At 40.3% G+C, this 57,671-nt stretch carries 48 protein-coding genes and 1 riboswitch (2 of these 49 only partly in view); of the genes, 21 read left to right on the plus strand and 27 right to left on the minus strand.

Annotated elements, in window-relative coordinates; translation table 11 throughout:
• The 3 genes from AWN68_RS16405 to AWN68_RS19195 form a co-directional block, all read right to left on the minus strand.
• A protein-coding gene (locus tag AWN68_RS16405; protein WP_068418087.1) for a four helix bundle protein crosses the window boundary here: on the minus strand, positions 1–271 show its 5' portion. Its footprint begins 104 nt before the window's first position; 271 of the gene's 375 nt are visible here — the first part of the coding sequence; it begins with the start codon at positions 269–271; the stop codon falls past the left edge of the window.
• 68 nt (positions 272–339) lie between these two features.
• Entirely contained in the window at positions 340–3,054 is a 2,715-nt protein-coding gene (metH, locus tag AWN68_RS16410; protein ID WP_068418090.1) for a methionine synthase, read from the minus strand.
• 36 nt (positions 3,055–3,090) lie between these two features.
• Entirely contained in the window at positions 3,091–4,104 is a 1,014-nt protein-coding gene (locus tag AWN68_RS19195; protein WP_084362899.1) for a homocysteine S-methyltransferase family protein, read from the minus strand.
• Positions 4,105–4,151: 47 nt separating this feature from the next.
• Positions 4,152–4,256, minus strand: a riboswitch (SAM riboswitch).
• A gap of 138 nt (positions 4,257–4,394) precedes the next feature.
• Here AWN68_RS19195 and AWN68_RS16420 point away from each other — a divergent pair.
• A complete protein-coding gene (locus tag AWN68_RS16420; protein ID WP_068418094.1) occupies positions 4,395–5,303 on the plus strand; it encodes a Ppx/GppA phosphatase family protein in 909 nt (302 codons plus the stop codon).
• Positions 5,304–5,403: 100 nt separating this feature from the next.
• Positions 5,404–5,814: a hypothetical protein gene (locus tag AWN68_RS16425; protein WP_157716293.1), complete on the plus strand. Its 411-nt coding sequence runs from the start codon at positions 5,404–5,406 to the stop codon at positions 5,812–5,814.
• A gap of 68 nt (positions 5,815–5,882) precedes the next feature.
• Here the strand turns inward: AWN68_RS16425 and AWN68_RS16430 are convergent, their stop codons facing one another.
• The 5 genes from AWN68_RS16430 to AWN68_RS16450 all read right to left on the minus strand — a co-directional run bounded on the left by AWN68_RS16430 (position 5,883) and on the right by AWN68_RS16450 (position 16,264).
• Positions 5,883–6,161, minus strand: coding sequence for a SemiSWEET family sugar transporter (locus tag AWN68_RS16430; RefSeq protein ID WP_068418100.1), 279 nt, complete (start codon positions 6,159–6,161; stop codon positions 5,883–5,885).
• 162 nt (positions 6,162–6,323) lie between these two features.
• On the minus strand, positions 6,324–8,765 hold the full coding sequence (locus tag AWN68_RS16435) for an ABC transporter permease (RefSeq protein ID WP_068418107.1): 2,442 nt from the start codon (positions 8,763–8,765) through the stop codon (positions 6,324–6,326).
• 198 nt (positions 8,766–8,963) lie between these two features.
• On the minus strand, positions 8,964–11,414 hold the full coding sequence (locus AWN68_RS16440; protein ID WP_068418110.1) for an ABC transporter permease: 2,451 nt from the start codon (positions 11,412–11,414) through the stop codon (positions 8,964–8,966).
• 11 nt (positions 11,415–11,425) lie between these two features.
• Positions 11,426–13,843: an ABC transporter permease gene (locus tag AWN68_RS16445; protein ID WP_084362900.1), complete on the minus strand. Its 2,418-nt coding sequence runs from the start codon at positions 13,841–13,843 to the stop codon at positions 11,426–11,428.
• A 12-nt stretch (positions 13,844–13,855) separates the two neighbouring features.
• Positions 13,856–16,264, minus strand: coding sequence for an ABC transporter permease (locus tag AWN68_RS16450; protein WP_068418117.1), 2,409 nt, complete (start codon positions 16,262–16,264; stop codon positions 13,856–13,858).
• A 218-nt stretch (positions 16,265–16,482) separates the two neighbouring features.
• On the opposite strand from AWN68_RS16450, the gene AWN68_RS16455 reads away from it, so the two are divergent.
• The 3 genes from AWN68_RS16455 to AWN68_RS16465 all read left to right on the plus strand — a co-directional run bounded on the left by AWN68_RS16455 (position 16,483) and on the right by AWN68_RS16465 (position 19,813).
• On the plus strand, positions 16,483–17,856 hold the full coding sequence (locus tag AWN68_RS16455) for a sigma-54-dependent transcriptional regulator (RefSeq protein WP_068418565.1): 1,374 nt from the start codon (positions 16,483–16,485) through the stop codon (positions 17,854–17,856).
• A 158-nt stretch (positions 17,857–18,014) separates the two neighbouring features.
• Positions 18,015–18,485, plus strand: a complete 471-nt coding sequence (locus tag AWN68_RS16460; RefSeq protein ID WP_068418120.1) for a hypothetical protein — start codon at positions 18,015–18,017, stop codon at positions 18,483–18,485.
• Positions 18,482–19,813, plus strand: a complete 1,332-nt coding sequence (locus AWN68_RS16465) for a sensor histidine kinase (RefSeq protein ID WP_068418123.1) — start codon at positions 18,482–18,484, stop codon at positions 19,811–19,813. Before AWN68_RS16460 ends, AWN68_RS16465 begins: the two co-directional genes overlap by 4 nt.
• A 118-nt stretch (positions 19,814–19,931) precedes the next feature.
• On the opposite strand, the gene AWN68_RS16470 is transcribed toward AWN68_RS16465, so the two are convergent.
• Complete coding sequence (locus AWN68_RS16470) at positions 19,932–21,245, minus strand: dipeptidase (RefSeq protein ID WP_068418125.1); 1,314 nt, start codon at positions 21,243–21,245, stop codon at positions 19,932–19,934.
• 296 nt (positions 21,246–21,541) lie between these two features.
• Here AWN68_RS16470 and AWN68_RS16475 point away from each other — a divergent pair, with 296 nt between their 5' ends.
• On the plus strand, positions 21,542–21,937 hold the full coding sequence (locus AWN68_RS16475) for a hypothetical protein (protein ID WP_068418127.1): 396 nt from the start codon (positions 21,542–21,544) through the stop codon (positions 21,935–21,937).
• 41 nt (positions 21,938–21,978) lie between these two features.
• On the plus strand, positions 21,979–22,395 hold the full coding sequence (locus AWN68_RS16480; RefSeq protein ID WP_084362901.1) for an energy transducer TonB: 417 nt from the start codon (positions 21,979–21,981) through the stop codon (positions 22,393–22,395).
• A gap of 7 nt (positions 22,396–22,402) precedes the next feature.
• Here the strand turns inward: AWN68_RS16480 and AWN68_RS19040 are convergent, their stop codons facing one another.
• From AWN68_RS19040 to alaS, 6 genes are all read right to left on the minus strand, one after another.
• On the minus strand, positions 22,403–22,543 hold the full coding sequence (locus AWN68_RS19040) for a hypothetical protein (RefSeq protein WP_157716294.1): 141 nt from the start codon (positions 22,541–22,543) through the stop codon (positions 22,403–22,405).
• Positions 22,543–22,896 (minus strand): type II toxin-antitoxin system RelE/ParE family toxin, encoded by a 354-nt coding sequence (locus tag AWN68_RS16485; RefSeq protein WP_068418131.1) that lies wholly within the window; start codon positions 22,894–22,896, stop codon positions 22,543–22,545. Before AWN68_RS16485 ends, AWN68_RS19040 begins: the two co-directional genes overlap by 1 nt.
• Entirely contained in the window at positions 22,863–23,090 is a 228-nt protein-coding gene (locus AWN68_RS16490) for a hypothetical protein (RefSeq protein ID WP_068418134.1), read from the minus strand. The genes AWN68_RS16485 and AWN68_RS16490 overlap by 34 nt, the downstream gene beginning before the upstream one ends.
• A 277-nt stretch (positions 23,091–23,367) precedes the next feature.
• On the minus strand, positions 23,368–24,486 hold the full coding sequence (locus tag AWN68_RS16495; RefSeq protein WP_068418137.1) for a peroxiredoxin family protein: 1,119 nt from the start codon (positions 24,484–24,486) through the stop codon (positions 23,368–23,370).
• 2 nt (positions 24,487–24,488) lie between these two features.
• Positions 24,489–25,949, minus strand: coding sequence for an Asp-tRNA(Asn)/Glu-tRNA(Gln) amidotransferase subunit GatB (gatB, locus tag AWN68_RS16500; RefSeq protein ID WP_245658024.1), 1,461 nt, complete (start codon positions 25,947–25,949; stop codon positions 24,489–24,491).
• On the minus strand, positions 25,942–28,575 hold the full coding sequence (gene alaS, locus AWN68_RS16505; RefSeq protein WP_068418569.1) for an alanine--tRNA ligase: 2,634 nt from the start codon (positions 28,573–28,575) through the stop codon (positions 25,942–25,944). The genes gatB and alaS overlap by 8 nt, the downstream gene beginning before the upstream one ends.
• 115 nt (positions 28,576–28,690) lie before the next feature.
• On the opposite strand from alaS, the gene AWN68_RS16510 reads away from it, so the two are divergent.
• The 4 genes from AWN68_RS16510 to AWN68_RS16525 all read left to right on the plus strand — a co-directional run bounded on the left by AWN68_RS16510 (position 28,691) and on the right by AWN68_RS16525 (position 31,777).
• Complete coding sequence (locus AWN68_RS16510; RefSeq protein ID WP_068418571.1) at positions 28,691–29,683, plus strand: M23 family metallopeptidase; 993 nt, start codon at positions 28,691–28,693, stop codon at positions 29,681–29,683.
• Between the two features lie 123 nt (positions 29,684–29,806).
• On the plus strand, positions 29,807–30,145 hold the full coding sequence (locus AWN68_RS16515; protein WP_068418139.1) for a MerR family transcriptional regulator: 339 nt from the start codon (positions 29,807–29,809) through the stop codon (positions 30,143–30,145).
• A complete protein-coding gene (gene dprA / locus AWN68_RS16520) occupies positions 30,142–31,248 on the plus strand; it encodes a DNA-processing protein DprA (RefSeq protein ID WP_068418144.1) in 1,107 nt (368 codons plus the stop codon). Before AWN68_RS16515 ends, dprA begins: the two co-directional genes overlap by 4 nt.
• Entirely contained in the window at positions 31,199–31,777 is a 579-nt protein-coding gene (locus AWN68_RS16525; RefSeq protein WP_245658025.1) for a hypothetical protein, read from the plus strand. Before dprA ends, AWN68_RS16525 begins: the two co-directional genes overlap by 50 nt.
• Positions 31,778–31,867: 90 nt before the next feature.
• Here AWN68_RS16525 and AWN68_RS16530 read toward each other — a convergent pair whose 3' ends face one another.
• The 5 genes from AWN68_RS16530 to AWN68_RS16550 form a co-directional block, all read right to left on the minus strand.
• Positions 31,868–33,181, minus strand: a complete 1,314-nt coding sequence (locus AWN68_RS16530; RefSeq protein ID WP_157716296.1) for a serine hydrolase domain-containing protein — start codon at positions 33,179–33,181, stop codon at positions 31,868–31,870.
• A 105-nt stretch (positions 33,182–33,286) separates the two neighbouring features.
• The gene (locus AWN68_RS16535) at positions 33,287–34,135 is read right to left on the minus strand and encodes a hydroxymethylglutaryl-CoA lyase (RefSeq protein ID WP_068418149.1); all 849 of its coding nucleotides are present in this window, start codon (positions 34,133–34,135) and stop codon (positions 33,287–33,289) included.
• Between the two features lie 162 nt (positions 34,136–34,297).
• A complete protein-coding gene (locus tag AWN68_RS16540) occupies positions 34,298–34,801 on the minus strand; it encodes a fasciclin domain-containing protein (protein ID WP_068418151.1) in 504 nt (167 codons plus the stop codon).
• A 78-nt stretch (positions 34,802–34,879) separates the two neighbouring features.
• Positions 34,880–35,695, minus strand: a complete 816-nt coding sequence (locus AWN68_RS16545; protein ID WP_068418156.1) for an anti-sigma factor — start codon at positions 35,693–35,695, stop codon at positions 34,880–34,882.
• Entirely contained in the window at positions 35,692–36,252 is a 561-nt protein-coding gene (locus tag AWN68_RS16550) for an RNA polymerase sigma factor (RefSeq protein WP_084362903.1), read from the minus strand. Before AWN68_RS16550 ends, AWN68_RS16545 begins: the two co-directional genes overlap by 4 nt.
• 169 nt (positions 36,253–36,421) lie before the next feature.
• Here AWN68_RS16550 and AWN68_RS16555 point away from each other — a divergent pair, with 169 nt between their 5' ends.
• The 3 genes from AWN68_RS16555 to AWN68_RS16565 all read left to right on the plus strand — a co-directional run bounded on the left by AWN68_RS16555 (position 36,422) and on the right by AWN68_RS16565 (position 41,192).
• Complete coding sequence (locus AWN68_RS16555) at positions 36,422–39,322, plus strand: FAD-binding and (Fe-S)-binding domain-containing protein (RefSeq protein WP_068418159.1); 2,901 nt, start codon at positions 36,422–36,424, stop codon at positions 39,320–39,322.
• Positions 39,323–39,333: 11 nt separating this feature from the next.
• Positions 39,334–40,038 carry a hypothetical protein gene (locus AWN68_RS16560; RefSeq protein WP_068418161.1) on the plus strand — a complete coding sequence of 235 codons (705 nt, stop codon included), beginning with the start codon at positions 39,334–39,336 and terminating at the stop codon, positions 40,036–40,038.
• A gap of 356 nt (positions 40,039–40,394) precedes the next feature.
• The gene (locus AWN68_RS16565; RefSeq protein WP_157716298.1) at positions 40,395–41,192 is read left to right on the plus strand and encodes a hypothetical protein; all 798 of its coding nucleotides are present in this window, start codon (positions 40,395–40,397) and stop codon (positions 41,190–41,192) included.
• A gap of 83 nt (positions 41,193–41,275) precedes the next feature.
• Here the strand turns inward: AWN68_RS16565 and AWN68_RS16570 are convergent, their stop codons facing one another.
• The gene (locus AWN68_RS16570) at positions 41,276–41,812 is read right to left on the minus strand and encodes a DUF4136 domain-containing protein (RefSeq protein ID WP_068418165.1); all 537 of its coding nucleotides are present in this window, start codon (positions 41,810–41,812) and stop codon (positions 41,276–41,278) included.
• A gap of 127 nt (positions 41,813–41,939) precedes the next feature.
• On the opposite strand from AWN68_RS16570, the gene AWN68_RS16575 reads away from it, so the two are divergent.
• Positions 41,940–42,506 (plus strand): DsrE family protein, encoded by a 567-nt coding sequence (locus AWN68_RS16575; RefSeq protein WP_084362905.1) that lies wholly within the window; start codon positions 41,940–41,942, stop codon positions 42,504–42,506.
• 226 nt (positions 42,507–42,732) lie between these two features.
• Here the strand turns inward: AWN68_RS16575 and AWN68_RS16580 are convergent, their stop codons facing one another.
• Positions 42,733–43,656, minus strand: coding sequence for a metallophosphoesterase family protein (locus AWN68_RS16580; protein WP_068418170.1), 924 nt, complete (start codon positions 43,654–43,656; stop codon positions 42,733–42,735).
• A 303-nt stretch (positions 43,657–43,959) separates the two neighbouring features.
• On the opposite strand from AWN68_RS16580, the gene AWN68_RS16585 reads away from it, so the two are divergent.
• From AWN68_RS16585 to AWN68_RS16610, 6 genes are all read left to right on the plus strand, one after another.
• On the plus strand, positions 43,960–44,745 hold the full coding sequence (locus AWN68_RS16585) for a CDP-alcohol phosphatidyltransferase family protein (RefSeq protein WP_068418174.1): 786 nt from the start codon (positions 43,960–43,962) through the stop codon (positions 44,743–44,745).
• A 135-nt stretch (positions 44,746–44,880) separates the two neighbouring features.
• A complete protein-coding gene (locus tag AWN68_RS16590) occupies positions 44,881–46,788 on the plus strand; it encodes a beta-N-acetylhexosaminidase (RefSeq protein ID WP_084362906.1) in 1,908 nt (635 codons plus the stop codon).
• A 26-nt stretch (positions 46,789–46,814) separates the two neighbouring features.
• Positions 46,815–47,123 carry a DUF6122 family protein gene (locus AWN68_RS16595; RefSeq protein WP_068418177.1) on the plus strand — a complete coding sequence of 103 codons (309 nt, stop codon included), beginning with the start codon at positions 46,815–46,817 and terminating at the stop codon, positions 47,121–47,123.
• A gap of 56 nt (positions 47,124–47,179) precedes the next feature.
• Positions 47,180–47,716: a dihydrofolate reductase family protein gene (locus AWN68_RS16600; RefSeq protein WP_068418181.1), complete on the plus strand. Its 537-nt coding sequence runs from the start codon at positions 47,180–47,182 to the stop codon at positions 47,714–47,716.
• Between the two features lie 94 nt (positions 47,717–47,810).
• On the plus strand, positions 47,811–48,392 hold the full coding sequence (locus AWN68_RS16605; RefSeq protein WP_068418183.1) for a YdeI/OmpD-associated family protein: 582 nt from the start codon (positions 47,811–47,813) through the stop codon (positions 48,390–48,392).
• Between the two features lie 108 nt (positions 48,393–48,500).
• Positions 48,501–49,553, plus strand: a complete 1,053-nt coding sequence (locus AWN68_RS16610; RefSeq protein WP_068418186.1) for a hypothetical protein — start codon at positions 48,501–48,503, stop codon at positions 49,551–49,553.
• 123 nt (positions 49,554–49,676) lie between these two features.
• Here AWN68_RS16610 and AWN68_RS16615 read toward each other — a convergent pair whose 3' ends face one another.
• The 5 genes from AWN68_RS16615 to AWN68_RS16635 all read right to left on the minus strand — a co-directional run.
• The gene (locus tag AWN68_RS16615) at positions 49,677–50,921 is read right to left on the minus strand and encodes a S41 family peptidase (RefSeq protein WP_157716300.1); all 1,245 of its coding nucleotides are present in this window, start codon (positions 50,919–50,921) and stop codon (positions 49,677–49,679) included.
• A 103-nt stretch (positions 50,922–51,024) separates the two neighbouring features.
• On the minus strand, positions 51,025–51,822 hold the full coding sequence (locus tag AWN68_RS16620; protein ID WP_068418195.1) for a LytTR family DNA-binding domain-containing protein: 798 nt from the start codon (positions 51,820–51,822) through the stop codon (positions 51,025–51,027).
• A gap of 143 nt (positions 51,823–51,965) precedes the next feature.
• Positions 51,966–53,084: a carboxypeptidase-like regulatory domain-containing protein gene (locus AWN68_RS16625; RefSeq protein ID WP_068418198.1), complete on the minus strand. Its 1,119-nt coding sequence runs from the start codon at positions 53,082–53,084 to the stop codon at positions 51,966–51,968.
• A gap of 2 nt (positions 53,085–53,086) precedes the next feature.
• A complete protein-coding gene (locus AWN68_RS16630; RefSeq protein WP_068418202.1) occupies positions 53,087–55,543 on the minus strand; it encodes a hypothetical protein in 2,457 nt (818 codons plus the stop codon).
• 303 nt (positions 55,544–55,846) lie between these two features.
• A protein-coding gene (locus AWN68_RS16635) for an ABC transporter permease (protein WP_068418204.1) crosses the window boundary here: on the minus strand, positions 55,847–57,671 show its 3' portion. Its footprint extends 797 nt past the window's final position; only the last 1,825 of its 2,622 coding nucleotides appear in the window; the start codon falls outside the window, past its right edge; its stop codon occupies positions 55,847–55,849.

Raw genomic sequence — 57,671 nt, forward strand, 5'->3', positions numbered from 1 at the left:
AACTGAGATCGAGCATCAAATAAGTCATGCTTTTTACTTCAGTACAGGAAGCAGCAGCATAATCAAGAAATTTTATAAAGTCTTTTGGAGAAAATCGCCCAAATCCTTCAGCAATATTATTCATGATTGAAAGCCCTGCTCTCTTGAACTGCGAACGTGTGTCAAAATCTTTGGCTAACTGACCTTGATTAGACATGGTATACACTTGAAATGTGAGCTTCCTAGCTAATTGCCAACATCTTAAATCTTCAAACCGTGTAACCTTTGTCATATCTATATCATTTAATCTTTTGATGGGTTTAAATACCTAAACACATCAACACTTAATTACTTCAACACTTATAAATCATAGGCTAAATTTGGAGACAACCACTTCTCAGCTTCTTCCAAAGTCATTCCTTTGCGTTTGGCATAGTCTTGCACTTGGTCTTTTTCAATTTTACCCAAACCGAAGTATTTGGCCTCTTCATGCATAAAATAGAGCCCACTTACGGAAGAAGCTGGGTACATCGCCATAGACTCAGTAAGTATAATCCCTGTCTCTTCTTGCGCATTGAGTAAATCAAAAAGAATGGGTTTTTCAGTATGGTCTGGACAAGCTGGGTAGCCTGGCGCAGGACGAATTCCCTGATAGCTTTCTTTGATTAAAGATTCGTTGTCCAATGTTTCGTTCTTCGCATAACCCCAAAGTTCCTTGCGCACTATTGCGTGCATGGCTTCTGCAAAGGCTTCTGCCAAACGATCGGCAATGGCTTTGATCATAATCGAGTTGTAATCATCATGATCCTTCTCGTATTTTTCAACGAGTGGCTCAATACCTAATCCACCAGTAACTGCAAAACCACCGACATAGTCGATCTTACCTGAATCTTTTGGCGCGACAAAATCGGCTAAGGACAAGTTTGGAATTCCTGTCCCTTTTTTGCCTTGCTGTCTTAAGCTATGAAATACAGTTTTTACTTCGGAACGAGTTTCATCAGTATATACTTCAATATCATCGCCCACACTGTTGGCTGGATAAAGCCCAACCACGCCATTGGCTTGTAGTAGGTTATTCTCAATCACTTCATCGAGGACTTTCTGAGCATCATCGAACAGCTTTCTTGCTTCTTCCCCAATGGTTTCATTTTCAAAAATTCGTGGATATTTACCTTTTAGCATCCAGGTTTGGAAGAAAGGTGTCCAGTCAATGTATTTTCTAATAATATTCAGATCGAAGTTTTTAAAGACCTTATTACCAATAAAACTAGGCTTCACATACTCCTTCTTCTGCCAATCTACTTTTAGTCGATTACCTAAAGCCCTGTTATAAGGAATGTAATGCTTGATTTCTTTACGGTTAGCGTGATCTTCTCTGAGCTTGGCATATTGTTGTTTAATTTCCGCATTGTACTCCACCTTGCGTTCTCCACTAATCAGTTCTCCAGCCACAGGCACACTCTTAGAGGCATCCAAAACATGTACAACTGGACCAGAATAGACAGGATCAATCTTTACTGCAGTATGAATTCTAGAAGTGGTTGCACCACCTACCATAAGAGGAAGCTTCATCTTCCTTCTTTCCATCTCCTTGGCCACATGTACCATTTCATCCAAAGAGGGTGTAATCAAGCCACTTAGACCAATTACATCTACATGTTCTTCAATGGCTTTGTCCAGAATTTTATCTGCAGGCACCATTACGCCCATATCGATGATCTCGTAGTTATTACAGGCCAAAACCACCCCTACAATGTTCTTCCCAATGTCATGAACGTCACCTTTTACAGTGGCCATAAGGATTTTTCGCCCTGCGTCAGTTTTAGTTTGATCACGATTGGGATCATTACGTTTGGCTTCCTTCTCTTCTTCTAAATAAGGTAAAAGATAAGCCACCGCTTTTTTCATCACACGAGCACTCTTCACCACTTGTGGCAAAAACATTTTACCAGAACCAAAAAGGTCCCCTACTACATTCATTCCATCCATTAAAGGCCCTTCAATGACCTTCAATGGACTTACATATTTCTGGCGAGTTTCTTCTGTATCTTCATCGATAAACTCTATAATTCCTTTTACCAAAGCATGCTCAAGTCGTTTCTCCACCGATTCTTTTCTCCACGCATCGTCTTTTACTTGCTTCTTACCCTCGCCCTTTACCGTTTCGGCAAAATCGAGTAAACGCTCGGTAGAATCTGGTCTACGGTTTAAAAGTACATCCTCCACCCTTTCCAATAGATCCTTCGGAATATCACTGTAGATCTCCAACATGGTAGGATTGACAATCCCCATGTCCATTCCATTTTGGATGGCATGATAAAGAAAGGCTGAATGCATGGCTTCGCGAACAGGGTTATTCCCTCGGAATGAGAACGATACATTACTTACACCGCCACTCACATGAGCACCCGGTAGGTTTTCTCTAATCCATTTGGTCGCCATGAAAAAATCGACCGCATTATTATTATGCTCTTCTATCCCTGTGGCCACAGGGAAGATATTCGGATCGAAGATGATGTCGTTTTTATTGAACTTAACTACATCAACTAGAATATCATAAGAACGCTTACAGATTTCAATTCTTCTATCATAAGAATCTGCCTGACCATCTTCATCAAAAGCCATGACGATGACAGCCGCTCCGTAACGTTTTACTTTCTTTGCATGAGCAATAAATTGCTCTTCTCCTTCTTTTAAAGAAATTGAATTCACTACACATTTCCCCTGAACACACTTCAACCCAGCTTCGATAATTTCCCATTTTGAAGAGTCTATCATAATGGGTATTCGAGAGATATCTGGTTCAGCAGCTATCAGATTCAGGAATTTAACCATCGCTTCTTTCCCATCAAGCATTCCTTCATCCATATTGACATCTAGAATCTGTGCCCCACCATCTACTTGATCACGGGCGACTTCTAAAGCGTCATCAAATTTCTCTTCCAAGATTAGTCGTGCAAAACGCTTAGAACCTGTTACATTGGTTCGTTCACCCACGTTTACAAAATTAGATTCGGGGGTAACAATTAGGGGTTCGAGGCCTGAAAGTTGAAGTGTACTGTTGTCGTTTCTCATTTGCTATGCAATAAGTAAAAAGTCTTCTGAATCGGTTTAATCTTGAATTATTTGACGCTCCAAGCTACGTGGTTCGTACCTACTGGCCACTTCAGCAATGGCTCTAATATGATCTGGTGTGGTTCCACAACAGCCTCCAACAATGTTCAAGAAATTGCTAGAAAGGAAGTCTTCAATCTGCTCTGCCATTTCTTCAGGCGATTCATCATATTGACCAAATTCATTAGGCAAACCAGCATTCGGATGAGCACTGGTGAAAAAATCGGCCTTTTCAGAAAGCGTTTCCAAATATGGGCGAAGTTGCTTAGCTCCTAAAGCGCAGTTTAAGCCTATAGAAAGTAAAGGCATATGAGAGACAGAAATTAAAAAAGCCTGAGTGGTTTGTCCTGAAAGTGTTCTTCCACTGGCATCCGTAATAGTTCCAGAAACCATAATTGGCCATTCCTTTCCCTTTTCTTCAGAAACCTCTTCAATTGCAAAAAGTGCTGCTTTAGCATTAAGTGTGTCAAAAACTGTCTCTACTAATAGTAAGTCAACCCCACCATCGGTTAATGCAATTACCTGTTCTTTATAAGCCTGTACTAATTCATCGAAGGTAATTGCCCTAAAACCAGGGTCATTTACATCAGGTGATAAAGAAGCAGTTCTGTTGGTTGGGCCAATTGAGCCCGCTACAAAACGAGGCTTATGAGGCTCTTGGGCCGTTATTTCATCGGCCACTTCTCTTGCGATTTTTGCCGACTCGAAGTTGATTTCATACACAGCATCTTCCAAATGATAATCTGCTTGGGCAATCGTAGTACCACTAAAAGTATTGGTTTCTACAATATCAGCTCCAGCTAAAAAATACTGGCGATGGATGTCTTTGATGATTTCAGGACGAGTAATAGAAAGCAGATCATTATTTCCTTTTAGGGAATGCGGGTGACCTTTGAATCTTTCTCCTTTAAAGTCTTCTTCCTCTAAAGGGTGCCTTTGAATCATGGTGCCCATTGCACCATCTAAAACCAAGATTCGTTCTTTGAGAATTTCCTTAATATTTCTTGACATATTTTGCATTTAGAATGCTTATCAAGAAAGGTAGAGAGAGTTTTGAGGGCCCATCTTTTCCCCGAATAAATTCGAGGCTAGGAGTTAGCACCAGCTTTTACAGGTTGCTAAGACATCACAGGGCCTAGTCCCTCAGTCTTTCTTGATAAGTGATGCAAAGAAAGTAAATAAAGAACAAACCGAAGATCGTTATGTAAATTATTTCAAGAAAAAATGACTGAGACAGACTGCTATAAAAATTCACTCAATGCTCCTTCTCACAATAATATTCTCTAATTTAATGCCCATCTATGAGTAGTCTAAGGTTAGCAGCAATTGATATAGGTTCTAATGCCATAAGGTTTCAAGTCACAAACGTGTTGAGCTATGAAGGTCAGCACACCTTCAAAAGACTAGAGTATGTAAGGTTTCCCTTAAGGTTGGGGCAAGATGTTTTTGCACTCAAGAAAATTGGGCCTGACAAGGAAGATAAATTCTTGAGGCTAATGCATGCGTTTAAACTGCTCATTGATCTATATGAAGTGGATGATTATTACGCTTGCGCCACCTCAGCCATGCGTGAAGCAGAAAATGGATACAAACTAGCCGAAAAAGTAAATCAACTTTTAGGGCTCAAAATCAGAATAATCAGTGGAGACGCAGAAGCTGAACTCATTAATAAGGTAGTGCTCAAAAAGCTCGACAATGAGAATTACCTACATATTGATGTGGGTGGTGGTAGTACTGAGCTTAACTTAATTTCCAATGGAAAGAAAGTAGCTTCTCAATCTTTCAAAGTAGGGTCTGTTAGAAGTATTGAACAATTAGGCACGTCTGACATTCTTGAAAAAATCGATAAATGGGTTCTGGAAAACGTAACCGGAAAATACAAAGTAATTAATGCCATAGGAACTGGTGGAAACATCAATAAGACCTATGAACTGGCAAACAAGCGTAAAATCGACCGTATTCTAAGTTTGAAAGAGGTTTTGGATGTTCAAACCTATGTATCAGGCTTCACATTAGATGAAAGAATCAATAAACTTCAGCTTAACCCAGACAGGGCGGATGTTTTAATTCCAGCTTCCCACATTTACATGCATGTAATGAAGTCTGCCAAATGCCGAAAAATATTGGTGCCAGATGTTGGTCTTAAAGATGGCATAATGCACATGCTCTACGAAAGAAACATTAAGGATACTGAGGTTGACTTTAAATAAAGAATTTACACTCTGTATCCAATTCCTACCCTTGGTGTAATTCGTTATCACTCATTAAACCATTAGGCTTCAGGCATGTCCAATGCTGAAACGAATCAAAATGAGAAAAAGAACTCTATTAATTGTGGCGATATTCTTTGCTGTAGCAGCAACAGCATTCGCTCAGCGTGGTGGCCGTGGTCAAGGTGGGCAAAGACCCGATCCTAAGGTACAAGCCAAAACTACGGCAGATACTTGGCAAGAAAAATTTGGATTGTCAGATGAACAACGTACTAAGGTTTATGACCTACTGATAGTTTCTTCGGAAAAACAAACGGCAAAAATGACCGAGCTAAGAGCTAGTGGCACTATGGATCGTGAGGCTATGACGGCCGCAATGGCCAAAATGCAAGAAGATCAAGACAAGGAATTGAAGAAAATTTTCAGTGCAACCCAATGGACTGCATATGAAGTATGGAAGAAGGAAAATCCACCAATGCAAGGAAGAAGAGGCGGAGGCGGACAAGAATAGTCTTTGTTTTTTCAGTTGATGGAACCCGATAACTAAATGGTATCGGGTTTTTTTATGCCTTTTACCCCTTAATTAATAACCGTTGCCTTCCTCTTCTTGAACGTTACTTTAAAGTAAATCAAAGTGAGACTGAGTACAAGTATAGCTGAATTCGCTATGAGCACTGGAATTAGCCATAAAGCGAAGCCATAAATCAGCCAAACAATTGTGCTGCAAAAAACGATCACGAGCATCCCCATACTCAAATCATCAGCGCTTTTAATTTTCCATGTTCGAATAACTTGAGGTAAAAAAGTAAAACTACTTAAAATAGCGCCCATCAAGCCCATTGATTCGTATATATCCATCTCGTTATATCTAGGCCGAAATTTATTACATTATTTCGATAGATTTTTGAAATCAGCAAGCTTGTGTCAAAACATAACCTAGGGTTAAAACTGCCAAAGCCTAGCCCAAAGACTTGATTCTTCGGGCTAGTCTTCAATAGTTGAGTTTCTCTTTACTGACGATTACTCGTATCGCAAAGCCTCAATTGGATTACGTCTAGCTACTTTGATGGATTGAAAAACCACTGTTAAAAAGGCAACCCCAAGGATTAAAACTGCTGGTATGGCAAAGATGTACCAAGCCAAATCAATTTGATATGAGAAAGTCTGAAGCCACTTTTCGGCACCAAAATATGTGATTGGAAGGGCAATTATTACGGAAAGAAGAATAAGCTTCATAAAATTTGTGGAAAGCATTTGTATGATACTCGAGACGTTTGCTCCCAAAACCTTTCTAATTCCAATCTCCTTAATCTTCTGTTGAACTTCGTAAAGCACTAAACCGAACAAACCTAAGATAGAAACAAAGACCGTGATGGAAGCAAAAACACCAAAGACGGTTCCAAACTGCTGATCGGCCTTGTATTGCTCGTTAAATTTCTCATCAAGGAAGAAATAATCAAAATCACTATTCGGATAAACAGTTCGATACGCACTTTCAATCTTGGTGACCATCTCTTTATATGATCCCCCTGAATTTTCTGCATTCAGTTTCACAGAGGCGTAATTGCCATTATCCCCCTCCTTATCGAACCAAAAAATGGTAGGGTCAACACTAGTTTTCAATGAATGATGATTGTAATCATTAAACACGCCCAAAACCTGAACTTCATTACTCCAAAAATAAACCTTGGCCCCTATTGCCTCTTCGTTTGAATTAAAGCCCAACATTCTTCTGGCGGTTTCATTTATCATGATAGAGGTAAAATCCTCACTGGCAGAAATATCTCTTTCATTATCGAAAGTGCGCCCTTCCAACACCTGAAAGCCAAAAGTTGGAACAAACTCAGCATCTACCCGATAGAAAAAGAAAACGCTATTCTTAGCCTCTTCATGACCTTGGGCATAAATTCCAGTCCCAGTATTCATTTCGCCTGTTCCTTGACCAAACAAGGTTTCAGAGTAAGCTACATTCGTCACTTGCGGCAATCTCTTTAGTTCGGTTTTGAAAGCTTGGCGTTTTAGTAATTGTGCTTCACCAGAGTCGGCTACGAGCGGAGATCGTACAACCACTGTCTGATCTATATTGACTCCTAACTTTTGATTCCGCATTTCTTGAACCTGAGAATAAATCACCATCGTTCCGGCCAAAAGCACCATGGTAATCATAAACTGAAACACTACCAGTCCCTTTCTGAGTACTATTCCTTTTTTAGAACTTGCGAGGCTACCTTTTAGCACTTCAAGCGGCTTATAATTCGATAGCACCAAAGCTGGGTAAACGCCCGAAGCCAGTGTACCAATCAAAAGTAGAGACATTACAAAGCCAAAAAGCTCAGGATCTGAAAACACATTGAAACTTAAGCTGAGTCCAGAGAACTGATTAAAGAAAGGTAATACGCCCTGAATCAAAGTGAGTGTAAGTACCAATGATAAAAAGTTAATCAGGAAAGACTCTGTCAAAAACTGACTTAACAAAGCGCCCCTATTTGAGCCCAAAACCTTCCTTACCCCTACTTCTTTACCTCTTTCTAAAGCTTTTGCTGTTGATAGGTTAATGTAGTTTACCCAAGCAATCACCAGTACAAATAAAGCCACCACCAATAAAATATTGACCGTTGCTTGATTTCCGTTCACATCTGCTTCAAAGGTTTTATCAGAATTAAGGTGAATATCAGTTAAAGGTTGAATGATCAATTTTTCGGCCCTGTCTTCTTCTGTTTTGGCTAAAAAACTCTGATTGAAACGTTCGGCAAAAGCATTATCGAGCTTTGCTCCATTCGTTTTTAAATACATGAATTCATTATTCCCGTTCCAGTTATTGTAATCCCACTCCAAGTACTGAACTCCCGTTTGGTAAGAAATTAGAATATCGAATTTAAGATGGGCGTTTTCTGGAACATCTTTAATCACTCCAGTCACCTGCATTGGAATTTCGGCCCCACCCGGTACTGCTGTTAGAATTTTACCCATTGGGTCTTCATCTCCAAAATACTTTTTCGCAACGCTTTCAGTAATTACAATCTTGGCTACTTCATTCAATGCCGATGCCTTATCGCCTTGAATCATTCCCCAGTCAAAAACATTTAACCAACCAGGGTTGGCAAAATACACGCGATCTTCATTAAAGGCTTTGTCTTCATTTTTAAACAAAAAGCGACCAATATGGCGTGCCATGGCAAAGTCTTCAACTTCTGGGAAATCCTCCACGGCCATAGGGCCAACTGCAGGGTAGCATTGGGCATCTGAAGTTTGCAAAGTACCTTCTGCATACAAATCCACCGTTACTCTATAGATATTTTCTGCTTGAGGATGAAAACGATCATAACTCATTTCGAACCTCGCGTAAGTCAAGATTAGAAAACAAACTGTCATACCAATGGTAAGTCCAAAGATATTAATGATAGCAAAAGACTTTCTCTTTTTTATATTTCTAAGGGCAACTATAAAGTGGTTACGAAGCATAATATTATGTTTGTTTTAACTAGCAATTACAATTCAAATGCCACACTAGTAAAATACTGATTGTTAACTATTTACTGATACTCTGGAAAATAATAGACCTTATTACCGTGTCATGATGGAACGGGCTTGTGTCATATTGGAACAGAAGGGACTCGCTCTTAAATTTCATTGAGTTCACTAAAATATAACATTTGAGTTTTATTCGCAGTGAAGCGATTCAATTGGATTTAGACGGGCGACTTTTAGAGTTTGCCCTATGACGATACATAAAGAGATAAATGCGATAACCACCAATGGTAGCGCAAAGAAAACCCAACCAATATTGGTTCTAAAAGCATAGCCTTCCAGCCATGACTCAGCACCCATGTAAATCAACGGAAGGCCGATGAAATTGGCCAACAGAATAAGCCAAAGAAACTCCTTGGAGAGCAATTGCAAAACATCAACAACGGAAGCACCCAACACTTTTCTGATTCCTATTTCCTTTGTACGCTGAACAGCTGTATACCCCACCAAACCAAAAAGGCCAAGACAAGCAATGGCAATGGCTAAGAAAGAAAACAAGTTGAAAATCTTCCCGAATTGTTCATCAGACTTATAAAGGTTATTAAATCGTGAATCCATAAAACCATACTCGAATACATCGCCTGGATAGAACTCATTGTAGGTTTGCTCAATATATGCTATTGTTTGTGGCACATTATCGGCACTCACCCTAATTTGATACGTGTCGCTATAGCCAAAGTAAATAGGTAGAATGAGTATAGGCTCTATTGACTCCTTAAGTGAACGATGATGAAAATCCTCTGTTATGCCTACAATAGTCCATTCTTGTCCGAAGAACAATAACTTTTTATTCACAGCCTCTTCTGCGGTTTTAAATCCTAGAATTTTGGATGCCTTCTCATTTATTATAGCGGCATCAATTAGACTTGGATCTTCTTTGTGGTCTTCTTGGCGAAAAGGTCTCCCTGCTAGAAAATTGATCTGGTAAACATCAAAGAACCTATAGTTAGCCCCCATCCGATTAAGCATATGACCTTCAGTCTGCCCCAGCCTTCTCACATCAAAAACCCTTGGCATACGACTCCCAAAAACATTAGAGGATGTGCCAGCTTTTATAATATGTGCATCTTGTTCAAGTTTGTTTAAAAAGGCATTCATATGAGATACAATAGTAGTATCAAAACTCGCCAATGAAGGCCCCTCCACGGTAACCACATGCTCCATATTTACGCCCAAATCCTGACGCTTCATGAATTGGGTTTGCTTCATCACCAGATAGGTGCCCGCAATAAGTGCTGTGGAGAGAATAAATTGAAAAGTGACTAAGGACTTTCTCAAAATCCGTCCTTGCGAACTTTTACCATAATCTCCTTTAAGAGTTTGAGAAGGCTTAAACCCAGAAAGGACAAAGGCTGGATAAGTACCCGAGCCTATGGCGCCAAGCAATAGAATTAATAGCCCCCATACATACACTGGAAACGGCCCCAACTCCATGGTAGCAAAACTTAATAGGGAAAGCTTTTCTTCAATCAAATTATTGAACGGAACCTGCAACACTTGAATAAGTGTAATGGCCAATATAAAAGCCAATAGATTCAGCATTATTGATTCGGTAAGGTATTGTCTAATTAACTGAACTCGGCTGGCGCCTACTACCTTTCTTATCCCAACTTCCTTTGCCCTTTGCAATGATTTAGAGGTGGTCAAATTCACGTAATTTACCCAAGCCATGACCATAATAAAGCCCGCAATGATGATAAGAATCCAAACCATTCTTCCATCGGAAGTTTCATGAATTTCATATTCATAATCAGAATATAGATGTACATCTGCCAAAGGTTGAAGGTGGAATTTTTCAAAAGTGCCCGTTACTTCATCACCTCTAAAATACTTAGCAGAGAAGTCATCGAATTTGTTCTGAAACTGTTTATAGTCTACCCCTTCGGCCAGCTCTACGTAATGGTAATAGTCAGAATTTATCCAACTAAAACGGGCAGACTCTCCCCAGAGGCTAAAGAGTGTTACTCGCGAAAGAAGCGCTTCATATTGAAGGCTCGAGCTAGCTGGTGGGTCTGCAATCACTCCGGAAAGCTGCCATTTTGATCTCTCTGATCCCATTTCTAAAATGGTGCCCAAGTAGTTCGTCCAATTGGCATCCGTAGTCTGAAACATCTTCTCCACCATTGACTCGGTCAAAACAATCTGATAGTTTTCACTCACCATTGTCTCTGGATTTCCGGCCAATACTTCCACATCAAACATTTCGAAGAAAGAGGGCTCTACTAATAATGAAGAAGATATTTCCGTAGGCTTATTTTCATATAAGAATACATTTTCTACAAAAGGATTGATGGTGGTATGATTCAGAATTTCCGGATAATCCTCAGCCATTTGAGGCCCCACAGCGGAGTAGGTAATCTGACCTCGCTGAATCAGCTGATCACCTTCAAAGCGCTCGTTCATTACCCGATATAACTGATCCGACTTGTGGTGATACTTATCGAAGCTCAGCTGAAAAAAGGCATATTCTAAGATGAAGATACAGGCGGCCAAGCCAATAGAAAGCCCTAGAATATTGACCAAAGAGAAAGTTTTGTTCTTCCCTAAAGACCTAAATGTTGTTTTGAAATAGTTTCGTAACATGAGTTTTGAGTTTATTCGTAACGAAGTGAATCGGAAGGATTCGTATTGGCAGTTTTTAAAACTTGATAGCCCACCGTAACCAAGGTGAGTACAAAAACAATCAGCATTGGAACTAGAAATAAGGTCGCTCCAATGTTTATGTGGTTTGCAAAATTAGCCAACCATTTATGAAGGAAAATGTAGCCTATGGGTATGGAAATAAAGGAGGCTAATAAAATCAGCCATGCATATTCTTTTGTTAGTAGAAGAACCAACTGACGAATAGAAGCGCCCAACACTTTTCTAACGCTTACTTCTTTGGACCTTCTATTAATATTGTAAAGTGATAGGCCAAACAGACCGAGTACGGTGATTACAATCGCCAATATTGAAAAGAAGCTCACAATACTGCCGAAAAGGCGATCTGATTTGTATTGTCTATTGAAGTAGTCATCCAAGAAGAAATACTCGAAGTAGCTATTCGAATAATTTCGGTCAAAAGCTTGCTCAATTTGACCCATAGTGTTTTGCATATCTTCAGAACCCAACTTTATGGAATAGTATATTACCCTATCATGATGGGTGTAAATATGAGGTTCAATATTTGACTTTAATGACTCTTGACTGATATCGTCCACGATGCCCACTAACGTGTAAGGGTCGGTTTCATAATAGATGGTTTTGCCAATCCAGTCTGCAAGTTCTTCCCCTTGTAATAAATCCTTAGCAGCCGACAGACTCAGTATTATTGACTGATCATCATCAAAATCATTACTAAAACTTCTGCCATACAGGACTTGAATATCATAAAGGCTTATAAATGATTCATCGACAGAAATATCTTTGGCGTACAAGGCTTTATCATCCTCTGCTGGCCCAAGTGCCACAAACCTCATTCTTGAAATTTCATAACCCGGAATCTCAGAAGAGGCTGCAATGGATTGTACTCCACTCATGTTTTTAACATCGTTGACAAACGCAGATTTGGTACGTTCCCTATTGGCTTCATCCATAAAGGGCTTTTTGACAATCAAAGTTTGGTCAATGTCCATCCCCAAAGATTGGTTTTGCATAAAATTCAACTGCGATTGAACAGCCATCGTCCCCAAGATCAAAACCAAGGCCACGACATTTTGAAACACTGTAAGCGATTTTCTAAGGGCTAAGCCAGAATTGCTGGTTTTTGCCTTTCCTTTTAAAACGACTATTACTTTCTGTATCGAAAACAACCAAGCTGGATAGAGCGCAAAAAACAGAGAACCCAATGTAAAGAGCACAAGTAATACCAAGGTCTGTTTTAATGAGTTTGCACCAAAAAAATCAATCGGAATCCCTAATAAATTTTCAAAAAACACACTGCTAAATTGTAATAGTGTAAGTGCTAAGAGCATTGCAAGGAAGTTGATAATTAGGCCCTCAATTAGAAACTGACCGATGAGTTGTGATTTCACCCCCCCCAACACCTTTCTAATGCCCACTTCTTTACTCCTATCAATCAACTTAGTGGTGCTCAGGTTGACATAATTCACCCATGCGATCACCATGATAAATAAGCCTACTATGCTCAGAAAGCCTACAGTTGACTTATTGCCATTCACTTCCATCTCGAAAGAATGGTGCGAGGTTAGATGGATATCTTGAGTTTTTTGCAGTTTAAAAGTCACCCCCTCATCTTTAAACCAAGCCCCTTCAATGCCTACAAAAGCCCTGTTGATTTTGTCTTCAAGCAAATTGGGATCACCCGAACTATTGAGTTTGAGATAAGTGAAAAAGTTACCCCATCCGTAATTGTTATCTAAGTCCCATTCGCTAGGCAATGACTTAAAAGAAACCAGTACATCATATTTGAAATGTGTGTTTTCAGTGAGATCTTCGAAAACACCAGTCACTTTAAAGTCCTGCTCCATGTTTTTAAATCTCAGCAGTTTACCAATGGCAGACTCTTTGCCGAAAAATCGTTCTTTATAGGAAGCCGAAATCACCACTTCATATGGATTTTCTAAAGAGGCTGTATTAGCCCCTTCCTCCCAATTCATGGTGAAAATTTTCAGTGCATCGTCATCAGCAAAATAAGGCCTAGGGATATTGAAGGTTTTGATGTCTCCAGTTGGAGCATAATAGCTAAAAGCAAACGACTGGAATATTTTGTCAGAGCCAATTACACGGGCAATATTTTCAACTTCTGGAATAGAGCTTTTAATTACTGGTGCCATAGGCGGAAACACAGAGGCTACTCCGTCATTAGGCGCCTCACCTTCCGCAATTCTATAAATTCTAAATACACTCTCTGCATTTTCAATATGGCTATCATAGCCCTTTTCGAACGAAACATATTTAAAGATCAACAGGCAAGCGACCATGGAAAGCGATAAGCCAAGCATATTGATTAAAGAGAAAACCTTATTTCTCTTTAAATGACGAATAGCGATAAGGATGTTGTTTCTGACCATGCTGTTTTGCCTTTATTCGTACCGAAGGGAATCGATTGGGTTTGATAAGGTTGATTTAACCGAGTGAAAAGAAACGGTTATGGCTACCACCAAAAAACAAATACTGGTGGATAACAAAAATATATCAACCGTGATGGAAGTGCTATAAGCAAACCCCGAAAGCCACTGATCCATAAAATAATAGGAAATGGGTAGCGATATGGCTGTGCTCAACAGAATCAACCAAATGGTTTGTCGGTTTAAGAGAATGAGCACATCGGAGAAACCAGCCCCAAATACTTTTCTAATGCCAATTTCCTTCGTTCGATTGGCCATATTAATCCCCGTTAGCCCAAAGAGCCCAATACAGGCGATGATTATCCCCAATACTGAAGCCACATTAATGATCTCTTTCCATTTTTGGTTGTCCTTATAGCGGCTACTGAGGTAATCGTTAAGGAAGCTCACTTCAATTTCCTTTCCCGGAACAATCTTTTCAGCGGCAGCTTTAATGGCTGCAATCCCAGCTTCATTTTTCCCCGCTCCGATTTTTACGAACAAATCTGAAAGACTACTGCTCTCTGCTACATGGAATCTAAAAGGCCCAATGGATTTCTGGAGTGATTCAAAATGAAAATCATTGACAACGCCCTGAATGTCCTTTTGCACAAAATTATACATTGCCGTATCAGACTTATAAAGGTCATAGAGTCTTTTGTTTATTATTGATCGATTTCCTAATGCCTCTACCCCCATTTCTTCACTAAAATACTCACCCTCCAAAAGAGGGATGCTAAAGGTTTTAAAGAAATCGAAATCTACTCTGGCGCTCTGCACCCAATATTGAATGTTGTTAATCACAATACCACCCCTGCTGGTTGAAGGAGTGAAAATCCCGTTGACACCAGTTACAGATTGGATAGCTGTATTGGAAGCCAGTTCCTGCTTCATCAATTGAGTCTTTCCCCAAAGTCCGCGAACGTAAACAATCTGTTCTTTGTCAAAACCTAAGTCTTTGTCATTGATATAATTGAACTGCCGCGTCATAGCCAAACCCATGGAAATAAAGAACAGACAAAGCACAAACTGAAACACCACCATAGACCTTATCAAAAGCGGTTTGATTTTATAGGTAGTATTTCCCTTAAGGCCATTCACCACTTTAAATCGGGATAAAATTTGAGCCGGATATATGCCGGCCAGAAATGCCAGTACTAATGAAAAAAGAAGGCCGATACTTAAGATTTGAATGTTCTCGAATAAACTTAATTCGATTGACTTCCCCGCCAATTCATTGAACCTTGGTAGAATGAGTTGCATTAATGTGAAACCACCCAGCACAGCAAATGCAGAAATAATCAGCGCTTCTAAATAGAATTGGCTGTGTAAATGTGTTCCGCTTGCTCCCATTACTTTTCTCACGGAAACTTCCATTTGTCTGCCGCCCGAAGAAGCCACGTTAATAGAAAGGTAATTGATACAAGCGATTAGGAGGATGAGTAGCCCAATGCCAATTAGTATAATAGAATAAAGCGGAGAAGAACTCTTTCCATAACTTATACTTGGGTCGAGATATAAGCCTTGGATATTCTTTAAGCCATATTGCACAACAGGATTGGATGCTGATAGCTTCAGCATTTCGCGTTGACTGGAAATATTATCAGCAAATCGTTCAGTATAAATTTCACTTATCTTTTGGCCTACTATACTGGCATCTTCTGGATTATTAAGAAGCAGAAAGCATGAAATGGCACTATAACCCCAATTGTCAACATGCTCCTTGTAATAATAGGAATTCGCAAGGTTGAGTACAATATTCAACTCCAAAGAAGAGTTTACAGGCTTTTCTATTACTCCAGAAACTTGGTAAACATCACCTTGTTCTGTCCCACTCGAAAAAGTTTCACCCACAGCGTCCACCCTTCCAAAAAGTTTCATCGCCATTGCATCTGTAATAACCGCGCTTTTAATCTCCTTCAGTACGGTGCTTGGTTCGCCATACAAAAAATTAAAACTAAAATGCTCAAAGAAGTCTGAATCTACGTAGTTGACATACTCGGACAATTCCTTTTCATCCTTTTTGATGCTCATGTAATTCCCTTCAACCCTAATTACCTTGTCAATTTCAGGTACACTTTCTTTCACCAACTCCAAAAATGGAAGATTATGAGATGTACCCTTCTCAATTCCTTTATCTGGTTTGGTGTCAAACCAACCAAGCTCCAATTTTGGGTCGTCCGTTTTGAAATCCGTTTTATAGAGAAGAAACAGATTGTCTCCCTTGGAGTGAAATCCATCATAATTCCACTCATCTTTCACAAATACGAAAACCAATAAGCCTATCATCACGGCAATGGACAGGCTTGTGAAGTTTATGGCACTGTATAACCTTCGTTTGGAAAGGTTTCTAAAGGACATTTTGAAGTAGCTCTTGATCATCATCTCTTATTTATTCATGTTCTACCTTTGACTTAAAACCCTTAGTAGACCTGTACAGCAATAGCCTACAATCATGCCGAAATCACAAACACCTAAATAACAGCAACTTACAGTATATACAATCCCGTTTATCAATTATTTTGTGTCAATGTGAAGCAAATGAACGTATCATAATGGTACATTTCATACCTTTATATTCCATCAGAGAACAATTAAGACCAATGTCAAAAGTTGATGCTAAAATTCTAGTATTAGATGATGATCCGGGAGTGCTCTACACTGCCAACATGATCTTGAAACAATACTTTCAAACTGTCATTACAGAAAAAGACCCTGCCAAATTAGATTTTCTTCTTAATCAGCACGAGTATGACGTTATAGTATTGGACATGAATTTCTCCTATGGTTTGACGGGGGGTAAAGAAGGGATCAAGCTTTTGAAAAGAGTTTTGGAGAAAGATCCAAAAGCACACGTATTAATGAATACGGCCTATGGTGATATTGACATTGCCGTAGAAGCTATGAAAGAAGGTGCTGTCGATTTTTTAGTAAAACCTTGGCCAAAAGAAAAGTTATTGGCCACCGTATTGGCCATTTATGAATTGAGTAAAAGTAGAAAGGAAGTTCAAGAGTTAAAGACCGGTCAGAAGATTCTGATGAAGGACCAACAGAAAGAGTTGAGTGATATAATTTCTGTGAGCCCTGTGATGAAGCCTATTTTTCACACCATTGAGAAAGTTGCCAAAACCGATGCCAACGTACTTGTTTTGGGTGAAAATGGAACGGGGAAGGAGTTAGTTGCTAGAGCGATTCATAATCAATCTAAAAGGGGCAATGAAAATTTCATTAAGGTAGATTTAGGAGCAATTTCCGCTACCCTATTTGAATCCGAGCTATTCGGCCATGTAAAAGGTGCTTTTACCGATGCCCGAGAAGATCGGCCAGGCAGGTTTGAGTTGGCTTCAAATGGAACATTATTTTTAGACGAGATTGGAAATCTATCCTTACCCCTTCAAGCGAAATTACTCACTGCACTTCAGTTCAAACAAATTAGCCGTGTAGGTTCTAATAAAGTACTTCCTTTAAATATTCGTTTGGTTTCTGCCACCAATATGCCCCTTTACCAAATGGTAAAGCATAATGAGTTCAGGCAAGATTTGCTCTACAGAATGAATACGGTGGAAATTAAACTCCCTCCTTTGAGAGAAAGAAAAGAGGACATCGCACCATTGGCAAAGCATTTTCTTACCACATATACCAAAAAGTATCAGAAGGAAAAAATGAGGTTAAACGAAACCACCTTGAATAAACTACTCGGTTATAGCTGGCCAGGAAATATTCGTGAACTTCAGCACGCCATTGAAAGGGCCGTGATTATGGCCAACTCTCCTCTTTTAGCTCCTGAAGACTTTCTCTTGAAAGATGACAGCATTGAAGGTCATAGCCAGCCAGAATCCTTGAATATTGAGGCCATGGAAAAGACGGCCATCCAAAACGCAATACGGAAAGCTGGGGGGAACTTAACGCAGGCCGCAATAGAATTGGGCTTTGGGCGCAGTACCTTGTATAGAAAAATGACTAAGTACGGACTCTGATAATTAATATAAATAGATTAGATTCAGCCTAACATTAATTAACCAAAACATTAAGTTATAAACTCTTCTTTCCAGCATTAGATTTGACAAATTAAGTTCCACACATGTAGTTGTATGTTCTTAAAGTCTAAGTGAAAAGTTTCTGAGATTCGAAAAATATGCGTACTCTTCTAATCATTATCTGCCTGATTGGAATTCGACTCCATGCCAATGGACAGCGAAGTCTAGAAGAAGTACACGATAGAATAAAAGAAAGTCAGTTGTCGGATGAAAAGTTTAAATGGAAGCATTTTGGCACTCTTAATTTTGAAGTAGCAGGCACTCAAAACGCAGGAGATTATAAACTAAATATTGAAGCCGGAACTACCGTAAGAATGTATTTGCTGTCAAAAACAGAATGCATTACTTACTTTGATGTGCGTGACCCACAAACACGATATGTTTTTGGCTCGAACAATAAAAATAGTTTGGAAACCGAAGTCGAAGGATTTAAGGCCACTACAGCTGTTTATACTTATGAAAAAGACGCCACTATGGCCATTCGATTTGGGGTAAGGTGGGGTTGTCCAAGAATGCAACGAACCAAGCTAAAGCTCTTGGTCTTCTATCAAATAAAAGAAACTGAATGAGGTATAAGTACTTTCGATTAAACGTAGTACTGCGAATTCTGGCCTTGCTGGTCTTGGGCTATTCAGGCTTCTATATTCTTACCCAAACCCATTTTTGGCTGGTTTCTTTTTGGCTTTTTCTTGCGCTAGTGATTGTCCTCATCAGCCTTATCCGTTACGTAGAACGCTCTAATCGAGATTTAACTTACTTTCTCCTATCCATCAAACAAAATGATTTCAGTAATTCATTCCCCTATAAAAAAACTGATGAACTGAATTACGCTTTTCATGAAATCAATCAGGTGATGAAAAACCTGAGGAATGAAAAGGCTTCGAACTACATCTACCTGCAAACCGTGGTAGAGCATGTTCGGGTAGCGGTGCTTTGTTTTGATGAAGACGATAAGGTGGCACTTTCAAACAAAGCCGCAAAAGAACTTTTCCAGAAGGATCACATCAGTTCACTCGCTTCTTTGGCAAAAGTATCTGAAGAGGTTGCTAGCAAAGTAGAACAGCTTAAATCGGGTGAAAGAGAACTGGTGAAGGTGAAGGTTGGAGGAACACTTCTTAATCTTTCTGTACAGGTCACCACCTTTAAACTTCAGGATAAAGGCTACAAGTTGGTGTCATTTCAAGACATTAAGAGCGAACTGGAGGAAAAGGAAATAGAATCGTGGCAACGCCTTATTCGTGTGCTTACGCATGAAATCAAGAATTCTGTAATCCCCATTTCTACACTTTCAGAAGTAATTCTTCAGGTATTTAAAAAGGAAGTTCAGGCCAAGAGCAGCAACAAAACGGAAGTAGAAGCTTATCAGGATATTGTGGGTGGACTGGAAACCATTGAAGCCCGCAGCAAGGGTTTGGCTCATTTTGTTAATACTTATGATCAGCTCACTAAAGTATCTAAGCCTGAGTTCAGTACTGTGCAGCTGCTCCCCTTGGTCATGCGAATTGAAAACTTATTCAAACCTGACTTAGAAGCCGCCAATATCGATTTTAAGATAGAAGTAAATTCAAGCATTGAGATTAATGCCGACCCCAACCTTTTGGATCAAGTGTTGATCAACCTGGTGAAAAATGCCATTGAGGCAATTAAGGATCAGCCTTATAAATCCATTCAGTTGAGCACTCGAATTGAACAGGACAAAGTAATTCTGTCCATTCGTGATAATGGCCCAGGCATTCCAGATGAGGTTTTGGAGAATATTTTTGTGCCCTTCTACACCACAAAGCAAAGCGGCTCAGGCATTGGGCTTTCTCTTTCCCGTCAGATTATGGGCTTACACAAAGGCAGTATTGCGGTTAAATCAGGCAACGAAGGAACTAGCTTTGAGTTGATTTTTTGAGGCTGGTAATCTGTTACATTTTTCAGGACGAGACAGAGCAATCCTAAAATCATTCAGGTATAAAAAAAGGCAACCGTTTTCACAGTTGCCCTTTACAATTATAAACCAAAAATGATTCTTATTTTCCTTGAATCTGCTTAGCTACAGCTTGTACTTCGTCTAAAACGCGAAGTAAGTTACCGCTCCAAAGCATTCCAATTTGTTCTTCAGTATAGCCTCTACGTACCAATTCTAAAGTTACATTGAAGGTTTCTTCAGCGCCATTCCAGCCTTCAACTCCTCCGCCACCATCAAAATCAGAGCTAATACCAACATGCTCTAAACCTATTTTTTTCACTAGGTAATCGATGTGATCAGCGAAATCAGAAACATTTACGGCAGGTGCTGCTGTTCTTGCTTCCTTGTCAATCGCATCTCCATGCTTTTCTCTAAAATCAGCCAATGCAGTCATGTATGCCTCTCTTGCCTCGGCATCCATTCCTCTCATTTCAGATCTATCCTTCACTTCAAAGCCATTCTCTTCAGCTATTCTGGCTGTTACTTCTCCGACTTTTGCGCTGCTGGCGTTGTTTTTATCAGTGTTTACATAGCTTTTGAAAGCCACTGTCTGAATTACACCGCCATTTTCTTTCAACATCATCAATTGCTCATCGTCAAGGTTACGGCTTACATCGTTCATCGCTCTAGCAGATGAATGTGAAGCAATTACAGGTGCCTTTGAAAGCTTCATCATTTCCATGTTCGCTACTTTAGAAGGATGCGAAAGGTCAATCATGATTCCCCATTTGTTCATTTCTGCAATTACTTCACGACCTAAATCGCTCAAGCCATTGTGTAACCAAACGCTATCGCGCTCACCTGTGTTAGAGTCGCTCAATTGGCTGTGGCCGTTGTGTGCCAAAGACATATAACGCGCGCCTCTGTCGTAGAATTCTTTTACTCTAGAAATGTCGGTTCCGATAGGGTAACCGTTTTCTACACCAATCATGGCCACTTTTCTTCCAGAAGCAACAATGCTTCGTACATCGTCAGAAGTAAGTGCCAAGCCAATTTTATCTGGCGCAATTTCTTCTGTCAGTCTGTGAATGGCCTTGAACTTGTCATCGGCATTTTCATAGGCTCTATCATAACCTTCTTCGGTTAAGTCACCTTGGCCAGTATATACCACCAACCAAGCCACGTCTAAGCCACCTTCTTCCATCTTAGGAATGTTTACTTGAGTGGAAAGGCGTTGGGTGTAATTCTTCTCTGCGGTAAAGTTGGAAGTATTAATGTCATCGTGCGTATCAAGTGTAATCACACGCTCGTGAATTCCTCTCGCATATTCGGTTAGTTCGGCTTCGGTCATATCTCCTACCTCTTTTTGTTTAGGCTCACAGGCAACGAGTACAAAAAATGCTGCGAGGAGTAATGGTTTCCATTGTTTTTTCATAATTGATATTTAAGGTCTAGTACTAAACTAGATGATTTCTACTGCCTTATGAAGCGAAATGATTTGAGTGGCAGAAGATCAACAAATTTCGGTGAGATTAGCCCTTCTAAATAGTTTGGAAAATTGGCTTAGCTGTTATTGCTTAATAGGGTCGCAGCGAGACGCTACGACCAGCATCAGGCAAGCGTCAGAGCAGCAAAAAATTCTATTGGCAGTAGATTTTATCCGCTTAATGGATTTTAGCGTCTCCTTAGCTAAAAGCGAGTACCTTTATCCTAAACCCTATACACAAGCATATGAACACAAAAATACTCATGATGATCACTGCCCTATTTTTAGGCCTTATAGGAGTCACACTTGCTTTTATGCCGCAAGAGGTTGCTGTCTTTTTAAATATGGGTTCAGACCAATACACGGAACTTGCCACGCAATTATTGGGTGCCCTTTACCTTGGTTTTGCCATGCTGAACTGGATGGCGAAGGATAATTTAATGGGTGGAATTTACGGCAAACCCGTAGCCATGGGCAATCTTATGCACTTTGTAGTAGGCGCCTTTGCCTTACTCAAAATGCTTTCCACCATTACCATGCATTGGGAATATATGGTAGGTTTCACTGTGCTTTATATAGTTTTCGCACTGAGCTTTATCTTTCTGTTTGTGAACCACCCGAAGGAGAAGACTGAGAATTAATTAATCATTTGGATGGATATAGACTTTTAATATATTTAATCATGAGAATTCTAGTCGTCCTTTTATTACTAAGTACTCCCTTTTTTCAACTTCGTAGCCAAGATTACATAAAGGCTGATTTTGAGCCGGTAATATCCTCCCCTGTCCCTAATATGGTCTTTCCGAAGTTCAAAGGTGGAAAAAAAGCACTTGACCAATACTTGAGGGACAATGTAATTGTCCCTGATTCACTTCAAAAAATTAATAATGAGGGTGTAATTGTAATGAGCTATAGGGTCAATACAAATGGCCAAATTACTGAAGTGACCACAGATAAAATCAACACCACTTTAAGCGAGTCTTTCCACAAATTAGTTCTAGACGTTATGAAAAAAGCTGGCCCTTGGCAGCCAGGTTTAAAAAATGGCAAACCTTTTAATGCGAAGTTAGAAATCAGTTTCAAGTTCAACACGAAATAGGAATCCCTTACTTGTTAGTCGTTTCGTCTAATTCTTGTTCTGCTCCTATTAAGATATCCTTGATCTTGAGTAAAATCGCTTCATCTTCAAGTTCACAGATTGCCTTTATCAACTTTAGCTTTAGCTCATTTAATTCTTGCTCTCCCATTATTGATTGCGTTTTGGTAGTTGTAGGTTGTCCTTTTCGGTTGGGAAAAAATCCGTTATGTAAACCGTAAATGACGGTTGATCAATATAGTAAATCACTTTAACATCTGTACGTGAGGTTCGCGTGTACAATATGTAGCGGTACCCTTGTGAACGATTAGCTAATTTACTTTCTAGTGTTCCCCTTTCTGGATGGTGGTGCAGTTTATTGGCTGTATCTCTTAATTCATCAGCTATCTGTTCGGCCCTTTCACGCGGATAGTTATCGTAGAGATAATCAAGAATCTCATAAAACCTGACCTCTGCCTGGTCAGTAATAATTACTTGGAACTTGCTCTCTTCTGTATTTTCCAATTTTCGTAGTTGGTGTTGAACTGATCAAAACTTTTAACCTTCCCAGAAGCAATATCCTGTTCTGAAGTCTCCGCTCGACTCTCCATTTCTTCACTGGCTATCATTTCCTTGATGTAGTTCAACACCCTGTCCTGCTGGTCTTTTTCCAACCTGAGTAAGTGACTCATCAACTCTTTGTCTATAGCTTTCTCCATGACTATGATTCTAACGTTTGATATAAAGTTAACGATTTATACAATTATTGTTGCTGGTTTTGGGAAAGTACCGAGTTACAAGTAGCAATGCGAGTCGGTCTTTATTCTCCAATACTAAACAATGCACTTCAAGTGCATCATAAAAAAGGTACTCGCCAAAGGCAAGGTGATCAATTAAATTTCTCCCACAAGTTATTCATTCAAACTAAAAAAACCAGCCTTCCCTACATTCGGGAAAACTGGTTTTGATGTTTTCTTCTAATAAGAGAAAAAGTATTTACTCAAATATGCTCGCAAGCTTATTTTGGAGTGCTTTACCTCTTAGGTTTTTGCCAATCACGCGGCCTTCAGGGTCTAACAGCAATGCAAAAGGAATCGCATTCACTTTGTAGGTCATGGCTGCAGCCGACTGAAAGTACTTAAGGTCAGAAACGTGCGAAGGCCAGATCAAACCGTCTTGAGCAATGGCATCCACCCACTTGTCTCTGGTTCTGTCTAAGGACACGCCAAATACCTCAAATCCATCTTTGTTGTACTTGTTGTACATGGCCACCACATTTGGATTTTCCTTGCGGCAAGGGCCACACCAGCCTGCCCAGAAATCGAGCAGAACGTACTTTCCTCTCAAGTCTGAAAGGTTAATTACTTTACCATCGGGAGTAGGTAAAGAAATTTCAGGGGCTACATCCCCCATTTGTACTGCAGGCTTAAAGTAAGCCAAGTTGCCAACAAACATTTCTACCTGACTTGAGTTTGGCAATTCCTTTTGTAGTTTCTGACCTAGGCTATCTAAAAACTGATATTCTTGAGATTTATCAGGAAAATAATCGGTCACCATTAAAGGCACAATAGATTTGTTCATTTTCCAAGCCATGGCTTTAAGCTTCTTCACCTTACCAGCTTCTAAAGCAGTTCCTTCTTCTACAAGCTCTTCCATTTTAAGATTATCACCCGACTGCTGTGCTTTGCTATAACGCTCGTTAAAATCACGTACTACATAAGAATACTCTTCCATAAAGTCCTGCACCTGAGCAAGGTGTTTTAGGTCTTCAGATCCTTTGGCTTCAATCATTTGTCCACCTTGGCCATCGGCAGTAATGGTAATATCTTCTTTGTCTAACACTAGAATTTCAAACTGCTGGCCATACACATTGATGCGGTAAAAACCTGGTTCAGTTACTTCGGTCTCTATTTCGAAATTGCCGTCAGTATCTGCATTGACCGTTTTTACGGGCACCACCTGACCTACTTCAAACTTCTCCAAAATGATTTCTCCTTGCGGAATCGGGTTTTTGATCACACCTGAAACCCTGACCATTCCGTCATTTTTGGAAGCAGAGCAAGCACTGATGATCAATAACACCAATACAATCGCAATATTTTTCTTCAATGTCATACCTATGAAAGTTCTTTTTCTATCAATCGTTTTAACTTCTTTGGATCGGCCTTGCCCCCACTTTTCTTCATTACTTCGCCCATAAAGAGCCCAAGCAGACCTTTCTTACCACTTTGGTAAGCCTTTACCTTGTCGGGCAAAGTTAGTAAGACTTCTTTGATCAAGTCTAACAGCTCATCACTATCAGCCACCATCAACAAATCAAGTGACTGGGCTAGTTCCATAGCCGTGGCTTCTTCTTCTAAAAGCTTCGGCAATATACGCTGAGAGGCAATAGAAAAGCTTACTTGGTTACTTTCCACTAAATTAATCAAGCCACTAAGTCGCTCAACCGTCAAATTGGTTTGGGAAAGTTCAATTCCTTTTTCGTTCAACAGTCCTTTTATTGGGCCACTAATCCAGTTGGCAGCCGCCTTATACGCTAGGTTTCCATTGCATAACGCGTCAAAGTAGTAAGCGGTTTCAGCTTCTTCCGTAAGCAAAAGCACATCGTAGGCTGCCAAACCATAAACTTCTGTAAACTTTGTTCTAAGTACAGAAGGAAGGACGGGCATTTCTGAGGCGATCTCCTCTAGAATCTCCTTTGTGATAATCGCTGGGGCTAAATCAGGGCAAGGAAAGTAACGATAATCGTTCATGGTTTCCTTAAAGCGCATTCCAGCCGTAGTTCCTGAAACTGGGTCGAAGGTTCTGGTTTCTACCGCAATCGCTTCGCCTTTTAAAGCCATTTTCAATTGCCTTTCCAGCTCGTGGTCAATGGCGCGTTTTACGTTACTAATGGAGTTCATGTTCTTGACTTCCACTTTTTCACCTAATTCCTTAGCGTCAAGTCGCATGATAGAAATGTTCGCATCGCAGCGCAATTCTCCATCTTCCATGTTTCCAGAACTGATGTTGAGGTAACGCACCAAACGCCTGATTTCCTGAAGACAAGCCGCAGCTTCCTCAGAAAGGCTCATATCGGGATCAGTCACTATTTCAATGAGTGGTGTGCCTGCTCGGTTCAAGTCGATTAGTGTGTCTGGGCCTTCATCATGAATGGATTTCCCCGCATCATCCTCCAAATGAATATGGTGCAATTGCACAAATTGTTTGGCCAATTGCTCCCCGAACAACTCAATCTTCCCTCCTACACAAATGGGCGTTTTATCTTGGGTAGTCTGAAAACCCTTCGGGGAATCTGGATAGAAGTAATGCTTTCGGGCGAAGTGATTCACTTCCGTAATTTGAGACTGGCAAGCCAAGCCCATCTTAATCGCCTTTTCTAAAACGGCCTCGTTCAACACAGGCAAAGTACCTGGGTGTGCCAAAGAAACCACGCTCACATGCTTGTTCGGTTCAGCGCCAAAGTCATTTGGGTCGGAAGAAAAAATCTTCGATTTTGTATTCAACTGAACATGAACCTCAAGCCCTATAACCGACTTATAACCTGATTGATATAGTTTCTCTTGAATACTACTCAAGACCGGCAAGTTTTGCTTTGGCTTCAGTAATTACCTGATCCAAACCAGACAAGTCTTTTCCGCCAGCAGTAGCAAAGAAAGGCTGTCCGCCCCCCCCACCTTTGATGGCTTTGGCCAAATCTCTGATCATTACGCCAGCGTTCAGGCCTTTGTCATTTACCACATTGTCGGAAAGCACAATTGCGATTTGCGGGCTTCCATCAACATTTGCGGCCAGCACTGCAAAAAGGTTTTCTACTTCATTTCTGAGCTCGAAAGAGATCTTCTTCACTGCATCCGCATTCGGAACAGTGATTTTTTCGATGATCACATTCAATCCCTTTTCAGCAACCATCTTCTTCGCCAACTCTTCTTTCAGTTGACCAGATTGCTTGGCATGCAAAGTTTCTAATTCCTTGTTCAGCTTTTGCCTTTCCTCCATCAGGGAAGTAATGGCCTTGGCCACATCGCTCGGGCTTTTCAGCATTTCCTTGATTTCCTTCAGCAACTTATCTTGCTCCTGAACCAAATCGAAAGCCTTAGGGCCAGAAACCGCTTCAATTCTACGCACACCTGCCGCTACGGCTCCTTCCGAAACAATCTTGAACACCCCTATTTGACCTGTAGCCGCCACATGGGTTCCTCCGCAAAGTTCTACAGAATAACTCGGGTCGAAAGTGATGACGCGAACAAACTCACCGTATTTCTCACCGAAAAGGGCTGTCGCACCCAACTTCTTGGCTTCTTCAATCGGTACGTTCCTTTGCTCGTTCAACTTGATATTCTGGCGAATATGGTCGTTCACGATCCTTTCAATTTCTTCGATTTGCTCTGGCTCTACTTTCGCAAAATGTGAGAAATCGAAACGCAATATTTTATCTGAAACCAACGATCCTTTTTGCTGTACATGGTTACCAAGTACTTGACGCAAGGCAGAATGCAACAGGTGAGTTGCAGAGTGGTTGTTCTTAATCAATTCCCTTCTTGACGTATCAATAATAGCTTCAAACTCAGCTTCTGGTTGGGCTGGAATACGGTCTGTATAGTGTACAATCAGGTCATTTTCTTTTTGAGTATCTAAAACCTTAATGGTTTCTGTCTCATTCTTGAGTACCCCCTTGTCTCCTACTTGACCTCCACTTTCGCCATAAAAAGGCGTTTGGTCTAGCACCAACTGATAAACAGTTCCTTTCTTTTCTTTGATTTCGCGGTATTTGATGATTTTGGTTTTTAAGGCCACTTCATCGTAACCTACAAACTCAGAAGTTTCTTCTTCCGACACTTGAATCCAATCCCCTTTTACTTGAGCAGCATCTGCTTTTGAGCGCTGCTTTTGAACAGCCATGGCTTCCGTAAAGCCTTTCTCGTCAATGCTCAAGCCGTTTTCTCTTGCAATCAGTCCTGTTAAATCTACTGGGAAACCGAAAGTATCGTACAATTCAAAAACTACTTGACCATCAATCACATCAGTTCCTTCGGCTTTCATATTGGCCTGCACTTGGTCTAATCGCTTGAGGCCGTTTTCAAGCGTTCTGAGGAACGAAGCTTCTTCTTCTTTGATCACCTTAGCAATAAAGTCTTGCTGACTTACAAGCTCATCGAAAACGCCAGAGAACTGCTCTGCTAAAATTGGCATGAGGCCATATAGGAATGGCTCTTTAAAATTGAGAAAGGTGTAACCGTAACGCACTGCCCTTCTCAAGATTCTTCGGATTACATAACCCGCCTTGTTGTTTGAAGGCAATTGACCATCGGCAATGGCGAAAGAAATCGCACGAATGTGGTCTACGATTACCCTGATAGCGATATCCGTTTTTTCAGAAGTACCATAAGCAACTCCCGACTGTTTCGCGATGTAATCAATCAGTGGCGTAAATACATCCGTATCATAAGTTGAGCCTTTCTGCTGTAAAGCCATTGAAAGACGCTCAAAGCCCATTCCAGTATCAATATGCTGGGCAGGAAGGCTTTCTAAATGGCCATCTGCTTTTCTATCGTATTGCATGAAAACCAAGTTCCAAACCTCCACCACTTGTGGGTGGTCGTTGTTCACAAGGTCTTTCCCAGGTGTTTTGGCTATTTCTTCATCTGACCTTAAGTCAATATGAATTTCGGAACAAGGCCCACACGGCCCCGTTTCGCCCATTTCCCAGAAGTTATCTTTCTTGTTTCCACCCAGAATACGGGCTTCATCAATGTATTGCTTCCATAAATCGAATGCTTCTTGGTCAAAATCAAGGTCTTCAGACTTATCTCCTTCAAAAACGGTGACGTATAATTTATCCTTTGGCAGGCCATATACTTGCGTCAATAATTCCCAAGCCCAAGTAATGGCGTCCTTCTTAAAGTAATCCCCAAACGACCAGTTGCCCAACATTTCGAACATGGTGTGGTGGTAGGTATCAATTCCTACTTCCTCTAAATCATTGTGCTTTCCAGAAACACGCAAACATTTCTGGCTATTGGCTGCACGGCTATAATCGGCCTTTGAGTTGCCTAAGAAAAGGTCTTTGAACTGATTCATCCCAGCGTTCGTAAACATCAGGGTTGGATCATTTTTGATCACCAAAGGCGCTGAAGGCACAAATTGATGTGATTTTGATTTAAAAAATTCGATAAATTTCGATCTAATTTCCTTTGATTGCATCTCAGATGAATTAATTGCGTTTAGGCTAAAGCTTAATTTTCGTACCTTTGTGAGGAACTTTGTGTTTCCCTTTTGTAAAAGCACAAAATTAGGAGAATTTCAAAAAGGATTCTTAATGTCAAAAATAAAATATTACTACGATACCGAGACTTGTAAATACGAGCGCATCAAGGTCAAAAAGCGCGATGTAGTTATTAACGCTCTCGGCTTCTTATCATTGGCTCTCGTGCTCTCTGTGGGCATTATTGTGGTACTCGGTCAATATTTCGATTCCCCAAAAGAGGCTGCTCTAAAAGAAGAAAACAACGAACTCAAGCTTTATTATGATCTGATGAAAGATCAAGTAGACGGAATGGATGCCATGCTAGGCGTGCTTCAAGAGAAAGATGATAACGTTTATCGTGTCGTTTTTGAAGCTGAACCAATTCCAGAAACAGTAAGAGAAGCCGGTTCTGGCGGTGCTCTACGCTACCGCCAGTTGCTAGAGAGCGACATGGAGAATAAGAATCTAGTAGTCAGCGCACTAGAGAAGATAGACAACGTAAAAAAGAAAATGTACATCCAAACCAAATCTTATGATGAGGTAATGGCCCTTGCATTAGACAAAGAACGCCTCTACTCTTCCATGCCTGCCATACAACCTGTATCTAACAAAGATTTGAGAAGGTTCTCTTCGGGTTTTGGGTATAGAACCGATCCTATTTTTAAGGTAAAAAGAATGCATTACGGTAGTGATTTCTCTGCTGAGCAAGGCACCCCTATTTATGCCACTGGTGATGGTGTTGTTTCCAAAACCACATCTAGCACCATCGGCTATGGTAAACACATCATTATCGATCACGGTTTTGGCTACGAAACACTCTATGGCCACATGAGCCGATTTGCTGTTCGCCCAGGGCAAAAGGTAAAACGAGGTGAAGTCATAGGCTATGTTGGGAATTCAGGAAAATCTACTGCCCCTCATTTGCACTATGAAGTGCACATCAATGGCGTAGCCAAAGACCCTATTAACTATTTCTTTAAAGATCTGAATGCTGCTGAGTATGAAGAAATCTTGAGGCTTTCCTCTATAGAAAACCAGTCGTTAGGTTCATATTCTTACCGCTAGATTTCGGCCGCTATTTCATATTTAATTGGGTTTAAATATTCAGTTCAAATTCCTTACATTTGAAATAGTGACCTTTTGGTTAGCTTAAAGTAATTCTTTTACTTCTTTTCATAACCCGTTGACATGCCTTACAAAGAGAAACCAATAGAAAAGAAATACTTCACCATTGGGGAAGTCGCCAAAGAGCTTGGTGTGGCTACTTCATTGATTAGATTCTGGGAAAGTCAGTTCACTTTCATCAGTCCAAAAAAGAACAAAAAAGGCAATCGAAAATTCACACAAGAAGATTTAAAAAAGATCAAACTGGTGTATCATTTGGTGAAGGAGAAGGGCTACACCCTACAAGGTGCGCAAGAGCATATCAAGAATCATAAAGAAACGATCAGCTCCGAAGCGGAAATGATTACTTCCCTAAAGAAAATAAGGGGTTTTTTGGAAGAAATGAAAAGCCAACTGCCATGAACCAAGACAAGCTACATCAAGTAGCCTTGTCGCTCATCCCTAAAATTGGCCCTAGCCTTTCTAGGCAACTGATTAACTACTTCTCTACCCCGCAACAGGTGTTCAATGCCACCAAGGGAAAACTTTCAAAAATACCGGGCGTTGGCCCAAAGCTTTCTGCGCTGATTCCAAACCAAAAGGAACTTCTAGTGAAAGCAGAAAAGATCATTGAAGACTCCATCAAAAAAGGCATTTCAATCCACTACTACAAGGAAGATCATTACCCTAAAAGGTTGATGAACATATCTGATGCACCTATTTTACTGTATTCCGTAGGCAAAGTGGAACTCAACCCACCAAGAACCATTGGGATTGTGGGAACACGCAGGGCGACAAAGTATGGCTTACAAATCACTGAAGACATCGTTGCACAAATAAAACCTCAAGTAGCGACTATCATCTCAGGCTTGGCTTACGGTATTGATGTAAAAGCACATGATTCCGCTTTAAAGCAACAATTACCCACCATTGGCGCCATGGCCTGCGGTTTGGATAAGATATATCCTTCAGGCAATCGAAATACAGCTCTAAAGATGCTGGAAAACGGTGGTCTAGTCAGTGAATACCCCGTTGGTACAGAAGCTGACGCACGGTTATTTCCTGCCAGAAACAGGGTAATTGCCGGAATGTCGGATGCGCTGATTGTGGTGGAAGCGGCTAAAAAAGGAGGTGCACTTATTTCAGCCAATATTGCCGACAGCTATGATATTCCCGTTTTTGCCGTACCCGGTGAAGTTGGAAATACCTATTCAGAAGGCTGTAACCTATTGATCAGAAACATGAAAGCGGCCATTTTTACTTCTTTTCAAGACGTGGTAGAAGCCCTCAATTGGGATGTTCAGGAAAGCACACAACCCAAGAACCCAGAATTAAAGTATAAGGATTTACAAGGTGATGAAAAGGCCATTGTTGAGGTATTGCTGAAAAACGGACAGCAAATGCACATTGACAAGCTCTGCTGGCAAAGTCAATTGAACATGAGCACATTGGCTTCCCTGCTATTACAAATGGAGTTTGCAGGCTATATCAAGCCTTTGCCGGGGAAAGAGTTTAGGTTGGTTTGAGCTTAATGACTTTAACCCTCAATTTGCAAACAAGACATTTTCAGTTAATGATAATTTTGATAAAATGGAGTTTTTAGGCAGAGTTGGTAAAAGGAAAATTTATTACCTACAAGTAAGAAGCCATCCTGAATGGGCTAACTCATTACCTAAAAATGACTGGATTGCATTTACTATAGCTCATAAAGAGGATGAAGAATTAATCCCACCAATTGTCAAAAAATGTATCGACAAAAATGTCTCTTACACATGTAGTTCAGGTGAACTAGCTGATCTTACTGAAGATTATTTTGACGAAGAAGTATTATGGCGGAGTATTGATGAAAATGAATTTGGCAATAATTCAATACTTATGACAACTGCACATCGAGACTTTGAAGAGGGCTTTTGGTTCTCATCTGCAGTTGCGCACGATGATAAATTTGATCTTAATCAGGTAGTTTGCATTGATGCAACTAAAAGGAACACGAAAGTGCTTCTAATCAAATTAATTGAAAAAATAAACAAAGGCTGGTTGCCACCTGAATCTTAGCTTTCGAACTAAATGTCCACCTCGCAGTGACGATCCTAATTTATGCTTTGCAACCCTTAGCGCTCTTTGCGGTTAGCCTAAAAATCAAAATTAACGCTGCCCTAAGCCGTAGCTCCCCTCTTCTAGCAGATTATACACCAAGTTGTGAATATTCGGACGCACATTCAGTTGATAGATCTTGCTGTTATCTCTTGTAGGATTGACTCTATTGGAAAGAAAGACGAATAAGAGCCCAGTAGCAGGGTCTGCCCAAACGAAAGTTCCTGTATAACCCGTATGTCCAAAACTTGCTGGGCTGGCGTGTTGCGCTACGCTAGAGGCCGAGAAGCTGTAATCCACTAAGGGTTTATCAAAGCCTAAACCTCTGCGGTTACCTGTTTCACAAAACTGACAATCAGTAAACTCCTTAATCGTAGCCGCACTCAAGTATTCCTTTCCGTCATACACACCCCCATTCAAGAGCATTTGGTACACTTTGGCCAAATCTCTGGCATCGGAGAATAAGCCAGCATTACCAGAAACACCCAACATCATGGCGGCACCCTCGTCATGTACATCTCCATGCAATGTTTCCATTCTGAAAAAGTCATCCACTTCGGTAGGAACAATTCGATCTAAAGAAAATCTTTCCTTGGGCTTGAAACCTAATGTTTCCGCGCCCAATGGCTTGTAGAAGTTATTATTTAAGAACACGTCAAACGCTTCTCCAGACTCCCTTTCCACCAATTCTGGGAATAAATAGAAGGGCAAACCAGAGTAGAGATAGCTCTTATCATCGCTCACTTTCGTGCGCTTAATCATTTTATAAATCTTCTTCTCCTTAAAATCCTTGTGCAGAAAAAGGCCTGTTTCAGAAATGCGGTATGGAAATCTTCTAGAAGAGTCTGGTTTTACTGTATTCCACTTGTATTTGCCATTCTTACGCTGCACTTCAGACCAATAGGGAATCCACGCTTTTAATCCTGCCTGGTGCGCCAAAACATCCCGAATGGGTAAATCAGCCTTTTCACCTGTGGCTATTTTGGGGAAATAGTGCCCGAAATTTTCTTCTAAGCTGAATTTCCCCTCATCGTGAAGCTTCATGAGCGCCAAAGTAGCTGCGGTAGTTTTCGTTACCGAAGCCAAATCGTAGATATCGCTATTTTTTACTTCGATGGACTGATCATAAGTATGGTAACCGAATGATTTTTCGTAGAACACAATGCCATCCTTGGCAATCAATAGCTGACAACCCGGAAAGGCACCAGAATCTAAAGCCTGTTGAATGATGGATTGGATTCCAGCCTCCAATGCAGCCGAATTGATCCCTAGTTCTTCAGGTTTGCCATCAATCAGTTTATTGAAAATGCTTTCAATCTTAACAGGCGTTTTCTCCTTTACCTGAAAGTCCGTTTGCCGAGCCATTGAAGAAAATGAACTCAAAATTAAACTGGCTAATAAAAAAATATTACGGATCATTTTCGAATATATCAAGCTTAAGGACTGCATCAAAGTTATGGGTGATTTATGCTAGGAAGGGAACACTTCACTGGCCATCAGCATGGCTTCCGAGAAGGCCTTTCGATCTAAGTTCAACGCTACATTTTGCTCATCAAAATAACGGACTAAAACTTCGGTATCGATATTACCCGTGAGTGCATCGGTCGCCATTGGGCAACCACCAAAGCCTTTAATTGCAGTATCGAATCTGCGGCAGCCCGCATCGTAAGCCGAGCTCACTTTCTCAACAATCTTCTGAGGCGTAGAATGGAAATGCGCCCCTATTTCCGTAGTTGTATAAGCGGTTATGCTATTATTGAAAATCTCTTTAATTACCTCTGGTTCAGCTACTCCTATCGTATCAGATAAACTTATTATTTCAACTTTAAGTTGAACAAGCTTTTCAACGAACTCAGCTACAATTTCGGCATTAAAGGTTTCTCCATAAGGGTTTCCGAAGCCCATAGAAATGTAAGTCACCAGCTTTTTGTCGTGTTTGATACAGAGGTTTTGAATCGACTCCAACTGCACCAAAGCTTCTTCAATGGACTTGTTTGTGTTCCGCATTTGGAACTGCTCCGAGATAGAAAGCGGGAATCCCAAGTAGGTGATTTCTTCGAAATTCACAGCATCCTCCGCCCCTCTTGTGTTGGCAATAATGGCGAGTAATTTCGACTTAGTTTTAGACAAATCTAGCTGACTCAATACCTCGGCTGTATCACGCAATTGTGGAATGGCCTTGGGCGATACGAAGCTTCCAAAGTCGATAGTATCGAAACCAACTTTTAGCAGTTGATTGATATAGGCTGCTTTGGTTTCTGTAGGTATAAAATCATGGAGGCCTTGCATGGCATCCCTTGGGCATTCAATAATTTTCATGGACTTGCTTTGAGTTACTATTTAAAACAATTGAGGCTAAAAGTAAAATCTCATTACACTAACACTCCGGTAAACTCAAGGTTCCCGCTTTTTCCCCTCAAACAAAAAAAGCCCCCGATTTTCATCGAGGGCCAAATCAACATAACCACAATCAACCATGAACTATTTCATCATGCTCGGAGGCAAAATCACTTTATCAATAACATGCACTACTCCATTGCTAGCTTTCACATCAGCAGCCACTACAGTAGCTCCACTGATCATTACTTTACCATTAGCCATCATTACTTTCACTTTCTCTCCTTGTACGGTAGCAGCTTCCTGACCATTAGAAAGGTCGGTGGACATTACTTTACCCGAAACAACGTGATAAGTTAACACTGCTACTAGTTTATCCTTGTTCTCTGGCTTTAGCAACATCTCTAAAGTTCCAGCAGGTAATGCAGCAAATGCGGCATCGGTAGGAGCGAAAACAGTGAAAGGACCCGTGCTTTTCAAAGTCTCAACCAAGCCAGCAGCTTTAACAGCGGCTACTAGCGTTTTTAGGTTGTCATTTCCTACTGCTAAATCAACGATGTCATTAGATTGCGCTTTAGCAACATTGATAGTAGCAAATAAAGCTACAACTGTACCTAAAATTAGATTTCTTAATTTTTGAGTTTTCATAATTAGAATGATTTGAACGTGTTTTAGTTTAAATTCACTCTAACTACGACCAAAGAGATGGCTATAGATTTTTGATGCCTAACTTTTTTTCAAAAAACCTCTGGCATAGGTTTGATCTACGGTAGCAACAGGTGTACCCCCCTCTTCTTCAAGCGTAATGGCAAAAGCTTGCACCTCTCCTTTGATCACTTTTAATTCTTGCACTAATTGGTTATGGTCAAAAATTCCGGCATCTATTGGATCTTGACCGGCTTTGATGGCCCAAAGTTGATATTGATGTCCTTTTGGTGGTTCAGGCAAATTATCTACACTGATAAATACTGCGTTCGTATTCTTGTTCCAGAAAACGTTGGCAAAAGATTGCGGTGAGAGATCAGATCCATCTAAACGCACATGTACGTTATCATCATTTAAGAAATGTGCTACCCGTAATTCGGCATAGTCTAATTCTTGCTGCGTAGATTCTATTTCATAAGCCATTTTTGAGTTTTCAGTGGCTATTCTGCGAACGTCATCTTTCGCACTAGTCATTCTCAGGAAGAAATAAACATTGAAAGCAATGCTCAAAAACAACAAAACAGCAGCCGCTGCCGACCACCTTGGAATTATACTAACTTTCTTTATTTGTGTATCAGGCTCTTCAATGGCTCTTAAAAAAGCCTCTTTTTCCTCATCACGGATAGTATTCGTCACTAAATCTATTACTGTATTATCACCAGAAGAAGGTTGGCTACTGGCCAAAGTGATTAAAACATTTCTTAACTCATCAAGCTCATCGGCCACCTGAGGATAGCGTGCCGCCATTGCATCCACGGCTTGCATTTCTTCATCATTGAGCTCGCCTGCCCAATAAGATTCCAAAATTCCTGATGCTATGTACTCTTGAATATTCATTCTACTATTGACCTTAAATGTTGCAACGCCATTCTTATGCGCGTTTTCACTGTTCCCAAAGGAATACTTAGTCGTTCCGAAATCTCAGGATGGCTATACCCTTCAAAAAACGACATACTAATCAGCGTACGTTGTTTTTCGGGTAGTTGAAATATCAATTCTCTTACTGACTTATCATTTGCCTCTGATTCATTTCCAAACGTGTCCGATATAAATACGAGGTCAACTGATTGTTCAGATTTTTGCCTTTGCTTAAAATCTTTAGATCGTGTCTTATCAATGGCCGCATTACGGCAAACTCTCACTAACCAAGTAAACAAACTACCTTTGGATGGATCAAAATTAGTAGAATTACGCCAAATTTTTAATAAAGCGTCTTGAAGTACATCTTTGGCGACATCATCATACTTTACTATCCTCAAAATTACGTTCAGTAAAATTGATGAATAGTTTTTATATATGAGCCCCACAGCCGTCCTATCACGGTCGGCCAATAGCATCGCTATCCTTTCTTCAAGGGGAGTATCAGATGTTAGATATTTGAGTTGAGTAGGCAAAATCAAGGATTATAGGGTTGGAACTAAAGTATAAGGCAATTGTTTCGACCCAGTGTTTAAATAAAGAATTTTGTAATTCTCAATACCAGTGATCAATAGAAAATTGAGATGATAATTAATTACTCAAAACAAAAGCCTCAATTCTATACGAATCAATTAATTTGCGTCTATGAATTTGAATGCGCTTCAATCTGATCTCCAAGGTGACTTATTCACCGATAACACCACGCGGAAGCTTTACGCAACCGATGCTTCCGCTTATCGTGAACTCCCCTTGGCTGTCGCTATCCCTAAAGACCAAAAGGACCTTGTAACCTTGGTTAATTTTGCACGAGAGAACAAAACAGGACTGATTCCAAGAACTGCAGGCACCTCATTGGCCGGCCAGGTAGTTGGCAATGGTATTGTAGTAGATCTGTCCAAACACTTTGGGAAAGTGCTGGAAATCAATAGTGAAGAAGGTTACGTTTGGGTCGAGCCCGGAATCGTTCGTGACGACCTCAATAAACATTTGGCGCAATACGGAATGTTTTTCGCACCAGAAACCTCTACTGCCAATCGCGCCATGATTGGCGGAATGATTGGCAATAATTCATGCGGTTCAAATTCAGTCGTATACGGAAGTACTAGAGAGCATTTACTTGAAGTAAAAACCATTTTGGCCAATGGCAGCGAAGCTAGTTTCGGCCCAATGGATGCAGATCAGTTGCTAAATCAGGACAAATCACTTCAGCGTAAAATTTATGCTGAAACACTCGAAATGTTACAGCAGCCCATTAATCAGAAAGAAATAATTGATGGTTTTCCAAAACCAGATGTACCCAGAAGAAATAATGGTTATGCGCTCGATATGCTTTTACGGCAGCAGCCATTTACCGAAAACGGTGAGCCTTTTAATCTCAGTAGCTTAATAGCAGGCTCCGAAGGCACCTTATGTTTTATTACCCAAGCCAAACTAAAACTCACTCCGCTCCCACCCAATCACAAACGTTTGGTGTGTATTCACTCTGAAACTATTGATGATTCACTTCGAGCCAATTTGGTGGCGCTAAAGTATGCGCCATCAGCCTGTGAGCTAATGGATCACTATATTCTGGAAGCGACCAAGCGAAATGCCATGTACAAGTCCAATCGCTTCTTTGTTCAAGGCGACCCACAAGCCATTTTGGTGGTGGAATTAAATGACGAAACTGAAGCTGCAGCGGATGAAAAAGTGAATTCACTAATTGCCGAGTTAAAAGCCTCTAATCATGGATACGCTTATCCTATAGTACAAGGTGATGGTATTAAACTCGTTTGGGATTTACGAAAAGCAGGCTTAGGACTGCTATCCAATATTCCGGGCGATGCCAAGCCTGCTCCTGTGATTGAAGATACCGCAGTAGATGTTAAAGATTTACCTGCCTACATTCGTGAATTCAACCAAATCCTTAACAAGTATGGATTGTTTGCAGTGCATTATGCACATGCAGGTTCGGGTGAATTACACTTGCGCCCTATTCTTAATTTAAAGACGGAAGAAGGCCAAAGACTCTTCCGCACCATTGCCGAAGAAATTGCCACTTTGGTAAAGAAATACAAGGGGTCACTTTCTGGTGAACACGGAGACGGACGTTTGCGCGGTGAGTTTCTGCCTCAGATGATTGGTGAGCACAATTACCAATTGGTAAAGCAAATGAAGCGAATTTGGGATCCTGAGAACATTTTCAACCCCAACAAGATTGTGGATACCCCTCCAATGGACACTTTCTTACGCTACGAAAAAGGTCAAGTCACTCCTGAATTTGACACCACATTTGACTTTTCGGAACATGAAGGTATTTTGCGTTCCGCAGAATTGTGTAACGGTTCGGGTGACTGCCGAAAAACAGAACTGAGTGGCGGAACGATGTGCCCGAGTTACATGGCTACTCGTGATGAAAAAGACACTACTCGCGCCAGGGCCAATATGCTGCGCGAAATTCTCACTCATTCCACAGAAGCCAATCCTTTCGATAATCCAGAGATTAAGGAGGTAATGGATTTATGTCTATCGTGCAAAGGTTGTTCTTCTGAATGTCCGTCTAATGTGGACATGGCCAAGCTAAAAGGCGAATGGCAACATCAGTACCACAAAAGCAACGGAATTCCTTTCCGCACCAAACAGATTGCGCACTTTTCTAAGAGCATGAAACTGGCCAGTAAAGCACCATGGGCTTATAATTTAGTTTTTGGAAACCGTCTAACTGGAAATATTGCCAAAGCGATTGCTGGATTTGCGAAAGAACGAAGCATGCCAGCATTAGCCAAACAGCCTTTGTCCCAATGGCTGAAGAAGGAGTTTAAACCCAAGACCTCAAATCGCAAGGTCTATTTTTTCTGTGATGAATTCACCAATTACAGCGATGCTGAAATTGGCAAAACCACTGTCCTGCTGTTGGACAAACTAGGCTATGAAGTCTTATTTGTCCCCCATGCCGATTCTGGTCGCCCGCAGCTTTCTAAAGGTTTATTGGATGAAGCCAAAGATTTAGCGGAACAGAATGTTCAACAATTCAGTGCACTAGTAGATGCCAACGCACCTTTGGTTGGTGTTGAGCCTTCCGCTATCCTGACCTTCAGAGATGAATATATGAGCTTAACACGGGGCGAATTGCAGCAAAAAGCAAAAGCACTTTCCGCATATGTATTTACGGTTGAAGAATTTTTAGCCCAAGAAATTGATAAAGGGAATATTACTTCCAAGCAATTCAATACGGAGACTAAGCTAATTAAAGTACAAGGTCATTGCCACCAGAAGTCGCTTTCATCTATGGTACCGACAAAGAAAATGCTTTCGCTGCCTAAGAATTTCACGGTACACATGATTGCTTCGGGCTGTTGTGGTATGGCAGGTTCTTTTGGTTATGAAAAGGAGCACTATGAGGTATCTATGAAAATTGGCGAACTGGTACTATTCCCTGCGGTGCGCCAGCAACCCAAAGAAGTGATCATTGCGGCTGCAGGCACTAGTTGTCGTCATCAAATCAAAGATGGCACGAGCAGAATCGCCAAGCATCCAGTGGAAGTGTTGTGGGAGGCGGTTATTTAAACAATAAAACTATGATTAAGAAAACACTCTCTCTGATTGCCTTTTGTTTATTCGCTTTTTCGTGCCAAAATGATTCAGCCAGTAAATCCTTACCGCTTCTAGATATTACAAACCAACAAGCACTAGATTACCTATTAAATAAACAACAAGTCACTGGGTATATTGATTTTGTTAGGGAGCCAATTGAGGCACTGAAAAAAGCACGATCATTAGGACAAGTAGCTATTAGTGATGGCGATTATAAAGAATATAAGAATCAATTGAGCTTGGTTGTAGAACAGATTAGCAAACTAAGCCCTTCCTTAAGCAAGGATTTAACCTTTTTTGATTCAAAAATTACAGACCCTGAATCATTGTTCGTTAAAGAGAATATACTGATAGCGAAGACGAGCCAAATGTTAATGGATTATTTTTTACTATCAGATATGGCCTTTGCCCAAGTGAATTTTGGTTCTAATAGTCTTCAAAAAGGAAAAGCTACACATGGAAGAGTCTATCTATCCGTAGGATTATCTACCCTAAAGAATCTAGTGGAGTTTGATATTATAAATCAAGACACCAAAGAAATTGAAGAACATATTAATTCAGAGACAAATATTCTATTTGACTACACACCAAAATCTAAAGGCACTAAAATAATAAGAGGTATTATAACTACAATGCAAGGTGGAGTAGTTCAAGAGATTCAAATAGAGGACTCCATTGAAGTGAAGTAAGATAAACACTTTTCTGTTGCCTTAATGTAGCCACATTACAGAAAATCCGAAGATGTGTTATTAGTTCCTTCGCTTCACTCAGGATGAAAAGGAGCTTTAATCAGTTTTCTGTATTAATAGAAGCCTTAGCGGATGATAATCGAAGTGTCTAGCGATTTAATCACTGAGTACTGTATTAAAGCATCATATTCTGCTTGCCTCAATTTCTTCGCTGCGCAAAAGGCCTTGGCCTTGTAATCAACTTTTCATAATATTTTCTTCCTCCTCCAACCTTGCATTTTGATTTTGGGTCTAGGGATCATTGTTAGTTTCTTTTCAAGGAGTTAGCAGGTCAAAAACTCAAAATTTTAAATCATATGTATACACCTAAATGGTCATTTAGGCTGATGCTTTTATTCACATTAGCCATCTCATCGTGCTCATCAGATGATAGTACGGTCCCTGAAAAACGTCTTTTACCAGAGACATATTCGGAATTGAATTATAGTCGAACACTTTATTTTGATAGCCAGTATAGGTTGATCAGAATTTACATGGTCTCTAAGTACTCAGACGAAAGTTGGGGCGAATCAACTCAAGTCTACTTCTATGATGACGAAGGCATTTTAATAGAGTCTCATGTTGATAACGGATGGAGAATGGTCTATACATACGCTGATGACAAAATCGTAAGAACAGATGAATATGTTTATTCGAGACTCAATCAATTTCATACTTTTGAATACAATGAACAAGGAAGGCTGTCCAAGTCTGTCACATATCAAGATATTCCAGAAGAGGGCGGAGTGACTCCAGTAAGTGGAGAAAGTTATGATTACGATGAAAAGGGTAACATAACCGAGCAGCGCCTATACTATTATACTTCCAACGGAGACGAGGCGAAACTCCTTACTGTTTTCACTTATAGCGGCTATGATGATAGGATCAATGGAGACAATATGTTTACGATTAATCCTTTTAATCCGCTTATAAAGTTGAGCGAAAATAACCCAGGGCAAATGCAAATAAAAAACAACAAAGGTGAAGTATCAAGCACAAACACTTATACATACCAATACCATAAAAAGGGGCATCCCGTCAAGAAGACAACTCATGTGGTATTGTATAATGGGGAAGTAGGTGATTACGTGAGTACCTATAAGTTTAAAGACTAAACAATGAGCCAGATTAACATTTAGAAAAAAAAAATGCCCTTGCTGACCAAACATCAACAAGGGCATTTTTAGGATGGGGTTAACTATTTTTTCGTTGTAGGGAATTTGGCCATGATGGCTTTTACTCCTTTCTTAATTCTTTCTTCGGCATCCTTTGGCGGCACATCATTTAGGGTTTTACTGCCTATGCCCTGCCAAACCAAAAGTTCTTTTTTATTGTCAATCATGTGGATCACAATGCTACCTTGATTGAAAGTATAGGTCTCCACTTGATAACCTGACCAATACCTAACATCGTAGGGATAATCATTGTGAGTCATGTTATTCACTTTCTGATCGATCACAATATGAAAATCAACTAGTAAATCTGGTGCATCGTCAGTCTTTTCAAAACCCAGTACTTTCATCTCCACTTCAACGGCCTCCATGATGCGTTTACGATTCAATTCATTATCAAACATGGGGTTCGATTTCCCAGGCTTCTCTTGTTCTTCAGCCCAAGCAAAACTCTTGTATTGGGTGAAATCAGTACCTTTTTCTTGGTCAGTGGTAACATACAGCCTTTCTGAACAACTTAGGGCTAGAAGGCAGAGTAAAAACAGGGGCAAAAGCTTTTTCATAACTATCATATTTTATGACAAATCTACCTTGTATCTATCGCCCCCCTAATGACAAGGGTCAATGAATAACCTGACTTAAATCAGGTTGTGGCATGCAATTCCATAAATATTCCCTAGATTAAACCCCATGAAAAAATTTAGCCTCATTCTAGTTTGTACTCTGTTCCCTTCTCTACTTTTTGCTCAAATGCCTAAGCATTTAGAGGGTAAAATGACCTATCCTGTTTTTGATTTCAATCCTATGGTGGGCGTTGTAAAAACCAAAGCCAAAGCACTTAATTATAACAAAGACCTTGAATACAAAATAGCCATAGATGTTACTGATAAGGTTTCCGATTCCACACAGGTAATGAGTACACTTAATGAAGTGGCCAGAACTTATAATCTAAATATTGCCAACGGAGTTCCGAAAAAGAAGCTAAAGGTGGCGGTAGTGATTCATGGCAGTGCCATACAAGGGATTTTGAATGATGATGCCTATCAGGCAAAATTTGGAGTACCCAATCCAAACATAGCGGTGATTAAGGAAATGAAAAAAGAAGGCATCGAATTTTACGTATGTGCGCAAGTACTGGCTTTCAGACAAGTACCAGAAGAAAACGTAATGAAGGATGTCGACCTCGCTATATCCGCCAAAACAGCCTTGATTACCCTAGATCAAATGGGCTACACTTATATGAATGTGAATAATTGATTAAAGTTGCACTAGGCTGTTTGTTGATTTTAGACCCTTCGTACCTCAGGGAAAGAAAACGAGCGTTTTCACTTCGATGATCTTCAACACTTGATCAATTGTACGACATTTTTGCACATTCAACTTCGCGTTCCTCAGCGTCCTTCGCGGTTTAGTGTTTCGTTCTGTGCTACTGAAAAAGACCTCCGAGGTCTCGGAGCAAGATGACTGAGTTGAGCAATAATCTTTAAGTTTCCAGCGTCAAGTCGCTTACCCTTTTATAGCCTTTGATATGGATGGCTTGGTCATCAATTTCTACAATGGCGAAGCTGTTGTTCTCCAAACCTTGGTAATCAACCATACCTAACTGGGTGATATAATGAATCCCATTGATTTGAGTGTGCTCCTCTGCATGGACATGGCCATGGAATACGGCCAACACTTTACCTGAAGATTCGAACAGTTGTTGAAATCTCTGGTAATCATTGACATGAAATTTTGCTCCTTCTTTATTGAATTCATAAAGCGGATGATGACAGAAGACAATAGTTGGTAAGCTGTTCTCTTCTAAATCTTGCTGAAGCCAATCAAATTCTACTTCAGGAATATTGGCGTCCTGCCAATCGGCTCCTTCTTTGTAAAACTGGTCTCTCCCATCGGCATGGTAATTAGCATCCAACACCACAAAGTGAAAACCCTCTTTGTCAAAAGAATAATAACTCTTCGACTTATCAATGCCAGTATTTTCTATATAATTTAGGAACTGCTCTTTCCTTATACTGTCCACATCGTGGTTTCCTAAACAGTGATAACGCGGGCCATCAAATTTACCATAAGCGTTCTCCAATGTTTCTAAATAGCGGAGTGTATCAGCTTCTTCCTGATTCAGATCTTCATCTTTAAAATCACCCAAATGAGCTACAAAATCAACTTTCTCACGGTTCATTACAGAAACAAACTCATTCATTTTTTCGATGGAATCACGGTAATAGCGAGTGCCAGAATATTCACGGTCAGCATAATGTGAATCGGTAGTGAGGCCAAATCTGATTTTCGAAGCTTTATCAGGTTGACAGGAATACAGCGAAAATGGCAGGAAAGTGGATAAGGTAACTAAGCCGCTCTTTTTCAAAAACTGCCTTCTCGAATTATTTGATTCAATGTCTTTCATAACCGTTTAGATTTGGTTGCGCCTTCAAATAAACAAAAGCTATGGCCCAAATGAAATGGTTGAAGGGTTATCTGTTTGTGAATTAATAATTATGGGAGTGCTATATTAACGCTCTAGCATAGAAAGCCGTATTAGACAGATTGAGAGCGAAGAACACCAATAAAGGCAAGACACCCTTGCTTTGCTGAAGATTCGCTAAGACAATTAGGGCGAATGAAGTGTGTTGAAAAGCACCCTTAAACAAAACCATTTAACCCCTAGTTGAAAGCCCTAACTTGACAATTGAAACCTTAACCACATTAAGTGTCCAAATTACCCAAAGCGAATCAATTCATAGATATCTCTGATTACGGCAGGCCTGCAGCCAAAGCGATTGCACACTTACTCAAAAAAACTGCCATTACTCCTATCCACGTCACGATTGGGTTCACAGTTTCTGGCCTATTGGCCATTTGGTGCATCATGAATGGCTACGCATGGGCAGCTGCCTTCTTCTTGATACTGAAATCCATTTTAGACGCTGCCGATGGTGAATTGGCCAGAGTCAAGGAAACACCTTCTTATACTGGTCGCTATTTGGATTCTGTGGCGGACATTTTACTGAATGCACTTATTTTCTATATGCTCTGGCGCCTTACCAATGTGAATTTTCTATATACCCTTTTGGCCTTTCTAGGGATGCAGTTGCAGGGCACCATTTACAATTACTACTATGTCATTCTTAGGAATAGATTTGATGGGGACACGACCAGCAGAATCTTTGAAAAGCACCCTCCTATGGCAATGGAAAGAGAAAAACAGCAAAATGTGAACATTCTCTTTTTCCTTTATAAAGGGCTCTATGGTGTATTTGACAAAGCCATTTATTTGTTGGACAGAAGCGCAGTAAAAAGCACATGGTTTCCAAATTGGTTTATGACCATCGTTTCTCTGCTTGGCCTAGGTTCACAGCTACTGATCATCAGTATTTTCTTGGCATTAGGGTTAATGGAGTTCATTATCCCTTTCTTTATTTACTACACCTCCATGATTTTCTTGGTCATCTCCATAAGAAAGTTTTTTAGTAAGGCAGATGTTTCGAAGCTTTGACAATTTATCATTCCGCCCTTGTTGGTGTTCTTTACCAACAAGACATACAAGGTTTACTTTTAGCTACCTCCATTACCCAAATTTGATTCTTTATTAAAATAAGCCTACTCTTGCCTAACTGATTTCGGATTAAGCATGACCTCTAAGACAATCAAATTCACCTTACTGTTTTTTGGCCTTTTTATAACCAGCGGGGTTTTGGCCAATGATTTTGATAAATACCTCATTAACCCGCCTCAGGAGCTGATCGTAACAGAAGGTTGTGAGGCTTTTTCTGCAGTACAAATCAGTCAATTCGCTGACTTTATTAAATCCATCGAGCTTTCCAATTTAACTGGGGATTTGAGTTTTGATCTGAAGGGAGAAAAGCTAAGCCTTTCCGTTTCCATTGATTCTACCCTGACACATGCACAGGGCTATACACTAGAATTAAGTCAGGATCACATTCGTATCTCCGCGCAAAACCTTGCTGCAGCCTATTACGCCAAACTCACGCTTTTACAGCTTTTCTCTTATGCAATGGAAGAAAATGCCACACTGCCCTGCCTCACCATTAAGGATTGGCCCAATTTTGAACGCAGAGGTTATATGCTCGACATCAGCCGAGATAAAGTGCCCACCATGGAAAGTCTTTATCGACTGATTGACCAATTGGCTTCATGGAAAATTAACGAGCTGCAACTGTACACAGAGCATACCTACGCCTATAAAGACCATAAAGTAGTTTGGGAGAACTCAAGCCCCTTAACGGCTGAAGAAATTAGACTGCTAGACAAGTATTGCAAAACTAGATTCATCGATTTGGTGCCCAATCAAAACTCATTCGGGCACATGGAAAACTGGCTAAAACACGATGAATACCTCGATTTGGCGGAATGCCCAGACGATTGCGAAACGATTTGGGGCAAAAGTAAACGGACAAGCTTAGCACCCACCAACCCTGCTTCCTTCGACTTAATGAAGTCTTTATATGAGGAAGCCCTCCCAAACTTTTCTAGCAGTTTCTTCAATATTGGAGGTGATGAAACCGTAGAATTATGCGAGGGAAAATCGGAGGCTGAGTGTGAGAAATTAGGCCAAGGGAGGGTTTATTTAGACTACTTGGTAAAACTAAACAACGAAGCCAATCGCCTAGGCTTTAAAACTCAGTTTTGGGGAGACATTATTTTGAACCATCCAGAATTGATCAGCGAACTGCCCAAAGACATGACGGCATTGGTTTGGGGTTACAGTGACGACCATGCTTTTGATGAGCAGCTACCGAAGTTTAAAGCAGCGGGTTTAGACTTTTATGTATGCCCCGGCACCTCATCGTGGCGTTCATTGATCGGGCGTAACCATAATGCATTTTTGAACCTGAAGAATGCTGCCATTTCGGGACAGGAAAACGAAGCCAAAGGCTACCTCAATACCAATTGGGGCGATTATGGCCACTGGCAACCGCTTTCAGTCGTTTATCCGAGCATGCTTTTGGGCGCCAGTTATGCATGGAATTATCAAGATGAATCTCTCGATCACCTTGAGTTTCAGCTCAACCACTATCTCTTTAAGGACAAAACGGGCAACACCGCCAAATCCGTTTTAATGCTGGGCAATACCTATTTGGATACCAAGATTCCAAAAGGCAATGCCAATGCTTTTCATCTGCTGTTAAGAAGGTATTTATGGACGATGCAAGGTAACTATCAGACAAAAGAATTGACGCAAGAAAACCTATGGGCTGCGGACAGCACCATTCAGCGTGGTTTGGACATCTTAAGTTTAGCCGAACCTGAGTCTGAAGATGCACAAATCACCATCGATGAATTGAAGCAGGCAGCGGCATTAGCCCGCCACGGCATTCATTTGGGCGTAGCCAGATTGAAAGCCGAAAACTACGACACCAAAAGCATTCCGGCCGAAAGAAGAAAAGAACTGAGTGAAGAACTAGCACTCCTGATTGCGCAGCACAAAGCACTTTGGCTGGTCAGGAATAGAGAAGGCGGTTTGAAAGATTCTGCGGCCAAACTGGAGGATATCCTTGAGTTTTATAAAGACAACTAAGTTTTTGACCCCAGACAAGAAGCGTCATGCAGTCCATAATTCACTACTTTTTGCACTTCGGTTTTCCTTTGGTGATTGCCTTGGCCTTTTTTAAAAAGGACTGGAAGAAGACTTACTTGATTTTACTGACGACTATGCTGGTAGATTTAGATCACTTTTTCGCCAACCCTATTTTCGACCCCGGCCGATGCAGCATCAATTTTCATTTTCTGCACACCTATTATGCCATGGGTTTTTATATAATCCTCCTCTTTCTGAAAAAGCCCTTCAGAATTATCGGCATCGGTTTACTCTTTCATATGCTTACTGATTATATTGATTGCTTGATGATGTAGTGACGCATCCAAAGTTGACAAATCTAATTTTGCAGAAACATTAAAACTCAAGACAAATGCGAAAAATATCTCTTTTCATTGCCACAAGTTTAGACGGTTACATTGCAAAGCCCAATGACGACCTTAGTTTCTTAAAGCTAGTAGAAAAGGAGGGCGAAGACTATGGTTATGAGCAATTTACAGACACCATTGACACGCTGATTATTGGCAGAAAAACCTATGATTATGTGCTCAAAGAAATCGGGTCATCTCATTATGATAATGGACAAAGAGATGTGTATGTCATTACAAGAACTCAAAGGCCAAGTGCTGGAAGAACAACCTTTTACACTGGAAGTCTGACCGATTTAGTTAAACAACTAAAATCTGAAAACGGTAAAAATATTTATTGTGATGGTGGTGCAGAGGTAATCAACGAACTTCTAAAAAATGATTTGATTGATGAGTTTATCATTTCAGTTGTTCCTGTATTGTTAGGAAATGGAACAAGATTATTCAAGGATGGGCGCCCCGAACAACTGCTTGAATTTGTGACTGCTAAAACATTTGACACAGGGTTAATTCAGTTGCATTACAAACGAAAAAAAACATAATGAACTACTGACATAGGGTTGTCACTGGTCAGGTATAGGTTTGTGCCAATGAATCTTTAACCCAGGTAAGGCAATAGACCAGAAAGTAAATTAAATGAGTAATAAGGAAACAGAAACATATTGTCCTAAAAGCCGAGCAGATTGGCGACAATGGTTAGCAAGAAACCATGCGTCTGAGCAGTCTGTTTGGCTGGTTTATTTTAGGACATCCACAAAAGTTGCTTCAGTGACTTGGAGTGAGGCTGTGGATGAGGCCCTTTGCTTTGGGTGGATAGACAGCACCAAAAAGACCATTGACGAAGAAAGGTACATGCAGTATTTCAGCAGAAGAAAGCCGAATAGCATGTGGTCAAGAGTAAACAAAGAAAAGATCGACCAACTCATTCAAAACAACCAAATGACCCAAGCTGGTTTGGTTAGTATAGCAACCGCAAAACAGAATGGTTCTTGGACATTCTTGGATGAAATTGAAGCCCTTGTCATTCCAGACGATTTAGCAGCAGCATTGGCCAATCACCAAGGCGCTATGGACTACTTTGATGGCCTAAGTAAGTCCGCTAAAAAGATTTTGCTGCACTGGGTAATCTCTGCGAAAAGACCAGAAACCAGACAAAAGAGAGTTTTAGAAATCGCAGAAAACGCCAGTGAAAACTTGAAACCAAAACAGTTTAGGTAAAAACCTCATCACTAATATTATTGGTAAGTTGTAAGGAAGTTTTGATAAATTAAGGAAAATATAAACGCCATAAATATGGTGTATATATAAAGCTGGCCTTAATTTGAAATGACTGATACTACAACAAAAACGATAATTTCCATTGACGGAAGAATTCTGTTCTTTGAGTTGAATCATTTTCTTCGAGATATAGTCAAGGGAGATTGCTGTTTTATATGCGGTGCATCACCCAAAGACAAACAATTCAATGACGAACATGTGATTCCAGACTGGCTTTTAAAGCGATTCAAACTTCATGACAAAAAGATTATACTTCATAATCAGACAAAGATTCAGTATTCCAAGTATAAAGTTCCATGCTGCGTTGACTGTAACTCTGAATTAGGGAAACAATTTGAAAAGCCAATTCAACAACTTTTTTCAAAGCCATATAATGAAATGGCAAAAGAAATTAAGGAACAACCAGAGAAAATAGAATTGGTATATAGATGGCTCTGTTTAATTTACTTTAAAACACACCTCAAGGACACGTTACTCAGAGCCTCATTAGACAAAAGAGGGTTGAATCAGTTTATTGGAGATGCTTATACATGGGAGGACTTCCATCATGTTCATTGCTTGATCCGAAGTCATTATACAGGTGCGAGATTGGAGCCGGAGGTTTACGGTTCAGTTTATGTCAACCGTATTGTTGAGCTCGAAGGAATTGAGAAATTCGACTACATTGATAATCCGTGGACGAAAGGTGTTATGCTGAGAATCGGAGATTTCGCAATTGCATGTATGATTGATGATTCCACAGCCTCTGCCTCACTCTATCATCAAGCGCTGAATAAAATAACCGGGGCTTTAACTATTTATCAATTTTACGAGGTATTCGCTAATTTCAATTTCCTCAAACTTCATCTCAAACAGCATACAATATATCAATCAGAAATAAACAGAAAAGTTGGATATCGGATTATCGCCAATCGTCCTGAACGCATTGAACTCCTTCCCGCAGAAGAACGAGCCGGAACGCATGGTGATTTTCTACATCTCTACGTGAAAAGAACGCTTCCAAATATGGATGACAGAGAAAAAATCCTAAAAGAGATAGAGGAAGGGAAGAGATCATTTCTTTGGAATGAAAATGGGGAATTCAATGAATACAAAGACTAATACCAAAAATGACTTTAACCGAGATAAAGCAAAGAGACCACCTCTCGGTCGTCTCTTTTGGATTAGACAGCAGTCAAACACATCTGACCCAGTCTCTTTAATAATTCTTGAATACTATTCTAACTACTTCTTTTCAATGATGCTCAAGGTTTGCTCTATCCAATCTGTGTTGGCATCTAGCGTAATCTGCGGAGCAATTCCTTGATTTTCATACTTAAGAAAAGAAGCTTGTCTCATATCCGTTGGCATATAAGTAAACATCCCCGATGGCGAAGTGTAGGTTCTACCGTAATTAGTACCATAAGCCAGCGCTCCATAAGTGGTTTGCCCTAAATGAACCGTGTTCTTCAATTTTCTTAAGCGTCCTGTGGTGAGCTCCCCGTTACTGCCTGTGTAGAAGTTGGTCAGTATATACACCTGCGCTTTGCTCTTCTTTATGGTCTTTATAATCGGCTTAGATATTTTATCAGAGCCGCCCACGTTGTTTCTCAAATCAACAATCAAGTAAGGTGCGTTCAGTTCGTTTTCGATTTGAGTGATCAATTGATCTCTATTTTTCCTCATCGAGCTTCTATTAAAGCTGTTCATCCAAACGTATTGCACATTCTCATTTAAGCGAGTCAGCTTGAAGTTTTCGGCATCACCAGAAATAACATTTACAATGTCGTAGGCCTCATCCTTCGTTTCTTTTCGGGTAGTAGAAAACAACTGCCCATTTTCGAAAAGCTGCTCTTCAGCAAAAACTAGGTTCTTATACAACTGACCGTAGAAGACAATATTAAAGCGTGAAGGCGAGTCGGTTTCCTTGATGTAAGCATAGATCTGACCAGGCTCCCAAATACTGATCTGGGATTCTAACACCACACCCACCAAGCTATCGGCATCGATACGATACACACCTAATTTCATTCTGCTGCCCGCATTGTAGATGCCTTCAATACTCGCTGCCGGTTTAGATTTCAGCTGGGTTTTCAATTGCGTTAAATCCAGATCCACCTTGGGGTGTTTTTTGAAGGTATCGCTGGTTCGGTAGCTCTTTATAAATGTAGAATCGAAGATATCGTCCATCGTATAATCTGGTCTCGGCTCGTACACTTCGGCATGCTTATCATTCACAAAATGCTCTAGCTGATTGAGCTTCCAAAAGCAATCGACCTTGGTCATCTCATTGGCCATTTCGCCACGGAGTTGTTGGTATAAATTCTCGAATTCAGTTTTCTTATTTCCTTTTACCTGATGCTTAAATGAGTTCATCCCTTTCATCTGCTCATACACAAAATCGAGTTCGGGTTTGCAATCGCAATTGGCTTGTGCTGAAAGGTTAAAACTTAAAGTAATAAGGATAATTAGGGTCAGTAAATTTTTCATATCTGTTTGTTTATGCCCCGAAGCTTCGGGGGACTGATGACCCAAACGTACAAACAGAAATCGGCCTTGAAACCTATTTAATAAGGCTTGTGGCGAAATCACACTATTCTGTGGCGGAATTGATGGCTGTTTCTACGGCAGCCTGATAAGTTTTTGAAACGGGCACTTCAAGGTCGCCCGTGAGCATCACATTTACCTTACGGTTTCCGGTTTTCCATTGTCTAAAATGATAAGCATTGATCAAGAAAGAGCGGTGGGTTCGGATCAATTCTGGACGTTGCTCCTCCACAGCCGTCAGCTTATTTCTGATCAGCTGTGTCTTTAAATTTCCTCCTTCATTAAAAGTCACTTCTACGTAATTATCGGACGACTGAATACAAATAAGGTCGTTCAATTGCAGGCGCAAACTCTCGTAGTTTCCAGTGCCTTTGATTTCGATTTTATCATTCTCTAAACGCTTCTCTTTGTACTTACCGAAAGACCAACGGCCAATGGCCACAATAGGAAAAACCGTGAGTGCAGCGGGCAAATAAATGGCGGTAGCAAAATAAGAAATGGTGTAGGCATATGGGTCTGAGTCCACCACCAAAAAATAGTACACCAAACGGGTGGCAACAAAACCGATAATGATGACGAAAGACATAAAAGTGAGCTCTGCCCAAACAGGCCACTGCCCCACTTTCTTAAACAACCAATGCTGAAAGGGTAAGCAAATGAGGTAACAAATGGAGCCAAAAAGACCATAGAGCGGCAGATAAGTCAGCTTCTCATTCAAGTAAAGCTGGCCAACATCAAGCGGCTCTGTAAAGAACAGAAACACAAATACCCACACCGCCAAGCCCAGGGCAATCAGTACATGATGTTTAATGGAAGGGTCGAAAGGGTAATGCTGCTTTAACATATCTGATTTGAGCTTACAATGATATTGGAAAAGCCGCTCTTTTCAAGGTTGAAAACTATAAAGTTTAATCCCCTGAGGTTAATCGGCTAGTGGTATTAGAGCTGATGAAGACTTGTTCAACAGACTATCTTTTCTTCCAGTCTCTATTTCTTTTTGGGGAGGTAATTTGAAGGCAGCATTTCGTATACACCTTGGTTGGCCAAATAACCAAAGGTCATAATGGATAACGGATCTTTCAGCACACCATTAGGATAAACAATGGCCCTTGTCCCAATCACCTTTAAGTAGCTCAGAGGAGTGGTTTCTAACTCTTCAGTCCCAGGACCTACATAGAAAACCTCAATCACGCCATCAAAGCTCAATTCATAGAATTCCTTTTGTTCATTATAAATCAAATGAACATTTGCTGCTGACTTTTCCGTTGCCTCCATTCTGATCACATCAGTCTTTCTATCCATTTTCTTGGAGTCGAAAGAAGAAGGATTATAGTTCGTGACATTGGCTAAAAAATTCTCTTCGGCTACTTTATTTTCTATTAAACTCAATAGAAAATGTCTTAAAGAACCATAATACGCCTTCTCTCGGTTGGCATCCCATTGCTTTTGTTGCTCATTATTCTCAGGCTCCATTTCAGTAAATACGGGGTAACCAAAGAAGGATTTGGCCTTGTCGGCCATATAAAAGGAAAAATTGTAGTAATTGATCTCATAGCCTAAATAACGGTTAACGAAATTGAGGTCATAGTTTGCGCTATAAATTGTGCTTTTAGAAGTCAAATCTTTTAGGTCAATGATTTCGTTATTGGTCACTTCAATATCCTTGTCATCATAGTCATTGCCTAAAACCATATCCATAAAATCACCTAACTCTCTTCGCCTTTTTCGGGCTACTTTACCTTTGCCCTTGGTATTTATTTCCACTTGGTCTAGCTCAACTACTGCTAAATCCAGCTTTATAATTAAAGATTCAGGGAGTCGCTTTGGGTCATAGACCAATATTCTGTTGTCATAAGCAATGTGAGAAACCACAATATTGAGCGTTTCATTGGGCAAGTTCTTGATCTCAAAAAAACCATCTTTGTCCGTAATACTACCAATGGATGTCCCAACCAAAGCCACAGTACAAAAGCTAATGGGGTTTCCACTCTCCTTCTCAACGATTCTTCCTTTCAGTACTCCAGATTGACCAAAACCCACTTGTGACCCTAAAGCCAGGCCACTCATCATGAGTATCAAATTGAAGAGGGATTTAAATCTTACCATTATTATTTCTTTTCGATTTTATAGCCTTTCACCAAATGAAAGGGTTCACCTGACATTGAAAGTCCTTGAACATCAATCATCACTTCTGTATCCATATCGCTGTTCCAATAGTCAAATGATATTTCACCGTCTTCAATCAACAACATCGGTTTCCAGAAAAGCACTACCCTACGGTCTGGTTGGTTATGTATTGGTTCCTTTACATCATATTTGGGTGCATAGAACTCTCTAGGTTGATCATAGCCATTCTTTAGCTTTTTCGTAATTACATTTTTAGCCCCCTCCTCTTTAGAATAAAAAGCCAATAACCAACCTAACTGCTGACCACCAACTGCAGAATCAGAATAATAAGCTTCTACACGATCAATCATTTTTGGCGACATGGAAACTATTTGATCATAGGTGATGAGTTTATCATCCAATAAAAGCCGAGGCATACCCTCGTTCCCTTCACCACCTGGGTTTACAATGGTAATATAATTAGTCATTCGACCAGCGCCATCGAATGTGGCTAGATTATCCTGACTACCACTATTACCAGCAATATTGGTTCTAAAACCAGGGATTCTGTTTTCTAAAGCATCAAGCGGATTGATATAGGTCTTTATATTGATATCGTTGAAATTGATTACATGATTGCTCACTCCATAAGTACTAGTAGCCATTCGAGAAACAGTTTCCCCTCGCTTTTTCCCCTCCACCGTCACGGAACCAAGGTCTCTGAACATCAGGGAGTCAAACCCATAAGTGACCACATAGGATTTACGGAAGTCACTTTTTTCAGAGTAACTTTTAATCTCTTCTGGTTTAATCTCCTGTGTTTCAAAACGTGATTTAAAAGCCTCTGTCAATGATGATGTATTGAAAGTACTGTCCAACACAATTTTCACATACTTATCGCCCTTACGCCCCGTACCACGCAAAACCACCTCGTCCGTATTTGAATATTTTAGGTTATTAAAACTAAAATATCCTTCATCATCTGTCTCAGTATCATTGAATAATTCAGCATCACTCGTTTGCCTAAATATGGCAACCTTGCCTTCCGCCTCTGGTTTCTTTCCTGTAGATTTCATCAATCTTCCTTTTACAGTAAGTCCTTTCTCCGCTTGGTATTCTGCCTGAGGCAACTCTTGGAGAATTTCATCCCATGAAAAACGAGTCCAGCCATTAGTCATCATTACTAAATCCAGATGGGATTTTGCTTCTTCATTAGCCCTATCGAAGTAATACATAGGATTATCTACATAGCCCTTAAGGTCCGAAGTGAGGAATAAATCAGAGTAAATAGTTTGGCTTGGTGCTCTGTCAAATGTTTGGCCGAGATCTAAAACACTTACAGAAAACAAACCCTCAACAGGCATTCCATTTGACTCTTTTACATTGATTTTAGCCGACACTTTACTTCTAGGTGCATAAACTTCCTGATCGGTGCTTACTGTGATTTTTCCTTTGGGATTATCCACAAAAATGAGTCGTTTCAAAACAACATTTGCCTTGCTATCAAATAAAGTGATATGCGAAATTCCATTTGGAAAGTGGATTTTAGGTAAGGTAATCAGGTTCTCTTTTTCTGTAAGTTTGGGCTCAAGCGCGTAAATCACCTGCCTTTTGGAATGGACCATTAAAGTATAGGTTTGAGCCCTGTCAGTTTTCTCATTCGACCTCAACACCACTTTTAAAAGATTGGTATTGCTATTATCCACTTCAATAATAAAGCCTCTATCTTCCACAGTTTGCAAAGGGAAGCTTACTGAACTGCCTTCAATTTTGGCACTGTACTTCTTCCCCATTTCTGGTGTGAATGAGAAAACGCCCATTCCGTCATGCTCTGTTTTAAACTCTGCAATTTCGTTACCCGACTCGTCAGTCACTTGACCCAAAACTGAAATACCTCTACCAGAAATATCAATGGCTTTAAAAGCAACTCTGCTCTTTACATTATCGACTAAATGTCCACCTTCAGGAAAAAACTGCACATCAATCTCGCCACTCTTCACTTCGGTGGGAGCCCATGAGTCACCCATCACCACCAATTTCTTTTCGAACATAAAAGCCTCATCGAAATTCTTCATCCAATTGGTGTAAGCCTTCAAAACGTAAACTCCAGGCTTCAGGTCTTTGGGTAAATCAATATTACCATTTCCAAAGCCACCATTCGAATACACTTTTCGCTGTACTAGAAGTTTGTGTTCCGAATCATACAAATCGATCATAATCACACCACTCATTCCCGAAGGTTCATGACTTTGACCATCTACCAAATAGGCTTGAAACCATAGCATCTCTCCTGGCGAATAGTATTTCCTATCCGTGTGCACATATACTTTTTCAACTGGAAAAGACTCGTTGTAACCTTCAAGAGATTGGTTAACCGCTTCAATCACCGAAACCTCTTGAGCCAAAAGCAAATAGCTCTTGCAGATCAAAAGAAAGAAAAGGGTCAGTTTATATTTCATCAGGTTTAGTAAAGGTTGAAATCAAGAACTACACAAAAATAAAAAACAACGTAAAAATTAGTTCAATGTATTGAGTTACAACCTCATTTCAAAACTATAAAACACTTTATAATTCGAATGACCTTATTAAGATTAAATTTTTTATGCTAAAAATGATTTTTGAAAGAACTCCATACTAATGCTCAAAACCTTTCACTCTACTACTTTTTGAAAAGTAATAGAGTGAAAAATTCTTCTACATGTATGGGCTACAATTTAAAAAACAGGATTAAGAAGCTCTGAAGGACAAAAATCCATTGACAGTTATTCGTTTCTCAAGTACCTGGAAGGGTTTGTCATCGCTGTCTTTAAGGCTTGATAGCCAATGGTAAGGCATATAATCAATAAAGCGGCCATTGCGGAAAACGCCATGATATCTATGCCAACTGAAATTCGATACTCATAATCGTTTAGCCAAGTGGACATGGAATAATAGGCCAAGGGAAGCGCAATTAAAAGTGACAAAGCTCCGATCTTTAAAAAATCGCTTGAGAGCAACACAATCACGTTGGATACGGAGGCGCCCAATACCTTTCTAATGCCAATCTCCTTCGCCCTGTTCAAAGCCATATAAGAAATAAGCCCAAACATACCCAAACAGGCGATAATGATGGCGATGGTCGCAAAAGTGAGGAACACCTTTTTGAGTCGTGTTTCAAACTTATACATGTTATTGAAGCGTGTATCTAAAAACTGATAGTCAAAAGGCAAGGCAGCCGAAAATGCCCTCACTTTTTCTTGAATAAAATCTATGGTTTCGGCCATGTTTTCTGGACCAACTTTAATTAAGCCATAGTAGTAAGAGTCAGGATAATAGAGCAACACAAAGGGTTCTATCTTCTGCTGCAAGTTCATAAAATGGAAATTCGCCACTACCGCCTGAACAGGTGCCTCCTGCCCTGAAATGGTAATGTTCTGACCTACCGCTTCTTCAGGTGTCCAATTGAACAATGCAATAGCAGCTTCATTCACAATGTAGGAAGGTTTTGAACCTGTGGTGTCGGTATCGTTATAGGCTATTGCCAACTCCTTAAAATCCTTTCCAGCCAAGATTTTCATCCCCATCAGGTCAATATAGTTTTCGTCAACCCCCATAAAATAGATGCGTTCATAGGCATCGCGTCCTTCCCCTTCTCCCGTTTTAATACCGTTGGCTGAGCCTACATTCAAAGGGTTATTCGAACCTAAACTCGCATTGATCACCTGTGGGTTTTGTAACAATTCAGCTTCAAAAGCCGCTCTGTTCTTTGAAATATTGCTATCAACTCTAAAAAACAAAACCTGTTCCCTGTCATAGCCTAAATCCTTATGTTGAATAAAATTCAATTGTTTGTTGACGACCAGAGTTGCCACCAGCAGAAAAATGGAAATGGTAAATTGAAAAACGACCAGCGATTTGCGAAGGGCATTTCCTTTCGAAGAGCTACTGAACTTACCCTTCAATACTGATACAGGTTTAAAGCCTGAGAGCAAGAGTGCAGGATATATTCCAGCCAATAAACTTACCACAGCAGCAATCCCAATCAACATCAGTATAAAGTCGGTCTGAAAGAAAAAAGATGGATCGATCTTCATACCCGACAATTGATCAAAATTGGGCAACAAGGCCAACGCAAGTCCGTAAGAAACCATCAATGACGCAAAAACGAACAGGATGGATTCACTTAAAAATTGATTGACCAACTGGCTTTTTTTGGCACCCACCACTTTGCGTACCCCCACTTCTTTGGCCCTTTCTACAGAGCGTGAAGTAGCCAAATTCACATAATTGATGGCCGCAATGACCAAGATCAAAATCGCTACGGCAAGAAAAATATAGACATATTCCATGCTACTGGTATTGCCAATTTCGTAGCCCATCTTAAAGTCGGATTGCAGGTAGATGTTTTTAAAAGGTTGAAGGAAAATCCTAGACTCATTGCCTTCACCAAAGGCTTCGGTGATGTTTTTATTCAATGTAGTCTCGGTCTTGGCTTCAAACTGCTCGGCATCCACAAAGTCCTTTAACATTACAAAGGTATGGTAGCTGCTGTTCGACCAGGTTTCACTTACAGCCCAAGATAAATCGTGCAAAGGCGCCATAATCTCA

This window comes from Roseivirga echinicomitans, from assembly GCF_001592935.1.
Classification (GTDB): Bacteria; Bacteroidota; Bacteroidia; order Cytophagales; family Cyclobacteriaceae; genus Roseivirga; species Roseivirga echinicomitans.

Coding starts and splice junctions, on each gene's coding strand:
- metH (WP_068418090.1), bottom strand. CDS start 3,054: ATGAGAAACGACAACAGTACACTTCAACTTTCAGGCCTCGAACCCCTA.
- AWN68_RS19195 (WP_084362899.1), bottom strand. CDS start 4,104: ATGTCAAGAAATATTAAGGAAATTCTCAAAGAACGAATCTTGGTTTTA.
- AWN68_RS16420 (WP_068418094.1), top strand. CDS start 4,395: ATGAGTAGTCTAAGGTTAGCAGCAATTGATATAGGTTCTAATGCCATA.
- AWN68_RS16425 (WP_157716293.1), top strand. CDS start 5,404: ATGAGAAAAAGAACTCTATTAATTGTGGCGATATTCTTTGCTGTAGCA.
- AWN68_RS16430 (WP_068418100.1), bottom strand. CDS start 6,161: ATGGATATATACGAATCAATGGGCTTGATGGGCGCTATTTTAAGTAGT.
- AWN68_RS16435 (WP_068418107.1), bottom strand. CDS start 8,765: ATGCTTCGTAACCACTTTATAGTTGCCCTTAGAAATATAAAAAAGAGA.
- AWN68_RS16440 (WP_068418110.1), bottom strand. CDS start 11,414: ATGTTACGAAACTATTTCAAAACAACATTTAGGTCTTTAGGGAAGAAC.
- AWN68_RS16445 (WP_084362900.1), bottom strand. CDS start 13,843: ATGGTCAGAAACAACATCCTTATCGCTATTCGTCATTTAAAGAGAAAT.
- AWN68_RS16450 (WP_068418117.1), bottom strand. CDS start 16,264: ATGATGATCAAGAGCTACTTCAAAATGTCCTTTAGAAACCTTTCCAAA.
- AWN68_RS16455 (WP_068418565.1), top strand. CDS start 16,483: ATGTCAAAAGTTGATGCTAAAATTCTAGTATTAGATGATGATCCGGGA.
- AWN68_RS16460 (WP_068418120.1), top strand. CDS start 18,015: ATGCGTACTCTTCTAATCATTATCTGCCTGATTGGAATTCGACTCCAT.
- AWN68_RS16465 (WP_068418123.1), top strand. CDS start 18,482: ATGAGGTATAAGTACTTTCGATTAAACGTAGTACTGCGAATTCTGGCC.
- AWN68_RS16470 (WP_068418125.1), bottom strand. CDS start 21,245: ATGAAAAAACAATGGAAACCATTACTCCTCGCAGCATTTTTTGTACTC.
- AWN68_RS16475 (WP_068418127.1), top strand. CDS start 21,542: ATGAACACAAAAATACTCATGATGATCACTGCCCTATTTTTAGGCCTT.
- AWN68_RS16480 (WP_084362901.1), top strand. CDS start 21,979: ATGAGAATTCTAGTCGTCCTTTTATTACTAAGTACTCCCTTTTTTCAA.
- AWN68_RS19040 (WP_157716294.1), bottom strand. CDS start 22,543: ATGGGAGAGCAAGAATTAAATGAGCTAAAGCTAAAGTTGATAAAGGCA.
- AWN68_RS16490 (WP_068418134.1), bottom strand. CDS start 23,090: ATGGAGAAAGCTATAGACAAAGAGTTGATGAGTCACTTACTCAGGTTG.
- AWN68_RS16495 (WP_068418137.1), bottom strand. CDS start 24,486: ATGACATTGAAGAAAAATATTGCGATTGTATTGGTGTTATTGATCATC.
- alaS (WP_068418569.1), bottom strand. CDS start 28,575: ATGCAATCAAAGGAAATTAGATCGAAATTTATCGAATTTTTTAAATCA.
- AWN68_RS16510 (WP_068418571.1), top strand. CDS start 28,691: ATGTCAAAAATAAAATATTACTACGATACCGAGACTTGTAAATACGAG.
- AWN68_RS16515 (WP_068418139.1), top strand. CDS start 29,807: ATGCCTTACAAAGAGAAACCAATAGAAAAGAAATACTTCACCATTGGG.
- dprA (WP_068418144.1), top strand. CDS start 30,142: ATGAACCAAGACAAGCTACATCAAGTAGCCTTGTCGCTCATCCCTAAA.
- AWN68_RS16530 (WP_157716296.1), bottom strand. CDS start 33,181: ATGGCTCGGCAAACGGACTTTCAGGTAAAGGAGAAAACGCCTGTTAAG.
- AWN68_RS16535 (WP_068418149.1), bottom strand. CDS start 34,135: ATGAAAATTATTGAATGCCCAAGGGATGCCATGCAAGGCCTCCATGAT.
- AWN68_RS16540 (WP_068418151.1), bottom strand. CDS start 34,801: ATGAAAACTCAAAAATTAAGAAATCTAATTTTAGGTACAGTTGTAGCT.
- AWN68_RS16545 (WP_068418156.1), bottom strand. CDS start 35,695: ATGAATATTCAAGAGTACATAGCATCAGGAATTTTGGAATCTTATTGG.
- AWN68_RS16555 (WP_068418159.1), top strand. CDS start 36,422: ATGAATTTGAATGCGCTTCAATCTGATCTCCAAGGTGACTTATTCACC.
- AWN68_RS16560 (WP_068418161.1), top strand. CDS start 39,334: ATGATTAAGAAAACACTCTCTCTGATTGCCTTTTGTTTATTCGCTTTT.
- AWN68_RS16565 (WP_157716298.1), top strand. CDS start 40,395: ATGTATACACCTAAATGGTCATTTAGGCTGATGCTTTTATTCACATTA.
- AWN68_RS16570 (WP_068418165.1), bottom strand. CDS start 41,812: ATGAAAAAGCTTTTGCCCCTGTTTTTACTCTGCCTTCTAGCCCTAAGT.
- AWN68_RS16575 (WP_084362905.1), top strand. CDS start 41,940: ATGAAAAAATTTAGCCTCATTCTAGTTTGTACTCTGTTCCCTTCTCTA.
- AWN68_RS16580 (WP_068418170.1), bottom strand. CDS start 43,656: ATGAAAGACATTGAATCAAATAATTCGAGAAGGCAGTTTTTGAAAAAG.
- AWN68_RS16590 (WP_084362906.1), top strand. CDS start 44,881: ATGACCTCTAAGACAATCAAATTCACCTTACTGTTTTTTGGCCTTTTT.
- AWN68_RS16595 (WP_068418177.1), top strand. CDS start 46,815: ATGCAGTCCATAATTCACTACTTTTTGCACTTCGGTTTTCCTTTGGTG.
- AWN68_RS16600 (WP_068418181.1), top strand. CDS start 47,180: ATGCGAAAAATATCTCTTTTCATTGCCACAAGTTTAGACGGTTACATT.
- AWN68_RS16605 (WP_068418183.1), top strand. CDS start 47,811: ATGAGTAATAAGGAAACAGAAACATATTGTCCTAAAAGCCGAGCAGAT.
- AWN68_RS16610 (WP_068418186.1), top strand. CDS start 48,501: ATGACTGATACTACAACAAAAACGATAATTTCCATTGACGGAAGAATT.
- AWN68_RS16615 (WP_157716300.1), bottom strand. CDS start 50,921: ATGAAAAATTTACTGACCCTAATTATCCTTATTACTTTAAGTTTTAAC.
- AWN68_RS16620 (WP_068418195.1), bottom strand. CDS start 51,822: ATGTTAAAGCAGCATTACCCTTTCGACCCTTCCATTAAACATCATGTA.
- AWN68_RS16625 (WP_068418198.1), bottom strand. CDS start 53,084: ATGGTAAGATTTAAATCCCTCTTCAATTTGATACTCATGATGAGTGGC.
- AWN68_RS16630 (WP_068418202.1), bottom strand. CDS start 55,543: ATGAAATATAAACTGACCCTTTTCTTTCTTTTGATCTGCAAGAGCTAT.